The 56,473-nt window shown below is 60.4% G+C and carries 53 protein-coding genes and 1 pseudogene (2 of these 54 only partly in view); 30 read left to right on the top strand and 24 right to left on the bottom strand.

Going from position 1 to position 56,473, the window contains the following annotated elements:
• Positions 1 to 364: the end of a LysR substrate-binding domain-containing protein gene (locus tag ACM3N8_RS19370; RefSeq protein WP_043554608.1), read on the top strand. It extends 542 nt beyond the left edge of the window; 364 of the gene's 906 nt are visible here — the last part of the coding sequence; the start codon falls outside the window, past its left edge; its stop codon occupies positions 362 to 364.
• A 75-nt stretch (positions 365 to 439) separates the two neighbouring features.
• Here the strand turns inward: ACM3N8_RS19370 and ACM3N8_RS19365 are convergent, their stop codons facing one another.
• The 4 genes from ACM3N8_RS19365 to ACM3N8_RS19350 all read right to left on the bottom strand — a co-directional run bounded on the left by ACM3N8_RS19365 (position 440) and on the right by ACM3N8_RS19350 (position 5,271).
• Positions 440 to 1,405 carry an ABC transporter permease gene (locus ACM3N8_RS19365; protein WP_042866829.1) on the bottom strand — a complete coding sequence of 322 codons (966 nt, stop codon included), beginning with the start codon at positions 1,403 to 1,405 and terminating at the stop codon, positions 440 to 442.
• Between the two features lie 2 nt (positions 1,406 to 1,407).
• The gene (locus ACM3N8_RS19360; RefSeq protein WP_042866832.1) at positions 1,408 to 2,526 is read right to left on the bottom strand and encodes an ABC transporter permease; all 1,119 of its coding nucleotides are present in this window, start codon (positions 2,524 to 2,526) and stop codon (positions 1,408 to 1,410) included.
• Between the two features lie 82 nt (positions 2,527 to 2,608).
• A complete protein-coding gene (locus ACM3N8_RS19355) occupies positions 2,609 to 4,189 on the bottom strand; it encodes an ABC transporter ATP-binding protein (RefSeq protein ID WP_241280475.1) in 1,581 nt (526 codons plus the stop codon).
• Between the two features lie 83 nt (positions 4,190 to 4,272).
• A complete protein-coding gene (locus ACM3N8_RS19350) occupies positions 4,273 to 5,271 on the bottom strand; it encodes a BMP family lipoprotein (protein ID WP_043139487.1) in 999 nt (332 codons plus the stop codon).
• 430 nt (positions 5,272 to 5,701) lie between these two features.
• Between ACM3N8_RS19350 and uvrD the strand changes: the two genes are divergently transcribed.
• Together uvrD and ACM3N8_RS19340 are read left to right on the top strand one after the other, a co-directional pair.
• Entirely contained in the window at positions 5,702 to 7,873 is a 2,172-nt protein-coding gene (uvrD, locus tag ACM3N8_RS19345) for a DNA helicase II (RefSeq protein ID WP_103472655.1), read from the top strand.
• Positions 7,874 to 8,768: 895 nt separating this feature from the next.
• Positions 8,769 to 10,013 (top strand): YecA family protein, encoded by a 1,245-nt coding sequence (locus ACM3N8_RS19340; RefSeq protein ID WP_416016503.1) that lies wholly within the window; start codon positions 8,769 to 8,771, stop codon positions 10,011 to 10,013.
• A gap of 341 nt (positions 10,014 to 10,354) precedes the next feature.
• Here ACM3N8_RS19340 and ACM3N8_RS19335 read toward each other — a convergent pair whose 3' ends face one another.
• Positions 10,355 to 11,299, bottom strand: coding sequence for a transposase (locus ACM3N8_RS19335; protein ID WP_241280477.1), 945 nt, complete (start codon positions 11,297 to 11,299; stop codon positions 10,355 to 10,357).
• 180 nt (positions 11,300 to 11,479) lie between these two features.
• Between ACM3N8_RS19335 and ACM3N8_RS19330 the strand changes: the two genes are divergently transcribed.
• Together ACM3N8_RS19330 and ACM3N8_RS19325 are read left to right on the top strand one after the other, a co-directional pair.
• Positions 11,480 to 11,839 (top strand): hypothetical protein, encoded by a 360-nt coding sequence (locus tag ACM3N8_RS19330; RefSeq protein WP_416016502.1) that lies wholly within the window; start codon positions 11,480 to 11,482, stop codon positions 11,837 to 11,839.
• Between the two features lie 44 nt (positions 11,840 to 11,883).
• On the top strand, positions 11,884 to 12,384 hold the full coding sequence (locus tag ACM3N8_RS19325) for a DUF1993 domain-containing protein (RefSeq protein WP_098981061.1): 501 nt from the start codon (positions 11,884 to 11,886) through the stop codon (positions 12,382 to 12,384).
• Positions 12,385 to 12,479: 95 nt separating this feature from the next.
• On the opposite strand, the pseudogene ACM3N8_RS19320 reads toward ACM3N8_RS19325, so the two are convergent.
• The 3 genes and pseudogenes from ACM3N8_RS19320 to ACM3N8_RS19310 form a co-directional block, all read right to left on the bottom strand.
• A pseudogene (locus ACM3N8_RS19320) lies at positions 12,480 to 12,929 on the bottom strand (SRPBCC family protein).
• 74 nt (positions 12,930 to 13,003) lie between these two features.
• A complete protein-coding gene (locus ACM3N8_RS19315; protein ID WP_290019264.1) occupies positions 13,004 to 13,516 on the bottom strand; it encodes a cupin domain-containing protein in 513 nt (170 codons plus the stop codon).
• 78 nt (positions 13,517 to 13,594) lie between these two features.
• Positions 13,595 to 14,251 carry a DUF3313 domain-containing protein gene (locus tag ACM3N8_RS19310; protein WP_290019263.1) on the bottom strand — a complete coding sequence of 219 codons (657 nt, stop codon included), beginning with the start codon at positions 14,249 to 14,251 and terminating at the stop codon, positions 13,595 to 13,597.
• Between the two features lie 330 nt (positions 14,252 to 14,581).
• Between ACM3N8_RS19310 and ACM3N8_RS19305 the strand changes: the two genes are divergently transcribed.
• On the top strand, positions 14,582 to 15,265 hold the full coding sequence (locus tag ACM3N8_RS19305) for a chromophore lyase CpcT/CpeT (protein ID WP_290019262.1): 684 nt from the start codon (positions 14,582 to 14,584) through the stop codon (positions 15,263 to 15,265).
• An 18-nt stretch (positions 15,266 to 15,283) separates the two neighbouring features.
• Here ACM3N8_RS19305 and ACM3N8_RS19300 read toward each other — a convergent pair whose 3' ends face one another.
• Positions 15,284 to 16,180: a LysR family transcriptional regulator gene (locus ACM3N8_RS19300; protein WP_098981056.1), complete on the bottom strand. Its 897-nt coding sequence runs from the start codon at positions 16,178 to 16,180 to the stop codon at positions 15,284 to 15,286.
• Between the two features lie 101 nt (positions 16,181 to 16,281).
• On the opposite strand from ACM3N8_RS19300, the gene ACM3N8_RS19295 reads away from it, so the two are divergent.
• Together ACM3N8_RS19295 and ACM3N8_RS19290 are read left to right on the top strand one after the other, a co-directional pair.
• On the top strand, positions 16,282 to 16,902 hold the full coding sequence (locus ACM3N8_RS19295; RefSeq protein ID WP_290019261.1) for a LysE family translocator: 621 nt from the start codon (positions 16,282 to 16,284) through the stop codon (positions 16,900 to 16,902).
• A 166-nt stretch (positions 16,903 to 17,068) separates the two neighbouring features.
• Positions 17,069 to 18,274: a DUF2920 family protein gene (locus ACM3N8_RS19290; protein ID WP_348689032.1), complete on the top strand. Its 1,206-nt coding sequence runs from the start codon at positions 17,069 to 17,071 to the stop codon at positions 18,272 to 18,274.
• Positions 18,275 to 18,366: 92 nt separating this feature from the next.
• On the opposite strand, the gene ACM3N8_RS19285 is transcribed toward ACM3N8_RS19290, so the two are convergent.
• The gene (locus ACM3N8_RS19285) at positions 18,367 to 19,476 is read right to left on the bottom strand and encodes a YeeE/YedE thiosulfate transporter family protein (RefSeq protein WP_198315362.1); all 1,110 of its coding nucleotides are present in this window, start codon (positions 19,474 to 19,476) and stop codon (positions 18,367 to 18,369) included.
• 1,261 nt (positions 19,477 to 20,737) lie between these two features.
• Here ACM3N8_RS19285 and mgtA point away from each other — a divergent pair.
• A complete protein-coding gene (mgtA, locus tag ACM3N8_RS19280) occupies positions 20,738 to 23,500 on the top strand; it encodes a magnesium-translocating P-type ATPase (protein ID WP_290019259.1) in 2,763 nt (920 codons plus the stop codon).
• Between the two features lie 137 nt (positions 23,501 to 23,637).
• Here the strand turns inward: mgtA and ACM3N8_RS19275 are convergent, their stop codons facing one another.
• The 6 genes from ACM3N8_RS19275 to ACM3N8_RS19250 all read right to left on the bottom strand — a co-directional run bounded on the left by ACM3N8_RS19275 (position 23,638) and on the right by ACM3N8_RS19250 (position 28,844).
• Entirely contained in the window at positions 23,638 to 24,285 is a 648-nt protein-coding gene (locus ACM3N8_RS19275; RefSeq protein ID WP_043141603.1) for a LysE family translocator, read from the bottom strand.
• A 94-nt stretch (positions 24,286 to 24,379) separates the two neighbouring features.
• The gene (locus ACM3N8_RS19270; protein WP_290019258.1) at positions 24,380 to 25,207 is read right to left on the bottom strand and encodes an AraC family transcriptional regulator; all 828 of its coding nucleotides are present in this window, start codon (positions 25,205 to 25,207) and stop codon (positions 24,380 to 24,382) included.
• 67 nt (positions 25,208 to 25,274) lie between these two features.
• The gene (gene rarD, locus ACM3N8_RS19265) at positions 25,275 to 26,177 is read right to left on the bottom strand and encodes an EamA family transporter RarD (RefSeq protein WP_290019257.1); all 903 of its coding nucleotides are present in this window, start codon (positions 26,175 to 26,177) and stop codon (positions 25,275 to 25,277) included.
• A gap of 125 nt (positions 26,178 to 26,302) precedes the next feature.
• Positions 26,303 to 26,476, bottom strand: a complete 174-nt coding sequence (locus ACM3N8_RS19260) for a hypothetical protein (protein WP_167335794.1) — start codon at positions 26,474 to 26,476, stop codon at positions 26,303 to 26,305.
• Positions 26,477 to 26,601: 125 nt separating this feature from the next.
• The gene (locus tag ACM3N8_RS19255) at positions 26,602 to 28,098 is read right to left on the bottom strand and encodes an aldehyde dehydrogenase (RefSeq protein ID WP_288032871.1); all 1,497 of its coding nucleotides are present in this window, start codon (positions 28,096 to 28,098) and stop codon (positions 26,602 to 26,604) included.
• Positions 28,099 to 28,301: 203 nt separating this feature from the next.
• Positions 28,302 to 28,844 carry a cupin domain-containing protein gene (locus ACM3N8_RS19250; RefSeq protein WP_043136526.1) on the bottom strand — a complete coding sequence of 181 codons (543 nt, stop codon included), beginning with the start codon at positions 28,842 to 28,844 and terminating at the stop codon, positions 28,302 to 28,304.
• A gap of 185 nt (positions 28,845 to 29,029) precedes the next feature.
• Here ACM3N8_RS19250 and ACM3N8_RS19245 point away from each other — a divergent pair, with 185 nt between their 5' ends.
• From ACM3N8_RS19245 to ACM3N8_RS19220, 6 genes are all read left to right on the top strand, one after another.
• Complete coding sequence (locus ACM3N8_RS19245) at positions 29,030 to 30,361, top strand: aspartate aminotransferase family protein (protein ID WP_098981051.1); 1,332 nt, start codon at positions 29,030 to 29,032, stop codon at positions 30,359 to 30,361.
• Positions 30,362 to 30,471: 110 nt separating this feature from the next.
• Positions 30,472 to 31,968, top strand: coding sequence for a CoA-acylating methylmalonate-semialdehyde dehydrogenase (locus ACM3N8_RS19240; protein WP_103472671.1), 1,497 nt, complete (start codon positions 30,472 to 30,474; stop codon positions 31,966 to 31,968).
• Between the two features lie 83 nt (positions 31,969 to 32,051).
• Positions 32,052 to 32,807: a glutamine amidotransferase-related protein gene (locus ACM3N8_RS19235; RefSeq protein ID WP_416016501.1), complete on the top strand. Its 756-nt coding sequence runs from the start codon at positions 32,052 to 32,054 to the stop codon at positions 32,805 to 32,807.
• Positions 32,804 to 33,919, top strand: a complete 1,116-nt coding sequence (gene ald / locus ACM3N8_RS19230) for an alanine dehydrogenase (protein ID WP_416016500.1) — start codon at positions 32,804 to 32,806, stop codon at positions 33,917 to 33,919. Before ACM3N8_RS19235 ends, ald begins: the two co-directional genes overlap by 4 nt.
• A gap of 118 nt (positions 33,920 to 34,037) precedes the next feature.
• Positions 34,038 to 34,877, top strand: a complete 840-nt coding sequence (locus ACM3N8_RS19225) for a PfkB family carbohydrate kinase (protein WP_043136515.1) — start codon at positions 34,038 to 34,040, stop codon at positions 34,875 to 34,877.
• A 298-nt stretch (positions 34,878 to 35,175) separates the two neighbouring features.
• Positions 35,176 to 35,628 (top strand): Rrf2 family transcriptional regulator, encoded by a 453-nt coding sequence (locus ACM3N8_RS19220; RefSeq protein ID WP_011704258.1) that lies wholly within the window; start codon positions 35,176 to 35,178, stop codon positions 35,626 to 35,628.
• Between the two features lie 79 nt (positions 35,629 to 35,707).
• On the opposite strand, the gene ACM3N8_RS19215 is transcribed toward ACM3N8_RS19220, so the two are convergent.
• Positions 35,708 to 36,220, bottom strand: a complete 513-nt coding sequence (locus ACM3N8_RS19215; protein WP_098981048.1) for a ferredoxin-type protein NapF — start codon at positions 36,218 to 36,220, stop codon at positions 35,708 to 35,710.
• Between the two features lie 138 nt (positions 36,221 to 36,358).
• Between ACM3N8_RS19215 and ACM3N8_RS19210 the strand changes: the two genes are divergently transcribed.
• Positions 36,359 to 36,574 carry a hypothetical protein gene (locus ACM3N8_RS19210; RefSeq protein WP_043136509.1) on the top strand — a complete coding sequence of 72 codons (216 nt, stop codon included), beginning with the start codon at positions 36,359 to 36,361 and terminating at the stop codon, positions 36,572 to 36,574.
• On the top strand, positions 36,571 to 37,911 hold the full coding sequence (rmuC, locus tag ACM3N8_RS19205) for a DNA recombination protein RmuC (protein WP_052449151.1): 1,341 nt from the start codon (positions 36,571 to 36,573) through the stop codon (positions 37,909 to 37,911). Before ACM3N8_RS19210 ends, rmuC begins: the two co-directional genes overlap by 4 nt.
• 94 nt (positions 37,912 to 38,005) lie before the next feature.
• Here rmuC and ACM3N8_RS19200 read toward each other — a convergent pair whose 3' ends face one another.
• The 5 genes from ACM3N8_RS19200 to def form a co-directional block, all read right to left on the bottom strand.
• Complete coding sequence (locus ACM3N8_RS19200) at positions 38,006 to 39,448, bottom strand: TrkH family potassium uptake protein (RefSeq protein WP_043554587.1); 1,443 nt, start codon at positions 39,446 to 39,448, stop codon at positions 38,006 to 38,008.
• A gap of 96 nt (positions 39,449 to 39,544) precedes the next feature.
• Positions 39,545 to 40,921: a Trk system potassium transporter TrkA gene (trkA, locus tag ACM3N8_RS19195; RefSeq protein WP_043136504.1), complete on the bottom strand. Its 1,377-nt coding sequence runs from the start codon at positions 40,919 to 40,921 to the stop codon at positions 39,545 to 39,547.
• Between the two features lie 157 nt (positions 40,922 to 41,078).
• Entirely contained in the window at positions 41,079 to 42,371 is a 1,293-nt protein-coding gene (gene rsmB, locus ACM3N8_RS19190) for a 16S rRNA (cytosine(967)-C(5))-methyltransferase RsmB (protein ID WP_241326359.1), read from the bottom strand.
• Between the two features lie 45 nt (positions 42,372 to 42,416).
• Positions 42,417 to 43,361: a methionyl-tRNA formyltransferase gene (gene fmt / locus ACM3N8_RS19185; RefSeq protein ID WP_290019256.1), complete on the bottom strand. Its 945-nt coding sequence runs from the start codon at positions 43,359 to 43,361 to the stop codon at positions 42,417 to 42,419.
• Between the two features lie 12 nt (positions 43,362 to 43,373).
• Positions 43,374 to 43,886, bottom strand: coding sequence for a peptide deformylase (gene def, locus ACM3N8_RS19180; RefSeq protein ID WP_290066323.1), 513 nt, complete (start codon positions 43,884 to 43,886; stop codon positions 43,374 to 43,376).
• Between the two features lie 108 nt (positions 43,887 to 43,994).
• Here def and ACM3N8_RS19175 point away from each other — a divergent pair, with 108 nt between their 5' ends.
• The 9 genes from ACM3N8_RS19175 to ACM3N8_RS19135 all read left to right on the top strand — a co-directional run bounded on the left by ACM3N8_RS19175 (position 43,995) and on the right by ACM3N8_RS19135 (position 50,757).
• Positions 43,995 to 45,083, top strand: coding sequence for a LysM peptidoglycan-binding domain-containing protein (locus tag ACM3N8_RS19175; protein ID WP_416016499.1), 1,089 nt, complete (start codon positions 43,995 to 43,997; stop codon positions 45,081 to 45,083).
• 1 nt (position 45,084) lies between these two features.
• On the top strand, positions 45,085 to 46,200 hold the full coding sequence (dprA, locus tag ACM3N8_RS19170; RefSeq protein WP_416016498.1) for a DNA-processing protein DprA: 1,116 nt from the start codon (positions 45,085 to 45,087) through the stop codon (positions 46,198 to 46,200).
• Positions 46,193 to 46,666: a DUF494 family protein gene (locus ACM3N8_RS19165; protein WP_043136489.1), complete on the top strand. Its 474-nt coding sequence runs from the start codon at positions 46,193 to 46,195 to the stop codon at positions 46,664 to 46,666. Before dprA ends, ACM3N8_RS19165 begins: the two co-directional genes overlap by 8 nt.
• A 55-nt stretch (positions 46,667 to 46,721) precedes the next feature.
• Positions 46,722 to 47,279: a type I DNA topoisomerase gene (locus ACM3N8_RS19160; RefSeq protein WP_290066326.1), complete on the top strand. Its 558-nt coding sequence runs from the start codon at positions 46,722 to 46,724 to the stop codon at positions 47,277 to 47,279.
• A gap of 74 nt (positions 47,280 to 47,353) precedes the next feature.
• Complete coding sequence (purE, locus tag ACM3N8_RS19155; protein WP_043136483.1) at positions 47,354 to 47,860, top strand: 5-(carboxyamino)imidazole ribonucleotide mutase; 507 nt, start codon at positions 47,354 to 47,356, stop codon at positions 47,858 to 47,860.
• Positions 47,861 to 47,994: 134 nt separating this feature from the next.
• Positions 47,995 to 48,555, top strand: coding sequence for a Sua5/YciO/YrdC/YwlC family protein (locus tag ACM3N8_RS19150; RefSeq protein ID WP_098981039.1), 561 nt, complete (start codon positions 47,995 to 47,997; stop codon positions 48,553 to 48,555).
• A 111-nt stretch (positions 48,556 to 48,666) separates the two neighbouring features.
• Positions 48,667 to 49,575, top strand: a complete 909-nt coding sequence (gene hemF, locus ACM3N8_RS19145; RefSeq protein WP_290019254.1) for an oxygen-dependent coproporphyrinogen oxidase — start codon at positions 48,667 to 48,669, stop codon at positions 49,573 to 49,575.
• A 103-nt stretch (positions 49,576 to 49,678) separates the two neighbouring features.
• Complete coding sequence (gene aroE / locus ACM3N8_RS19140; protein WP_290019253.1) at positions 49,679 to 50,500, top strand: shikimate dehydrogenase; 822 nt, start codon at positions 49,679 to 49,681, stop codon at positions 50,498 to 50,500.
• Positions 50,497 to 50,757: a DUF1488 domain-containing protein gene (locus ACM3N8_RS19135; RefSeq protein WP_098981036.1), complete on the top strand. Its 261-nt coding sequence runs from the start codon at positions 50,497 to 50,499 to the stop codon at positions 50,755 to 50,757. The genes aroE and ACM3N8_RS19135 overlap by 4 nt, the downstream gene beginning before the upstream one ends.
• 792 nt (positions 50,758 to 51,549) lie before the next feature.
• Here the strand turns inward: ACM3N8_RS19135 and yihA are convergent.
• Positions 51,550 to 52,203: a ribosome biogenesis GTP-binding protein YihA/YsxC gene (gene yihA, locus ACM3N8_RS19130; RefSeq protein WP_042033919.1), complete on the bottom strand. Its 654-nt coding sequence runs from the start codon at positions 52,201 to 52,203 to the stop codon at positions 51,550 to 51,552.
• 142 nt (positions 52,204 to 52,345) lie between these two features.
• Between yihA and ACM3N8_RS19125 the strand changes: the two genes are divergently transcribed.
• The 4 genes from ACM3N8_RS19125 to hemN all read left to right on the top strand — a co-directional run bounded on the left by ACM3N8_RS19125 (position 52,346) and on the right by hemN (position 56,222).
• Positions 52,346 to 52,963: a c-type cytochrome gene (locus ACM3N8_RS19125; RefSeq protein WP_043136470.1), complete on the top strand. Its 618-nt coding sequence runs from the start codon at positions 52,346 to 52,348 to the stop codon at positions 52,961 to 52,963.
• 827 nt (positions 52,964 to 53,790) lie between these two features.
• Entirely contained in the window at positions 53,791 to 54,369 is a 579-nt protein-coding gene (gene yihI / locus ACM3N8_RS19120) for a Der GTPase-activating protein YihI (RefSeq protein WP_042866913.1), read from the top strand.
• Between the two features lie 11 nt (positions 54,370 to 54,380).
• Positions 54,381 to 54,821 carry a DUF2489 domain-containing protein gene (locus ACM3N8_RS19115; RefSeq protein ID WP_103472684.1) on the top strand — a complete coding sequence of 147 codons (441 nt, stop codon included), beginning with the start codon at positions 54,381 to 54,383 and terminating at the stop codon, positions 54,819 to 54,821.
• 27 nt (positions 54,822 to 54,848) lie between these two features.
• A complete protein-coding gene (gene hemN, locus ACM3N8_RS19110; protein WP_416016497.1) occupies positions 54,849 to 56,222 on the top strand; it encodes an oxygen-independent coproporphyrinogen III oxidase in 1,374 nt (457 codons plus the stop codon).
• 76 nt (positions 56,223 to 56,298) lie between these two features.
• Here the strand turns inward: hemN and add are convergent, their stop codons facing one another.
• Positions 56,299 to 56,473, bottom strand: the final stretch of a protein-coding gene (gene add, locus ACM3N8_RS19105; RefSeq protein ID WP_416016496.1) for an adenosine deaminase. 827 nt of this gene lie beyond the right edge of the window; only the last 175 of its 1,002 coding nucleotides appear in the window; its start codon lies off the right edge, out of view; the stop codon is at positions 56,299 to 56,301.

Below are 56,473 nucleotides of genomic sequence, written 5' to 3'. Positions count from 1 at the left end.
CTCCGAGTTGACTCGCCACCGCTGTCTGGTGGGCAACAGTGACGACTGGTACTTCACCCTGGACGCTCGCCCCCACAGCGTGCGGGTGCACGGTCTGCTGCAGTGCAACAGCGGCCACGCCCTGCTGGACGCGGCGCTCAAGGGGATCGGCATCATCCAGCTGCCGGACTACTACGTGAGCGACCATCTGGCCCGGGGCGAGCTTGTCGAGCTGCTGCCCGAGCTGCGGGCACCGGAGGAGGGGATCTGGGCCCTCTACCCCCACAACCGCCATCTCTCCCCCAAGGTGCGGCTGCTGGTGGATTACCTGGCCGAGCGGCTCAGCGATCCCCATCAGCCCGCGCTGGTGCGACCGGTGGGTTGAGGGGCGGGCGGTATGGAAACGGAGATAAAAAAGGCCCGCTTGTGCGGGCCTTTTTGCATGGCATGAAGGAGAGGGCTATTCCCGTTCCTTGACGTAGGGGGTGCCGAGCGCCTTGGGGGCCACCGCCTTGCCGATGAAACCGGCAAGCAGGAACACAGTCAGTATGTAAGGCAGCGCCTCTATGGCCTGCACCGGAATGGCGAAGCCACCTATGCTGACCCCTTGCAGCCGGATGGCGACCGCATCGAGGAAGCCGAACAGCAGGCAGGCCGCCATGGCATTCCAGGGGCGCCACTTGCCGAACACCAGCGCCGCCAGCGCCATGAAGCCCTTGCCCGCGCTCATGTTGGGGATGAACTGGGCCGTCTGGGCCACGGCCAGATAGGTGCCACCTATACCGGCCAGCAGGCCGCCTATGATGAGCGCGGTATAACGCATCCGCACCACGGAGATGCCGGCGGTGTCGACCGCCGCCGGCGCCTCGCCCACGGCGCGCAGACGCAGGCCGAAGCGGGTGCGGAACAAGACCCACCAGGCCAGGGGCACGGCGGCAAACGCCACGTACTCCAGCAGGGAGTGGCCGCTCAGCAGCTCGCTGTAGAGCTGGCCTATGACGGGCACGTCATACAGCTCCTTGGCGTAGGGCAGATCTATGGGGGCGAAGCGTGCCGCACCGGACAGCGCCGGGGTCTGGCCACCCTGATCGAACCAGTAACGGCCCAGGGTGACGGTCAGACCGGCCGCCAGTATGTTGATGGCCATGCCGCTCACCACCTGATCGCCCCTGTGGGTGATGGTGGCAAAGCCGTGCATCAGGGCGAACAGGATGGAGACGCCCACACCCGCACCCAGACCAATCCAGGCAGAGCCGGAGACGGCCGCCGCCGCGCCGCTGGCGAACGCCGCCGCCAGCAACTTGCCTTCCAGCGCTATGTTGACCACACCGGAGCGTTCACAAAACATGCCCGCCATGGCGGCCAGGATCAGCGGCGGTGCGGTACGAATAGTGGCATCCAGCATCAGGATCAGAGTTTCGAACATGATCAGACTCCCTTGGCTTGCGCGGATGAGCGGTTGGCAAACGCCAGATAGAGCTGCTCGATGCGCGGACGCATCATGTGCTCAAGGGCGCCACAGAACAGGATCACCAGACCCTGCAGCACCACCACTATGTTGCGGTCGACCCCGAACTCGAAGCTGAGTTCGGCGCCCCCCTGATAGAGGAAGCCAAACAGCAGGCTGGCGATGATGACGCCGACCGGGTGGTTGCGTCCCATCAGGGCCACCGCGATACCTGTGAAGCCGAAGCCTTCCACGAAGTTGAGCTTGATCTGGTGCAGTTCACCCTGCAGCACGTTGAGGGCGAAGAAGCCTGACAGCATGCCGGAGATCACCATGGCCAGGATCACCACCTTGGGATAGGAGATGCCCGCATAGGCGGAGGCGCTCTGGCTGGCGCCCACGGAGCGGATCTCGTAGCCCCAGCGGGTATGCCAGATGAAGACCCAGACCAGGGCCGCACAGATCAGCGCCCAGAAGAAGCTGATGTTGAGCGGGCTGTTGGGCATCTCCATGCCGAAACCGCTCGCCAGCTCGCTGACCTTGGGCAACCAGCTCGCCTCGGCAAACACCTTGCTCTCGGTCGCCATGGAGCCCGCCGGCTTGAACACCTCGACCAGCAGATAGGCCATCAGGGAGGCGGCGATGAAGTTGAACATTATGGTGGTGATGACGATGTGGCTGCCGCGTTTGGCTTGCAGCCAGGCCGGGATGAAGGCCCAGGCCGCACCGAACAGGCCGCCGGCTATGATGGCCAGCGGCAGCAGCAGGGCGAACGGCAGGGAGTCGCCGAGCAGCAGGCAGACCAGGCCGACGCCGAGGCCGCCGATATAGGCCTGGCCTTCACCGCCTATGTTGAACAGGCCGGCATGGAAGGCCACCGCCACCGACAGGCCGGTGAAGATGAAACCGGTCGCGTAGTAGAGGGTGAAACCGACCCCTTCGCCGGTGCCGAAGGCGCCGTACCACATGATCTTGGCGGCATCGACCGGGTTGATGTCGAGGTAGTAGAACAGGATGGCCGACACCAGGAAGGCCAGCAATATGTTGACCGCGGGCAGCACGCCCACGGAGATCCAGGCAGGGATACGTGCTTGGCTCATGAGCGAGCCTCCTTGGCAATCTCGTCGGGGACTGGTGTGTTGACCATCATCAGGCCGAATCCGTTACAAGTGGCTGTGACCTTCATGATGTGGCTCCTTGCGATTGGTTTGCCGCCACCTCGTCGGGAACTATGTTCGCCATCATCAGCCCTATGGTGCGCTCATCCGCCTTGGCGCCGTCCAGCTCACCGACGATGCGACCGTCGGCGATGACCAGGATCCGGTCAGACAGGCTCATGATCTCGTCCAGCTCCACCGACACCAGCAACACGGCCTTGCCCTTGTCGCGCATGGCGATGATCTGCTGGTGGATGTACTCGATGGCACCGATATCGACCCCGCGGGTCGGCTGGCCGATCAGCAGCACATCCGGGTTCTGTTCCACTTCCCGGGCGATCACCAGCTTCTGCTGGTTGCCACCGGAGAAGTTGGCCGTCTTGTGGTCGGGATGGGGCGGGCGCACGTCCCACTTGTCCATCTTGGCCTGGCAATCCTGCAGGATCGCCTCCTTGTTCTGCAGCCAGCCCTTGTTGTACTGGGGGCGGCGGTGATAACCCAGGATGAAGGCCTCTTGCGCCTCGAAGCGGTTGATCAGCCCCATCTTGTGCCTGTCTTCCGGCACATGGCCCAGGCCATAGTTGCGTACCCGCTCGGGATCGGCCGGATGCGCCACGCTCACCTCGTGCGCCTGACCATTGCCTGTGATGGTGAAGCTGCCCTTGCTGGGCTTGATGATGCCGCCGAGCAGGCTGAGCAGCTCGGACTGGCCGTTGCCGGAGACGCCGGCGATGCCGACCACTTCACCGGCCCGTACCTCGAAGCTGACGGATTTGACCCGCTCCACCTTGGCATCGTCGAAGTAACTGAGCCCGTTGACTCTGAGCTTGGCCTCGCCCGGCTGGGTCGGGCCCTTGTCGACCTTGAGGCGCACCTTGCGGCCCACCATGAGTTCGGCCAGATGCTCCTTGTCGGTATCCTTGGTGGCGACGTGGGCCACCATCTCGCCCCGGCGCATGATGGAGACCTGATCCGTGATGGCCAGGATCTCCCGCAGCTTGTGGGTGATGAGGATGATGGTCGCGCCCTGATCCCGCAGCTTTTTCAGCACCTCGAACAGGTGATCCGCCTCTTGCGGGGTCAGCACCCCGGTCGGCTCGTCGAGGATCAGGATGCGGGCACCGCGATAGAGCGCCTTGAGGATCTCGACCCGCTGTTGCAGGCCCACCGGCAGATCCTCGATCTTCTCGTGCAGCGGCACGTCGAGACCATAGTCCCGCGCCAGCTCGCCGAGCAGCTTCTCGGCCGCCGCCAGGCTCTGGCCCAGGTGCCAGCCGTTTTCCGCGCCGAGGATGACGTTCTCCAGCACGGTGAAATTGTTCACCAGCATGAAGTGCTGGTGCACCATGCCCACGCCTGCGGCAATCGCATCTTGTGAGCCATGGGGTTTGAAAGGGTTGCCGTCGATGAACATCTCGCCTCTGTCGGCGTGGTAGAAACCGTAGATGATGCTCATCAGAGTCGACTTGCCGGCGCCATTTTCGCCGACGATACCGTGAATACTGCCTTTTTGAACCTTAAGGTCGATCTGCTTGTTGGCGTACACTTCGCCGAACCGCTTATCGATACCCCTTAATTCGATGGCATAGCGATCTGTCTGGTCCATGATGCAGTCCTTGCGGGTCATGAAGAGAGACTAAAAACCGGCCCGTACGGGCCGGTCGTTGGGTTGAGAGTAGTAGCGGTTACTCAGTATTTGCAGCTGTTGTCGCTCATATAGTCATGAACTTTGACCTTGCCGGAGATGATGTCGGCCTTGATGACGTCAACCTTGGCTTTCATGTCTGCGCTGATCAGCTTCTCGTTGTCTTTGTCGAGTGCCCAATCCACACCACCCTCGGCCAGGCCCAGGTTCTTGATACCCGGTTTCCAGGTGCCCTTGGCGGCGTCATCCCAGGTCTGATAAGCGGCCAGACCCACGGATTTGACCATGGAGGTCAGCATGGTGCCCGGTTGCAGGTGGTTCTGGTTGGAATCCACGCCGATGGCGAACTTGCCTTCATCCTTGGCTGCCTGGTAAACACCGATACCGGTACCGCCGGCCGCGGCATAAACCACGTCGACGCCCTTGGCGAACTGGGACTTGGCCAGCTCGGCACCCTTGGCCGGGTCAGCAAACGCTGCCGGGGTGGAGCCTGTCATGTTCTGGAACACTTCGATCTTCGGATTGACGTATTTGGCACCCTGCTCGTAGCCGCACTCGAACTTGCGGATCAGCGGGATATCCATGCCGCCCACGAAGCCGACCTTGCCGGTCTTGGAGGCGATGGCTGCCAGCGCACCTACCAGGAAGGAGCCTTCATGCTCCTTGAAGATGAGGGACTGCACGTTCGGCTTGTCGACCACCATGTCGATGATGGTGAACTGGGTTTTCGGGAATTCGGTCGCGACTTTCTCGACGGCCGAGCCCATGTTGAAGCCGACGGCGACGATCGGGCCGTTGCCACGGCTGGCCAGACGACGCAGGCCCTGCTCACGCTGGGCTTCGTTCTGGGGTTCGAACTCCTTGACCTTGACGCCTTTGTCCTTGTTGTAGACTTCGACGCCGTTACGGAACACGGCTTCGTTGAATGACTTGTCGAATTTGCCGGCGGTGTCATAGATGACGGCGGGCTGGGAAGCTGCCTGAGCAGAAAGGGCAGCGAGAGTGAGGGTGGCAACGGTGGCCAGCTTGAGCACTTTAGTCACGATCGTATCCTTGATTGTTATGTGAGGGTCCACAACCTGCCGGAGCAGGCCATAAAGCACGCTGGCTAACTGTAAGTGAGCCACGGTGCGGGTCAAGGAGATCATAAAGGAAAAACGTTTGCGGTAACGGTTTGAAATATAAGCAAATCAATTTATAAGTGGTTGTTTTGATGCCTGTTTTCAGATTTAAATTCTGCAAAAACCGGGTTTCAAATGACATTTTTGTTTATATTCATATGGTTATAAGCAAGCGTTTTCGCCCGGCTGGCTAAAAAGTGGTTTCTATTGGTGCCTGTTTATGTTCTACGCCCGTTTTGGTCTCTCTCGACCCAGGCCTGACATACCCGATGGCGCCGGTCGTTCACACCGATTTGGTCTGTGGCGCCACAGGTCGTATAATCCCCGCCTGTATAAATAAACAGGAGTGGTGATGGACGTTTCAACCCTGCTCGACGGGCTCAACGACAAGCAAAGAGATGCCGTTGCGGCGCCCCGCAGCAACCTGCTGGTGCTGGCCGGCGCCGGCTCGGGCAAGACCCGGGTGCTGGTGCACCGTATTGCCTGGCTGATGCAGGTGGAGCGTTGCTCACCCTTCTCCATCATAGCCGTGACCTTCACCAACAAGGCTGCCGCCGAGATGCGCGGCCGGGTCGAGAAGGTGTTGGGCAGCATGCAGCGCGGCATGTGGATAGGCACCTTCCATGGTATCGCCCACCGTCTGCTGCGGGCCCACCATCTGGATGCCGGTCTGCCGCAGGATTTCCAGATCCTCGACTCAGACGACCAGTACCGTCTCATCCGCCGCGTCATCAAGGCGCTCAACCTGGACGAGAAGCACTGGGCCCCGCGCGCCGTGATGAGCTACATCAACGGCAAGAAGGACGAGGGCTTGCGCCCCGGCGACATCGACCTCTACGGCGACCCCGTCACCCGCACCTATCAGCAGATCTACCAGACCTATCAGGAGACCTGCGATCGCTCCGGGCTGGTGGATTTTGCCGAGCTCTTGCTGCGCGCCCACGAGCTGTGGCTCAACAAGCCGCACATCCTCGAGCACTACCGCGACCGCTTCCAGAATATCCTGGTGGACGAGTTTCAGGATACCAACGGCATCCAGTACGCCTGGCTGCGGATGCTGGCGGGCGACAGCGGCAAGGTGATGATAGTCGGCGACGATGACCAGTCCATCTACGGCTGGCGCGGCGCCAAGATAGAGAACATCCAGCGCTTCCTGACCGATTATCAGGGCGCCGAGACCATACGCCTGGAGCAGAACTACCGCTCCACCGCCAATATCCTGAAAGCGGCCAACTGCGTCATCGCCAACAACTCTGAGCGGCTCGGCAAGGAGCTGTGGACCGAGGGGGCCGAGGGCGATCCCATCTCGCTCTACGCCGCCTTCAACGAGGTGGACGAAGCCCGCTTCGTGGTCGGCCGCCTCAAGGACTGGAAGGAGAAGGGGGGCCTCCTGGCCGACTGCGCCATCCTCTACCGCTCCAACGCCCAGTCGCGGGTGCTGGAAGAGGCGCTGATGCAGGACGCCATGCCTTACCGCATCTACGGCGGCCTGCGCTTCTTCGAACGGCAAGAGATCAAGGACGCCATGGCCTACCTGCGCCTCATCAACAACAGAGGCGACGATGCCAGCTTCGAGCGGGTGGTCAACACCCCGACCCGTGGCATAGGCGATCGCACCCTGGAGATACTGCGGGCCAACGCCCGGGATCAGGGCCAGAACCTGTGGCAATCGGCCAAGGGGCTGCTCAACGACAAGGTGCTGACCGGTCGTGCCGGCAACGCGGTGCGCGGCTTCGTCGATCTGCTGGATGCGCTGGAAGAGAAGGTCTCTCTATTGCCGCTGCATCAGCAGGCGGATATCGCCATCCAGCACTCCGGCCTCAAGGCCATGTATCTGGCGGAGAAGGGCGAGAAATCCCAGGCGCGGGTGGAGAACCTGGACGAACTGGTCACCGCCTGCCGCCAGTACCAGCGCCCGGACGAGCTGGAAGACATGAGCGATCTCTCCGCCTTCCTCGCCCATGCGGCGCTGGAATCCGGCGAGAATCAGGCGGACGAATATGCCGATGCGGTGCAGCTGATGACGCTGCACAGCGCCAAGGGGCTGGAGTTCCCGCTGGTGCTGCTGGTGGGGGTGGAGGAGGGCATGTTCCCCAGCCAGCAATCCACCGAGGAGTCGGGCCGGTTGGAGGAGGAGCGCCGCCTCTGTTACGTGGGCATGACCCGCGCCATGGAAAAGCTCTACATCTGTTATGCCGAGAGCCGCCGCATCTACGGCCGCGAGATGTTCCACAAGCCGAGCCGCTTTATCCGCGAGATGCCCGCCGAGTGTCTGGAAGAGATCCGGCTGCGCACTCAGGTGAGCAGACCCACCCAGTACGGCCGCTTCAGCCAGAACGAGGTGCAGCAGAGCTTCGACGCCAGCGGCATCACGCTCGGCCAGCGGGTGCTGCACCCGAAATTCGGGGAAGGCATAGTGCTGAACTTCGAAGGGGTCGGCCAGCAGAGCCGGGTGCAGATCCAGTTCGACGAGGTCGGCGCCAAGTGGCTGGTGACGGCGTATGCCCGCCTTGAGGCGCTGTAAGGCGCAGCGCACCCGCCATCAATAGAAAAGGAGCCGTTGGCTCCTTTTTTGTCAGTACTGTAGGTTCGATTAGCGAAGCGTAATCGGACGTTCGCGTCATGGGTAGATTGTGTGGCTGGCTGCTGGCAGCACGGCTGGCGCCGTGCAGGACGCGAGGGCAGTGCCCTCGACAGGGTTTCGCCCGCCCTTCGGGCTGGGGCGAGTAACTTTTCTTTGCGTGGCCAAAGAAAAGTCACCAAAAGAAAGGCCACCCCCGCCAATCCGCTGGCTTCGCCAGTCTCCTCGGTCCAGAGTCAACGTCGGACGGGCCGCCGCAGACGGCACATCCCTGTGCCGACTGCGGCTACGCCATCATCCCTGATGGCGTCCCTGACGTTGCCTCTGACCCTCGGCGGATTGGAGGGGGATCAATACCGTGCCCACCTTTGGCTTCGGTGCTCTATCCGAATTTTGGGGAAGAGTTAGCGCGGAACGTCAAAGGAATCGAGCAGCATCGCCAGATGCAGATCCTGTTCGATGACGTCGGCGCCAAATGGCTGGTGACGACTTAATGTGAGGCTGGAAGCGCAGTAACTCCCCTCAACTTTGACTTCACTAACCCTCCTCAGGCTGGGTTGTGGCTTTATCGTTCAAGCCTTAATGAAACGAATGTATAACCTAGAACATAACTCGATAGGGTAACTACTGGGATGACGACAGATTGTTCAAGAACTTAAAAAAGAGTGGCTGCCAGCCACTGGATATCGGCAGCCATAATAGAAAACTTTGTCACTAAGTAGATCTGTCTTTCACTAGTTGAAAGCATCTCATATGGTAAACGCTACGGGCTTTATTCAAAACTTGCAATGTTGTACACTGTCCCATAGGCTAAAATAAGAATTTTTTGAATTTTTACATGTCTATGGAAGTAGGCAATGGGGCTAATATGACTAGCATATTTATAGCGAATTCACCCTCTGTACAAGTTAAAGTTGCTGCGAAAGAGATAACAAATAAAGAAAAAATTGAATTTATTTGGGGGTATCATTCTGAAAATGACATTAAGGATTTATCTGAAGGTATTTTGTCTACAATTTTTTCCAGTTTAATAACACATGATGAGGTTTATCTTAAACCTACAACCATTTTATTTTTGATTAAGGAAATAGGCATTGTCGACGTACTGAAGCTACAAGAGCAAAAAATATTCAAGGTGGCGTTCGGACTCGATGATTTTGTGGTCAAACTAGGTCGAGAAAATCTATCCTTAGCAGCGTTTACGTTTGAGTGGTCATCCATTGAAGGTGTTGAAAAACGGATATTAAAAGAGAATAAAACCACAAAGGATGACGCAAATAAGTTAATTCAATACATTGAAAATAATTCTGTTTTCTGTGAAAAAGAAAAGACGAAAATAGTTACGTCAGAAATATCATCAGATTTATCCAATGCCAAAATAAGAACTAGTTTAGGAATTAACAGCCAGTCACTAGAAGAACTTTCCCCTTTTGATTCTTATAGCCTAATACGTTTATCTACTATTGCACAGGGGCTAATCATTCAGAATGGTTTAGGGATTGACTCAATATACCAAGATGGATATACGAAAGATTATATAGGTTCAAAATTTGGTGCATTTTCCTCAACAATAGGGAGTGATCCCACGCAGGTTTTTGGAAAGATACTGAACCTCAAGGGAATTCCAGACATATACTCTCTATATAAAAAGAAAGTTATTGGAGTTGACGACATAATAAATTACAGGAAGAATTTCAATGGTACAATTTTTAGAGAATGGCTTGCATCAGAAGACTATTCACAAGAAGAGGTCGTCAGAACCCTGATAAACAATGAGAGTAAAGAAGGGCAGGCAAGTAAACTTATTCGTTTTTTATACCCAAACATAGTGGGAGTACTAAATCCAGTACTAGGGGCAGCAGCATCGGCTTTCGATAGCTACATCGTCGGCAAGGTACTAGATGGATGGAAACCATCATTGTTTCTTGATGATGTTTTGAAGCGAAATGTAGATAATAAAATTAGAATCTTCAAAAGACAAAAAGAGAAAGAGAAATTTATTGAGAGATTCGGGTCTGTAGGTCGTAATGATCCATGTCCTTGTCAAAGTGGGAAAAAATTCAAAACTTGCCATGGAGCCTAACTGGGAATCCAGGATCCTCACTTTTCTAGCGGAGGCGTAGCTGGTGAAGCTACGCCGTTTTCTTTAATTGAAGAGATATGGTCACTTAACTAACTTGCTCTCCATCACCCCTTGCTTGCCCTCCTCTTCACTGACCTGACTCAGCTTGGAGCGCAAAATCTAGGACACCCATCTTTCTGAGTAAGCCGTAGCCAGGCTGGTGATGAGGTGATGGTTGGCTCGGTGGCTGGAGCGGGAGCGACAAGGTGACGGTTCTGGCCTTTAAAGCCTCTTGTTCAGGCATGCGTCATGCCCGGCATCGGATGACATGCCGGGGTGTGATATGAAGCGGGACTCGCGATTCAAAGAGGCGGCTGGTGACATCGTTGCTGGCCGCAGTGCTGTGCGAACAGTTGGCAATGTTCCCTGTCACCCACGGCTCTGATGCCTTGCCGCCGAAACAGCGTCACTTGTCGCAACCATTGCGCAGTATCAAGGCCAAGTCGTTGCAGGATGGGAGCAAGGTGAGCCGCAATATGGCCCCGTTTGTCGGTTCTGACGGCTCGCCCTGTCCAGTCGACCAGCGCCAGGTAGTCGGTAAAGAGGTAGGGCAGGCCATCACTTCTACTGGAGAACGGCAGCAACAGAGGTGGCAATGGTGCTGCGGGTTGTTGGTCAGCGAGGCGCTGTTTGATGCTGGTGTAATCGCTCTCTTCCGGTCTGTCGGCAATCGCTGCCCGTATCGGATTGAGGTCAACGTAGGCCATGCAGGCCAGCAGGGCTGACTCGGTGAGCAAGGCCTGACTTTTGAAGCGCCCTTCCCAGAAATGGCCCTTGCAACCATCTTCCAGATTGGCCTGGCGGGCCAGGTTTTCATTGAGCAGCCGAACGAACCAGCTGATGGAATGCAGCCGCTCACGCCATTGGGCTATCAGCTGTTGTATGACCATAAGTTCCGGTTCAATCAGGGATTCCCCCTGATACCAGCGCCGCACCAGCAGGGGCCACTGAAATAGTGCCGCCCAACGCTCGGCTATCTCCCGCTCGTTCCAGTTGGTGGCCGTATCAGGCTCAACCTTGAGCACCAGGTGGTAGTGATTGTTCATCACCGCATAAGCGCAGACGCCGATGGCAAACAGTCGCGACAGCTGGCTCAGCTTGTCGACCACCCACTGGCGTCTGTGTTCGTAACTCTGGCCGGAATGGGCATCTTCGCCGCACAAGAAGGCCCGCCGCACGCAGCGACTGACCACATGGTAATAAGGCGTATCTTGCAGACTGATTTGACGGGAACGGGCAATGGTCATGGCAACCTCCTGCGATATCCCTTTCAGTCAAGAACAGAGGTAAAGCGCTGTCAAAAAGGTGGGTGTCCCAATATGCCTCCCAATATGCCTCCCAATATGCCCTGACCGCTTTTCACCACCCACGGCCGCACTATGCCAAGCTGAGTTGGATGCTGAATAACGGAGTAGCTGGAGGGGCTCATGTCACCGCTGCAACTGATCGATGACCTGTTAGATTTTATCGACTGTATTACCGACTTTCCGCGCTACTGGCGCGTCTATGTGGGGATCGCGGCTACCACATCTGCCGGCATGGCGGTCGCCAATCTGGTTGATTCGCCCGAAAAGTGGGGGTCGCTCTACTGGGTGATCGGGATAGTTGGCGTAGGGCTGACGATCTTCTGGCAACAAAAAGGTGGGTGTCCCAAGATTCCTCCCAAGATGCCCTTGGTAAAAGATGGGTGTCCCAATATGCCCTTCATATGTAGCTTCCTGTCGATGGCCATACCTTGTCGCGGTGGTTGTGGGGTGGGGGTGATACTGCGGGGGGATGCGCTATAGTGGTGCCGCTCGTTTAACTGCCTTCAACCAACCGAGAACGCACCATGAACCGTGATATTGCTGCCCAGTTTATCAAGATGCTGACCAACCTCGACCTGTGCCTGGCCAAGGCCGCCGCCCATGCCGAGGCGAAGCAGTTCAATGTGGAGAACTTCTTCGGCGATCGGCTGATCGTCGACATGCTGCCGCTCAGCAAACAGGTGCTGATCTGCTGCGATTCGGCCCGTGCCTGTGTCGCCACCGCCAGCCATGGCGAGCAGCCCGTGATGGGGGATGAGCCCAGGACCATGGCGGATCTGCGCGCCCATATCACCAAGACCATCGCCTTTTTGCAGAGCAAGCTGGATGCCGATTTCAGCCAGTTCGAGAGTGGTCGCTATGTCCCCCACTGGGCGGGCGGCAAGGGCATGGATGGCCATACCTGCGTGCACGAATACGCCATCCCCAACTTCTATTTCCACCTCACCATGACCTATGCCCTGCTGCGCCGGGCCGGGGTCGATCTCGGCAAGCGGGACTATCTGGGCGGGTTGAACCTGCAATAAGTCTCAGGGTTGCCGGAATGAAGAGAGCCTGCCATGTGGCAGGCTCTCTTTTTTGGGCGGGCTGACGCGCGCAACCCGCTCGGGCCTGTACCCGGCTACTCCCCCGGGATCTCGGGTTCGACCAGGGCGGCCAGCTGGGTCAGGGACTCCTGCCAGCCGAGATAGCACATCTCCACCGGTATCACCTCGGGGATCCCGGCCTGCTCTATGGCAAGCTCGGTACCGCAGAGCACACCGGTCAGGCTGATAGTGACGTGCATCACCCCTGGCAGGTTGGGGTCGTCGAAGCTGTCGGTGTAGCGGATGCGCTTGCCGGGTTCGAGCTAGAGGTACTCGCCGCCGAAGGCGTGGCTGTGACCCGTGCCGAAGCTGGTGAACGCCATCCGGAAGTGGCCGCCGATCCTGGCCTCCAGCTGCGCCACCCGGCAGGTGAAGCCGTGGGGCGGCAGCCACTTGGCCAGCGCATCCGCCTCGATGAAGGCCCGATAGACCCGCATCGGCGGCGCCTTGAGCACCCTGTGCAGTCGTACTGTTCCCGTCGTCATGGTCAACTCCTCCTGATTGAGATCCGCATCAAGGATAGTCGCCAGCGCTGGGTCATTCCGGTATGAGCGCCGGATCAGAAGGGGCCGTTACTTTCGCGCAGCCGGTCTGGCAGGCCGTCGTGATCCCCCAGCTCGCGCTCGGGCACTGCATCCCAGTGGCGCTTGCCGATCTGGCGGTTGTACTCGGGGTGCAGGGCGTAGTGGATGCGGTTGTCTGAGCGATCCCTGTCCCCCACGCAGAGCAGCCGCACCGGCTCATCCGTGTTGTTGATAAAGGTGTGGGCCAGTCCGTCACCGGCCTTGAAACCCACCGAATCGCCCGGTTGCAGTCGATGGAGCACCCCATCGAGCCAGACATCCGGTGTCCCTTCCAGCACGTGGACGAACTCGTCCTCGGTCTCTTCGGCGTGGGGCCAGCTGGTGCGGTGGCCGGGCTCGACCAGCTCGTGGTGAATGCCGATGCGGCTGAAGCCAAAGTGCCTGCCAAGAGCGCTGCCGCGCGACATGCGCTCCTCACTGCCTGGGTAGGATCCCGGCTCCGGCTCTTGCAGCTCGCGCCAGTGTTTGATGTTGGGGTGACGGTTCATGACGACTCCTTGTCACTGAAAGGGGAAATAACCGGCCCCGTCCGCTGGGCGCACTGGGCCTGGATGTGGCAAGCCGGACTAGCGGCCCAGATTGTCGGTCAGCTGTTTGGCGCGGCTGGCGGCCCACTGATCGATCATTTTCTCCATCTCGTCGGCCGTGATGGGGGAGTCCTTGTGGGTGGTATCCGGGCTCTCGCGGGCATCCATCACCCGCACCAGCAGCTTGCCGCTTTGGGAGTCGAGCAGCTGGGCCATGCTGCCCACCTTGAGCAGGTAGGGCTCCTTGCCGATCACTTCGCGGGTGACGTTGATGGCGATCTTGGCGGGCAGCAGATCCCGCAGTTTGGGGTCGGGGCGGGTCAGATCGAAGTTGGTGATGGCAGCCTGCACCCGCATCACGCCGGGGCCGGGGGCTGTGGCGATCTGCACGCCCTGGCTGAGCAGTTCGCGCTGGAAGGTGGCGTGGTAGTAGCGGCCGATGTCGTTCTGCTCGTTGGCGGTCAGCAGATACCAGTGGCCGTTCTCCTGGCGGATGAACTGTAGCGGGTCGAGCAGCACCTGGTGGTACTGGCGCAGATCCACGCCGGGCTCCTTGTAGACGCGCTGGTTGGCGTTGCTTTCGCTCGGTTGAAAGGCCGCCAGCGGGATCGCCTGCAACCCCTGCGATACCTGATTCTTCACTGCGCAGCCACCCAACAGGATGGCCACCATGCCTGCGATTACGGCTCTCTTCATCTTTGCTCCTGATATGCATGACCTTTGCATCCGATGCGCAAGGCGTTGCAAGAGAAATAACCGATTCAAAGAGCGCCCACAAGAGGAAGCCGTGGCCCGTTCAGCCGTCATCCAAGTTATCGGCAGGCAGGCCTCGTTTGTCGCTTTCTGGGTGAGCTGGCCTGCCTCCGTGCCGGCAGGTGACGGGGCCATGGAACCCGGCGCCGCCGTCACTTCCTTTCGCTAACACTGTGATTTTTCAATGGATCGGCAAGGATTTGATCAAGATTGCGGTTATTGCGGCCATTCGCTCATATAATCGCCGCCATGAAAATGATTCGGAAGGATTCGATGGTCACGCTGATGGCGGCCCTGTGCGGGCTGCTCTGCACCTGCCTGGTATGGGCGGCGCCCGCCCCCTTTATCGCCATCCCGACCGGCCCGTCAGCGGCCAGGGCGACGACGGCTCAGGTCAGCATGGAACCGCTGCTCTCCTGGTTTACCGGCGAGTTCTCCAGCCGCGAGCAGGCCAGTTATGACACCCGTTTCACCAGCGCCGAGCTGCGGCTGGTGGAGATCTGGCCCGGCTACAAGGGCTTTCGCTGGGTCTATGCCGAGCAGTTCCTGACCGAGCGGGCGGTGCGTCCGTTTCGCCAGCGTATCTACCGTTTCTCTCCCGTCCCCGATGGCCGCATCCTGATGGCCGAACTGACCATGCCCAGAGCCGTCGACTTCGCCGGGGCCTGGCGCGACCCCAGTCTGCTGAACTCCCTCACCCCGCAACAGCTCTCCCTGCGTCAGGGCTGCGAGATCTGGCTGACCCGCCAACCCTCGGGGGAGTACGCGGGCCACAGCAAGGTCGGCAGCTGCTCCACCAATTTCGGCGGTGCCAGTACTCTGGTGCAGTACCTCTGGATCGGCCCCGACAGCGTCAGGCTGCTGGACCGGGCCTATGACAACGAGGCCCATCAGCGCTGGGGCAGCCCGGGCGAGGGCTATGTCTATCTGCGCAAGGCGACGCTGCGGGGGGAGTAACCCGGCCTGGCCTGCCTCTCAGGCTGGCAGATCCAGCTCATGACGGTGGTCGCTGAGGTAGTCGATCAGCAGCCGCAGGCGCAGCGGCATGGGCTCCCTGGCCGGATAGAGCAGGTTGACCGGGCGCGGGGCGGGCAGGGCATCCGGCAGTATCTCCAGCAGGGCGCCGCTGGCCAGCTCCTGGTTCAGCAGAGCCCTGGGTTGCAGCACTATGCCCGCATGATTCAGGGCCGCCACCTTGAGGGCACTGCCATGGTTGCTGATGAACTGGCTGTCCCACAGGTGCAGATGTTCGAGGGGAAACTCCTCGGCCAGGCTCGACTGCGTCAGCCAGGGGGTGAAACCCAGGCAGCGGTGACGGGCCAGATCCGCAAGTTCGACCGGAGTGCCGTGGCGTTGCAGGTAGTGTGGCGAGGCACAGAAGACAGAGGCAGAGCTGGTCAGTGGGCGGGCTATGTAGGCGGCATCCTTGGGAGTGCCGACCCGAAAGATGAGGTCGAAGCCGTCGCCGATCACATCGACCAGCCGATCGCAGAGATCCAGTTCGATGCGGATCTGCGGGTACTGCGCCATGAAGCGACACAGCAAGGGGGTCAGCCGATAGCTGCCGAAGGTGATGGGGGCATTGATGCGGATCTTGCCTGCCGCCTGACCCGTGTGGGCCCGGGTGTTCTGCTCCAGCTCCCGATAGTGTTGCAGCAGGTTCTGGCAACCGCCGAGGTACTCTCTGCCCGCCTCGGTCAGGCTCTGGCAGCGGGTGTTGCGGTTGAGCAGGCGGGAACCCACCCTGGCCTCCAGCCATTTGATGTATTTGCCGATCATGGCCGGCGTCATCTCGAATCGCTCCGCCACGGCACTGAAGCTGCCTGCGCGGGCGACCTCGACGAAGATCTCGATGGCGGTCAGACGATCCACTCTAAACTCCTGGTTTATAAAGCCGAGCGCCACTATGTCTGGCTGGCGAAGAGGCTGTCAATATACTGGGCGGCACTTGCACGACGATGGAATACCCTGTGATGAGCCTCGAATATTACGCCCTCTACCTGCTGCTCGCCGTGGGGACTGTGCTCAGTCCCGGCCCGGCGGTGATCTACACCATAGGCAACACCCTGACCCGGGGAACCCGCCACGCCATCGCCGGCTTTGTCGGAGTGGCGGTGGGGATATTGATGGTGGCGACCCTGGCCTCGCTGGCGGTGCTCTGGTTTACCCACTGGCTGGCCGAGGGGCAGCAGATCCTCACTCTGGGGGGCGCCCTCTACCTGCTCTATCTGGGGGTGAACTCCTGGCGTCAACGCGCGGTCAGCCCGGTCGTGGGTGCCAGTTCGGATCGGGATTGCGGCCGCAGTTTCGCCAAGGGGGCGCTCATCAGCCTGCTCAATCCCAAGGCGATCATCTTCTTCACCAGCCTGTTTCCCCAGTTCATCAATTTTCGTCAGGGGGCGCTGGGCCAGTGCATGCTGCTGGCGCTGACCTTCAGTGCCGTGGTGCTGGTGGTGCACGGCGGCTACTGTCTGGTGTTTCGCTGGGTGGGCATGCAGGGATATGGCGAGCGCTTCGCCAGGGGGATCAACCGGATGTCGGCCGTGATGTTCACCGGCTTCGCGATCCTGCTGCTGATCAGGGCGCTGGGTTGAGGTTCTGGCGGGATGAGGCCCGCTCGTGTCTTGCGTAAGCGTGGTATCGAGACGCTCGCAGTGAATTCAGGCACAGCCAGGAAAATAAGATTCCATTGACGCCGACAATGCAGCATGCTCCGTTCTTTCGGGGAATGGCGCCGTGATAGCCAGGATCCCAACTGGAATGGTTGAGGTGATGCGGGCTGCATCATCTTCCAACAAGGTCGACATCATGTCTTATTACGAACACAGCGTTGCCGGTCATCCCGATGTCGAATTGGGGCTATGCGGCGATCGCCTGGTGCGCTACCGGATCCACTGTGCCGAGCAGGCCGGTAGCGGCCTGGTGGTCTATATCCCTGGATTTGGTGGCGATCTGGGTGCTTATAGCGAGGTATTTTGCGAGAGAGTCGCCACGCAGCATGGTATGGCGGCGCTGTGCGTCGACTATTTCTGCATGCGATCGCGCCCTTCGGTAGGGGCTGGCATTTCATTGCTGCCGGGTGAGCGGGAGCGTGCGCTCTCTCTGCTGGCGTTGCCATTGGATACGCCAGATACCGCGCTATTGCGTGCGCTGGATAGTTTCCAGCCGGATGCGCCACTGCGTTTTCAGGGTTTACTCACGCCACCGGACGGTGCTTATCAGAACTTTGGCGTGATGGCGGCGCTCGATATTCTCAACGCCATCGAAGATGCCATGTGCCGCTACAGTGGCAATCGCGACAACCTGATACTGGTGGGATCCTCCTATGGCGGCTATCTGGCGCAGCTGGTCAACAAGTTCCGCCCGGGTTACGCCCGCGCGCTGTTTGACAACTCCTCCTGGGCTGAACCCAATCTGGCGTATGTGGTGGGGCGGGATATAGGGGCGGTGGAGTACCAGTGCACGCTGCAAGGCGGGGTGGAACTGGCATTGTGCGTGGATTCTCCCTGGCGGATGGTGGCCGGGCACCCTCATGAGTTTGACGTGGATGCCTTCATCATCCGCTCCTTCAGTGCCTCCCAGCTCGATCAGATGGCGGAGCAAGGAGGGACGGCCACCTTCTGTCTTATGGTGCACGCCATCCATGATCCCATCGCTCCCACCGAGGCCAAACTGGCCATGGCGCGAGCCATGCTGGCACGGGGCTTCAACGCCGAGTTGGTCCTGTTCGATGAGTCCAGCATTGATGGTGACTTCATTCGCAACATGGAACACGGTATGGGACTCTCCATGCTGCAATTTTTCGAGCAGGGGCTGGCCCTGCTCGCCGAACGCTCGCCAGACTTTCAGGCCAGTCAGGCTACTGAAGTGACCCTGCAAGCGGGCCATTCCATCTATCACCTGGACTTTGGTTGTCCCCTGGTGCGATTGCATCGCCACCGTATCGAGAGCATGGTGCCAGCCTGACGTCCCATGCCGGGGTTGCCTTGAATGGGGCGTTTGCCAAAACAACAACGGGGGCCAGGCCCCCGTTGTTGTTGATATGAATGGAAAGTAGGTCAGAGCTTGAACAGCGGGCGCAGGCGGATGCCGATCAGGCTGCCGGCCAGGGCCATCAGCATCCAGACCCAGCCGTGCAGGCTGCCCGATGCCGTGCCGTCGAAGAAGCCACCCAGGTTGCAGGCGCTGTACATGGCGCCCATCCCCATCAGCAGGCCGCCGAGAATGGATGCCAGGCTGTTGCCGAGCCGCATCGGGGCAAAGTTGCCGCCACCGCTGATGCAGCGCGCCAGCATGGCCCCCAGGATCCCCAGCCAGAACATGCCGACCATGGGATTGATGAAGAGTGGCTGGGCCAGTTTAGGGTTCCCCTCGAACAGGCCGAACAGGGAGGCGCCGCGCAGCGCCATATCATAGACGGCGCCCGTGATGGTCCAGGCCGAGCCGTGCAGGGCGACGACGCTGGAGTTGAGCAGGGCGATCAGGATGCCGCCGGTCAGCACGGTGAAGCGGCCGTCGCGCCAGAACAGGTTGCCACCGCTGAAGAGGGGCTTGAGCTCGCCGGTGCGCTTGAGCTCGCTCTTGCGAAACAGCAGGAAGAGCACGGCGACCAGCGCCAGGTTGAGCAGCATGCCGCTCCAGATATTGCCGGTCAGATCCTTGGCCAGTACCACATGGCTGGAGAAGGTGGCATCCAGCATGGGGCGGAACTGGTTGCTGATCAGGGTGCCTATGCCGTAGCAGAGCAGCACCAGCCAGAAGCGGGGTTGCCCCTCGCCGCAGCAGTAGAGGGTGCCGGTGGCGCAGACGCCTGCCAGCTGCATGCCGATGCCGAACAGGAAGGCGCCGACGATGAAGGGAATGCCGATGGCCATCACGTTGCCCACCATGGCATCGCCAAACAGGGCGTGACTAAAGGAGAGGAAGCAGGTGAACAGCAGGATTTCGATGGCGATGGTGAGCAGGTGAACCCGCACATAGTAGCTGTTGCGCTTGGTCAGCATTTCGCGCCAACCGAATACGATGCCGAAGCGGCTGAAGGAGAGGGTGAAGCCGAAGCCGAATCCGATCAGGGCCATCAGGGCCCATTTCATACCAAAGGTGTTGCCGAGCCAGAGTAACGCTCCCCCCGCGATTGCCACGATGGGGAGCGACCATTTTCGATTCATGTTGTTGTTTCCTGTGCGTCATGAGTGAGTGAAGCCGTGCATCCTATTCCCACATTGAGTCCGATTCCAGCGCGGATCCGCGCCTGTGACGGAAAATGAAAGCAAAACCCCATCCAGATCAATTCCTGGCAAGGGCCCCTGGCGAAATGAGGATGAATCTATTTCAGGGGCTGAAAATAATGGTGTGACGAGTGTGAAACTAATTAAATTGAAAAAGATGAATTTAAATTTTGCGCCATCGAATGCTTTTGGGTAGAATCTCGGCGTGTTATCAGCAGATGGAAGGATATTATGGAAAGCGACAGTTGTAGCCGATTGCAAATCGCGATGTGGGCTTACCAGAGCTGAGGTTGATATCCTGTCTTCCCCCTCACTCTGATCGCTCAGAGTGCAGCATCTATATGAGTCACCTTCGACTCTCACAACCGCTTAATCCCGGCCTTCATCAGGGATTGCCGTTGTAAATCTGGATTGTTCCGCTCACCTGCGAGCCATGCCGCCTCGCGACCCCTGCAATTGAACGCTTCATCATGCGCCCCGGGTGCTGCCCGTCAGGGCCGCCACAGCGTCGGATCCGTGCATCCGTGCCGTGGCCGGGAAGTGATCGAGCGTAAAATAACAAGATGGACAATACCATATTGAAAACGGATTCGTTTTCGATAGGACAGGTTGCGAAATAAAATAATCAACGTGATTGCTCAATATATTTCGGTCGTAACAAGGGTTACGCCGTAATATTTCCATGGGGTGCGGTTTTCTCCGTTATCTTCACCCGCCCGGCATCGCTGATATTATTACCTGCCCAGCATCCAGTTATTTCAAGCTGTCGTTATCCTTATTTCCTTTATGGGTGTATGCCGCCCTAGTGACGGGATCACCGGACTCATCCGCCGATAATGCAGACCCGCGGGTCATGCCCGCCAGCGACAGTGCATCTGGCTGTCAGTGGCCGCGCCCGACTCTCTCCACCCCACTCGGAGGATATCGTATGACCGAAGAGCCCAAGCCTCGACCCTCGGGGTCCACGCCTCCCCACGCCTGATCCCCCTGCGGGTAACAGGATGCGGAGTCCTGATCCCTGATAGCCCCTACCTGCTGGCAAGCTTGCCCGACAGACACGCCGTCTGGCGGCATGTCCTGCGGGCGGCGCCATGCCGCGCCTGCGCCAGCCGGGGGCCCATTGCCTGTCTCACATCAGTACTGACGCCTGGCCTGGCCCGCGACAGGGCCTTGCTGCAAGCGAAAATCAGGATAAAGAGTTATGAAGCAACAACATACCGCCAGCCGGCACAAGCAGCAGGGATTCGTTTCCCCGGGCCGTGCCAATGAGAAGCTCTCCTCCCGGGTGCTCGACGAGGCTGACAAGTCTCTCGAGTACACCCTCACCGCCGTGCGCGGCAATATCGACGGCCTGACCTCGACCGAGGCGGCCAACCGTCTGGTCCAGTTCGGCCCCAACGAGGTGACCCACGACAAGCCGCCCCATCCGCTGATCCAGCTGATGCAGGCGTTCAAGAACCCCTTCGTGATGGTGCTGATCGTGCTCGGACTGGTCAGCTACGTGATGGACGTGCTGATGGCCGATCCGGGTGACGAGGATTGGGTCAAGGTGATCATCCTCGGCGTCATGGTCAGCCTGAGCGGCCTGCTCCGCTTCTGGCAGGAGTACCGCTCGGCCAAGGCGGCCGAAACCCTCAAGTCGCTGGTGCGCAACACCGCCACAGTGCAGCGTCGCCCTTCGCCGGGAGCCCCCTCCCTGCGCAAGGAGGTGGCGATGGTCGAGCTGGTGGCCGGTGACATAGTGCACCTGCAGGCGGGGGACATGATCCCGGCCGACATCAAGCTGATCGAATCCCGCGATCTCTTCATCAGTCAGGCGGTGCTGACCGGCGAGGCCCTGCCGGTGGAGAAATACGACACTCTGGGGGCCGTGGCCGAGAAGTCGGCGGACGGCAGCAGCACGGGGGAGGTGGGCCTGCTCGACCTGCCCAACATCTGCTTCATGGGCACCAACGTGGTGAGCGGCACCGCCAAGGCGGTGGTGGTGGCAACCGGCAGTGACACCTACTTCGGTTCGCTGGCCCGCAACGTGGTGAGCCACAAGCGCATCGAAACCAGCTTCGATCGCGGCGTGAACAGCGTCACCAGGCTGCTGATCCGCTTCATGCTGGTGATGGTGCCCGTGGTCTTCATGCTGAGCGGCGTCAGCAGCGGTGACTGGATGTCGGCGCTGACCTTCGCGCTGGCGGTGGCGGTGGGGCTGACTCCGGAGATGCTGCCTATGATAGTCTCCGCCAACCTGGCGCGGGGCGCCGTGGCCATGGCCAAGCGCAAGGTGGTGGTCAAGCGGCTCAACTCGGTGCAGAACTTTGGCGCCATGGACGTGCTCTGCACCGACAAGACAGGCACCCTGACCCAGGACAAGATCATTCTGGAGCACCACTACGACGTGCGCGGCAGCCGGGACGACAGGATACTGCAGCTGGCCTGGCTCAACAGTCATCACCAGAGCGGCATGAAGAACCTGATGGACATAGCCGTGATCGAGCACGCCGATGCGCTGGGGGCGGGCTGCAAGCCGGCTGGCTACAGCAAGGTGGATGAGCTGCCGTTCGACTTCGTGCGCCGCCGCCTGTCGGTGATAGTGCAGGATGAGAGTGGCCAGCAGCTGATGGTCTCCAAGGGGGCGGTCGAGGAGATGCTCTCCGTCTCCAGCCACATCGACGACGGCAAGCAGATCCGCGAGCTGGATGAGATTGAGCGCCGTGCCCTGCTGCGCCGCAGCGAGGAGTACAACGCCGACGGTTATCGGGTGCTGATAGTGGCGACCCGCGATATCCCGGCCGCCGAGTGCAAGCAGAGCTACCGCACCAGTGACGAGGTCAAGCTGGTGGTGCGCGGCTTCCTTACCTTCTTCGATCCGCCCAAGGATTCGGCCGCCCCGGCCATACGTGCGCTGAACGACTACGGCGTGGCGGTCAAGGTGCTGACCGGCGACAACCCCATCATCACCAGCAAGGTGTGTCGCGATGTGGGGCTGAACCCTGGGGTGCCCCTGCTCGGCAAGGACATAGAGGTGATGGACGACGTGGCCCTGTGCACAGTCGTCAAGCACACCACCATCTTCGCCAAGCTAACCCCGCTGCAGAAGTCGCGGGTGGTGAAGGCGCTGCAGGCCAACGGCAACACGGTCGGTTTCCTCGGTGACGGCATCAACGACGCCCCGGCGCTGCGGGATGCGGACGTGGGGATCTCGGTGGACAGCGGCGCCGACATCGCCAAGGAGACGGCCGACATCATCCTGCTGGAGAAGAGCCTGATGGTGCTGGAAGAGGGGGTGGTCAAGGGACGCGAGACCTTCGGCAACATCCTCAAGTACCTCAACATGACCGCCAGCTCCAACTTCGGCAACGTCTTCTCGGTGCTGGTCGCCTCCGCCTGGCTGCCCTGGGCGCCCATGCTGGCGATGCAGATGCTGATCCAGAACCTGGTGTATGACGTCTCCCAGATGCTGCTGCCCTGGGACAAGATGGATCCCGAGTTCCTCAAGCGTCCGCGCAAGTGGGAAGCCAGCAACATCAAGCGCTTCATGCTGTGGCTCGGCCCGACCTCCTCGGTGTTCGACATCAGCACCTTCTGCCTGATGTGGTTCGTGTTCGGAGCCGGCGCCATGTATGCCACCGCCAACGGCAGCATGGATCCGCTGGTCAACGGCCAGGCCATCATGAACTCGGGCTGGTTCATCGAGGGGCTGGTCTCCCAGACCCTGGTGGTGCACATGCTGCGAACCCGCAAGATCCCCTTCCTGCAGAGTACGGCCACCCTGCCGGTGCTGTTGTCGACCTCCATCGCCATCGCCATCGGCTGCTACCTGCCGTTCTCGCCGCTGGCGGAGCACTTCGGTTTCATCACATTGGAAGCGCCCAAGTACTTCATGTGGCTGGTGATCACCATGCTGGCCTACATGGGGCTGACCCAGGCGATTAAGACCATCTACATCAAGCGCCACGGTCAGTGGTTCTGACGGGATAAACCTGGCCACCAGGCACCAGCGTCAGTGGTGCCTGGTGTGAACCAGGCTGCCATGCGGGCCTTTATCCGTGTGAACGCAAAGAGGGATGGCTCAGGCCATCCCTCTTTTTTATGGCGGCAAGACGGGGATCAGTGCGGGACCAGGGCATAGGCCTCGCCAGCCATGCCGGTCAGGATGGAGAGGCTGACGGCGCCAAACAGCAGACCCGTGACCAGATTGAGCGGGCGCTGGATCCGGCCAAGCAGGCGTTGGGCCCGCGGGGTGGAGAGGCTCCAGGCCAGCACGCCGAACCAGACCAGAGAGAGCAGGAACAGCTCCAGCACCAGCAGGCCGCGCGTCAGGCCGTCCACCTGCGGCGTCACCATGGCCGCCAGCAGTCCCATGAAGAACAGCAGCGCCTTGGGATTGAGTAGATTGGTGGCAAGCCCGCTCCATATCCCCTTGCGCCAGCCTTGCTGCTCACCGCCAGCCTTGAGCGCCAGTGTTGCCGAGCTGTGCCAGGCGGCCTTGAGCGCCCCCCAGCCGAGCCAGCCCAGATAGAGGGCGCCGACCACCTTCACCGCCATGAAGAGCCAGGGATGTTCGGCGATCAGCAGGCTGATGCCGGTCAGGCTGAGGGTGGCGTGCAGCAAGATGGCCAGTGCTATGCCGAGCGCCGCCCCCAGGGCCGTGGGTCTATGCAGGCTGGTGCGCAGGATCAGCGCGAAGTCCGGCCCCGGGCTCGCCAGGGCGATCAGATGGATGAGACCTATGGTCAGAAACAGGCTGGTGAACATGGCAAAACCTCGATGACGGTATGAGGTGACAGCATGGGGGATCAGGGCGGGGAGGCGATTGTAAAAGATTGCAGCTGTTGGCCGGGCTGGCCTGTCATGGCCCCTGGCTAGCCGGGCTGGTGAAGGTTTGCATCTGCTGGCGGTAATCGGCGGGGGTCAGCCCGAAGGCCTGCCGGAAACCGTGGTGGAAGTGGCTCTGATCGAAGAAGCCGACCGCCAGCGCCACCTCGCTCACCGGCAGGCCGCTGCCGAGCAGGCGCTTGCCCTGCTCCAGTCGCAACCGCTTGAGCCAGGCGTAGGGGGTCATGCCAGTCTTCTTCTTGAACTGGCGCAGGAAGGCGAAGCGATCCAGCCCGAACAGGGCGGCCAGATCCTCCAGGCTGTGGCGCTCATCCAGTCGGGCCAGCAGATAGTCGCGCAGGTATCTGAGCTGGGGATCCGCCAGGGCGTGGCGCTCCGGCGCTATGTGCAACAGCTCGCCGAGCAGGCCCAGCAGCTGGCTCTCCGCCAGCAGGCCGTCCGCCTGGGGGGTGTCCAGATACATGTGCAGCCGGGCGAAGCCCTGATAGAGGTCGGGACGGCTCTGCAAGCCCTTGTCGAAGAAGGGTTCGGGGCTGTCCGGCAGCCAGCGCGCCAGCTGCTCGGGGGCGATGGCGAACACCCGCACCTCGTACCCTTCCGGCAGCAGGCTGAGGCCGTCGTGCATCTCGTCCGGGTTGACGGTGGAGAGCTCGCCGCGCACCAGATTGTGGCTGCTGCCCTTGTGGATGAATTTCTGGCCGCCCTGCTGCACCAGACCTATGTGATAGTCCAGGTGAACGTGGCGGCCATAGCTGAACTCCCTGTGGTGGGAGTGAGAGAGTTCAACCCCCGGCAGCAGCCGGGATTGCCAGTAATGGATGCGGGATTGGGGAGCGCTCATCGACTATTGATAACCTGAAACCCGAATATTGGCTTGTAGATTATTGCAGTGCCGACGCGCCATGCCGTCAATCCTGACTGGCGGCCCGGCGCCGCTTGCCGCTGCGCAGCCCGTCCAGGCTGAACAGCACAAGCGCACTCCAGATGCAGCCGAAGGTGATCAGCTTGTCCAGCGCCAGCTCTTCTCCGTAGAGAGTGACCGCCAGTATGAACATCAGGCTGGGGCCTATGTACTGGAAGAAACCCAGGGTGGAGAGCTTGAGCCGGGTGGCGGCGGCGGTGAAGCAGAGCAGGGGCGCCGTGGTGACGGCACCGGCGGCGATCAGCAGCAGGTTGAGGTGCCAGTTATTTTCGGTGAGATGGCTGGTGGGACTGTCGGCGAATCCCCACAGGTAGATGGCGGCCGGCGGCAGCATGATCATGGTCTCGATCAGCAGGCCTGTGAGGGCATCGAGGGCCAGCTTCTTGCGGATCAGGCCATAGATGGCAAAGCTGGAGGCCAGCACCAGGGCTATCCAGGGCAGGGAGCCGAAGGCGATGAGCTGGACGGCGACCCCGATCACCGCCAGTCCCACCGCCCACCACTGCAGGCGGCGCAGCTGCTCGCTCAGGAACAGCATGCCGAGCAGCACGTTGAACAGCGGATTGATGTAGTAGCCGAGGCTGGCATCCAGCATGTGACCGTTGTTGATGGCCCAGATGAACAGCAGCCAGTTGCCGCCGACCGTGATGGAGGTGAAGGCCAGGGTGAGCAGCACTTTTGGTTGGCGCAGCACGGCCTGCACCTTGTGCCACTGGCGGCCGATCAGGGTCAGCACCATCAGCAGGACGCAGGACCAGATCATGCGATGGGTCAGGATCTCGGCGGCCGGTACGGCTGAGATGGTCTTGAAATAGATGGGGGCGAGACCCCAAAGGGTATAGGCGCACAAGGCATAGATGATGCCCTGACGCTGAGCTTGTTGCTGCATGCGGATAACCTTCACTGGAGAGTCGGATGCTGGAAAACATCGCAAAAAATCAGTGTAGCGATCCTTTTGGAGGGAAAGAAGTGAATAAATGGTGATCAGCGGATTTTAACGACAGGTTGCTCTGCTCAGCGGCCCCCGCCGCGACGGATCTTCTCGACGTCCACCAGCAACCACAGCATGAGTGCAATGGCGGAGATCCACGGACCCCAGGTCACATAGGCCTCGCCCTGTCCCAGCATGTAGAACAGCAGCGGCAGTCCTATCACCAGAAACAGTACACTTCCCAGAAAAAATAACATTTTTATCTTTATATTTAAGGGCTTGTCTATTTGATGATTATATCGATTGAGGCGGGCGATGAAAGGGTAAAAATGAAAAAGGGGGATTTCTCCCCCAATTCGCTAGATGATCGTCATTTCTGATGCTATTCGAGCTGGATCCAGGTGCTTTTCAGCTCGGTGTACTTCTCCAGGGCGTGCAGCGACTTGTCGCGGCCGTTGCCGGACTGCTTGAAACCGCCGAACGGCATTGTCATGTCGCCGCCATCCCAGTTGTTGACGAACACGGTTCCGGCGCGCAGGGCGCGGGAGCCCTTGATCGCCTTGTTGAGATCCGCCGTCCAGAGCGCCGCAGCCAGACCGTAGTCGGTGTCGTTGCCGAGCGCTATGGCTTCTTCGAGCGTGTCGAAGCCGGTCACCGCCAGCACAGGGCCGAAGATCTCCTCGCGGAAGATACGCATCTCGGGCGTCACCTCATCGAAAATGGTGGGCTCGATGTAGAAGCCGCCGCTCTCGATGTGGGTGCGCTTGCCCCCCAGCAGCAGCTTGGCTCCTTCCTGTTTGCCAATCTCGATATAACGCAGTACCTGCTCCATCTGGACGCTATCGACCATGGCGCCGATGCGGGTGGCGGGATCGAGCGGGTTGGCGGAGATCCACTCGCGGGCATGGGCCAGCAGCCGTTCCATGAACTGCGGCTTGATGCTGTTTTGCACCAGCAGGCGGGAGGCGGCGGTACACACCTCGCCCTGGTTGTAGAAGATGGCGCCGGCGGCACTCTTGGCGGCGGCGTCCAGATCCGGCGCGTCCGCCAGTATGATGTTGGGGCTCTTGCCGCCACACTCCATAAAGGCGCGCTTGAGGTTGGACTTGCCGGAGCACTCCACCAGATGTTTGCCAATCTTGGTGGAGCCGGTGAAGGTGATGCAATCCACGTCCATGTGCATGGCCAGCGCCTCGCCCACCGTATGACCAAAGCCCGGCAGCACGTTGAACACGCCATCCGGAATGCCCGCCTCTTTCGCGATCCCGGCGATGCGCAGGGCGGTGAGGGGAGATTTCTCGGAGGGCTTGAGGATGACGGAGTTGCCGGTGGCCAGCGCCGGGCCCAGCTTCCAGCAGGCCATCACCAGCGGGAAGTTCCACGGCACTATGGCGGCGACCACGCCGAGGGCCTCGCGGGTCACCAGCGCCAGCGCGGACTCTTCCACCGGGGCGACCTGATCGTAGATCTTGTCGATGGCCTCGGCGTTCCAGGCGATGCAGTTGGCGGCGGCAGGGGCGTCATATCCCATGGCATCGCCGATGGGCTTGCCCATGTCCAGCGACTCCAGCAGCGCCAGCTCCACCTGGTTGAGACGCATCAGTTCGGCAAAGCGTTGCATGATCAGCTTGCGCTGTTTCGGGGCCAGCCCGCTCCAGCGTTTGTCACTGAAGGCGGTGCGGGCGGCTTGCACCGCCAGCTCGGCATCGGCGGCGTCGCAGGCGGCGACCTTGGTCAGCAGCTGGCCATTGGCCGGGTTGATGCAGTCGAAGGTGGCGCCATTGATGGCGTCCCGGTAGCTGCCGTCGATGAAGGCTTGCGAGGGCAGGGTCAGGTGGGCGGCCTTGTGTTGCCACTGGGCCAGGGTAAGGTCACTCATGTTCACTCCTTGAACCGGCAAAGAATTGGTCTCCGCGTATCAATATGCTAAACATCTTGCCGCTTGTAAATCCATTCTGTAACAATTCATTAAACACTTGCCCCTTTATCCCCGGCAATGGCGGCCATCCCTGTCACTCGCCATGAGCGAGAAACCGGCCGGGGCAAGGCGCCAGCGATCGGCGTGAACGCCGTTGAATGGCCTTAGAAACTGGCCGGGGTGTTGGCGGAGATCAGCACGCACTCCTGCTCGCCCACGTTGCGAAAACGGTGCGGGGTACGGCTGTCGAAGTAGTAGCCATCACCCGCCGCCAGCTGGTGGATCTGCTCGCCGACTGTCACTTCGACCGTGCCCCGGATGATGATGCCGCACTCTTCTCCCTCGTGGCTCAGCATGTCGTCACCCGTGTCGGCACCCGGCGGCAGTATCTCCTGCATCATGCCGATGGCACGGTTGGCGCGGCTGTGGCCAACCAGCCGGTAGCTGATGGGATGGGTGCCGAGATCCGGCATGTCGCTGGCGCGGAAGATCACCTCGGTTCCCATCTCTGTCTCTTCGGTGAAGAAGCTGGCCAGGGACATGGGGATACCTTCCAGCACCTTGCGCAGTGAGGAGACCGAGGGGCTCACCTGATTTTTCTCGATCTGGGAGATAAAACCGTTGGTCACACCGGAGCGTTTCGCCAGCTCGCGCTGGGAGAGGGCCGCCTTGGTGCGAACCGCCTTGAGGCGGTGACCTATATCCATCAATAGACACTCCTTGACTGTTTACTATTATTAAAATTGTGTTAAATATCTTATACCACCCTGCTCATGTATCAGCTAGGGGTGGCACCAGATGGGGCGATAATGAGCCCCTTTTTAGGAACTCAGGTGTTTAATTTAATAGGCATAAGCCGATAGTTACTAAACACCTTAAGGATGAGGTGACCATGAAACCGATCAGCGACATCAATACGCCCTCCGACATGTCCGCCTTCTGGATGCCGTTTACCGCCAACCAGCAATTCAAGGCGGCGCCGCGCATCCTGAAGTCGGCAGAGGGGATGTATTATCACTCAGAGGATGGCCGCAAGATACTGGATGGCACAGCCGGGCTCTGGTGTTGCAACGCGGGCCATGGTCGCCGCGAGATTGCCGAGGCGGTCTCCCAGCAGATTTCCCATCTCGACTTTGCGCCGACGTTCCAGATGGGGCACCCCCTGCCGTTCGAGCTGGCCAACCGGCTGGTGGAGATAGCCCCCAAGGGGCTGGGCCATGTCTTCTATACCAACTCGGGCTCGGAAGCCGTGGACACGGCACTCAAGATTGCGCTGGCCTGGCAGCGGGCGCGGGGGCAGGGCACCCGCACCCGGCTGATTGGTCGCGAGCGCGGCTATCACGGGGTCGGTTTCGGCGGCATCTCGGTGGGGGGCATTCCCGGCAACCGCAAGTGGTTCGGCTCCCTGCTGACCGGGGTGGATCACCTGCCCCACACCCTCAACATCGCCAAGCATGCCTTCACCAGGGGGCTGCCCGATGAAGACCTGACCCTGGCCGACGAGCTGGAGAAGATAGTCTTCCTGCACGATGCCAGCAACATAGCGGCCGTCATAGTCGAACCCATAGCCGGCAGTACGGGTGTCATCATGCCGCCCAAGGGCTACCTCAAGCGGCTGCGGGAGATCTGCACCAAACACGGCATCCTGCTGATCTTCGACGAGGTGATCACCGGCTTCGGTCGCCTCGGCTCCCCCTTCGCCGCCCAGGAGTTCGATGTCATGCCCGACATGATCACCTGCGCCAAGGGGCTCACCAACGGCGCCATCCCCATGGGGGCCGTGCTGGTGAGCAACGGCATCTATGACGACATGATGGCCGCCGGCAAGGGTGCCATCGAGCTGTTCCACGGTTACACCTACTCGGGTCACCCTGTGGCCGCCGCCGCCGCGCTGGCGACCCTCGAGATCTATCGCAACGAGAACCTGCTGACCCGCGCCGCCGATCTGGCGGGCTACTGGGAGGAGGCGGCCCATTCCCTCAAGGGCTGCAAGCATGTGAAGGACGTGCGCAACTACGGACTGGTGGCGGGCATAGAGCTCGAATCCCTGCCGGATGCGCCGGGCAAGCGTGCCTACGAGGTGTTCGTGCGCTGCTTCGAGAAGGGGGCCCTGATCCGGGTCACCGGCGACATCATAGCCCTGTCGCCGCCCCTCATCATGGAGCGCAGCCAGATCGACGATCTCTTCACCCTGCTGCAGGACGTGTTGCAGACGCAGGCGTAACCCCTTTTCACCTTGAATTGCATGGCGCCCCGGATTCGGGCGCCATCTCCCTGTGCCCGGTTCGCGCGAGACGGCGCAGGGAGAGACGGATTAACCATCACGGAGGATTTATGACATACAGGGTCAGCAACTTTATCAACGGCGAGACGACCGAGAGTCGCAGCGAGCGCTTCGGTGCCATCTTCAACCCGGCCACCGGCCAGCAGCAGGGCCAGGTGGTGCTCAGCACGGCCGCCGAATGCGGCGAGGCCATTGCCGTGGCGGAGCGCGCCTTCGCCGACTGGTCGCAGACCCCACCGCTGGTGCGGGCCAGGGTGCTGTTTCGCTTCAAGGAGCTGATGGAGCAACACAGGGATGATCTGGCCCGGCTGATCAGCCGCGAGCACGGCAAGGTTTTCTCCGACGCCCAGGGGGAGCTGACTCGCGGGCTGGAGGTGGTGGAGTTTGCCTGCGGCATCCCCCATCTGCTCAAGGGGGAGCACTCCCTCAACGTGGGCCGGGGGGTCGACAGCCACTCCATGATGCAGCCGGTGGGGGTGTGCGCCGGCATCACGCCGTTCAACTTCCCGGCCATGGTGCCGCTCTGGATGTTCCCGGTGGCCATCGCCTGCGGCAACACCTTCATCCTCAAGCCGTCCGAGAAGGATCCGTCCCTCTCCCTGCGCATGGCCGAGCTGCTCAAGCAGGCCGGCCTGCCGGACGGTGTGCTCAACGTGGTCAACGGCGACAAGGAGGTGGTGGACGTGCTGCTGACTGACCCGCGGGTCGGCGCCGTGTCGTTTGTCGGCTCCACCCCCATAGCCCAGTACATCTATGCCACCGCTTCGGCCCACGGCAAGCGGGTACAGGCGCTGGGCGGCGCCAAGAACCACATGCTGGTGATGCCGGATGCGGATCTCGATCAGGCAATTTCCGCCCTGATGGGGGCGGCCTATGGCGCGGCCGGTGAGCGCTGCATGGCGATCTCGGTGGCCGTGGTGGTGGGGGATGAGACAGCCGATGCGCTGGTGGCCAAGCTTTCGCCACTGGTGGCGCAACTCAGGGTCGGGCCGGGTCTGGGTCAGAGCCCGGAGAACGAGATGGGGCCCCTGATCAGTCGCGAGCATCTGGCCAAGGTGCGCGCTTACGTGGATCAGGGGGTGGCCGAGGGGGCCCAGCTGCGGGTCGATGGTCGCGGCGTGAGTCACGGGGAAGGTTACTTTATCGGTGGCAGCCTGTTCGACCGGGTGAGCCCCGAAATGCGCATCTACCGGGAGGAGATCTTCGGCCCCGTACTGGCCATAGTGCGGGCCCCGGATTACGAGACGGCGCTCAGGCTCATCAACGAACACGAGTACGGCAACGGCACCGCCATCTTTACTTGCGACGGCGATACGGCGCGGGACTTCACCGCCAGGGTTCAGGTCGGTATGGTAGGGGTGAACGTCCCCATCCCCGTGCCCATGGCGTTTCACAGCTTCGGTGGCTGGAAGCGGTCCATCTTCGGGCCGCTCAACATGCACGGGCCGGATGGGGTGCGCTTCTACACCCGGATGAAGACGGTGACGGCGCGCTGGCCACAGAGCCTGCGCGCCGGTGCCGAGTTCTCCATGCCGACCATGAAGTGACGCGCAGGCACGCTGCCATGGCCTAACTTGTTGCCCCCGCAGGCCATAGCTCTGCGGGGGCAATCTCTGTAAAGGAGTTACAGATGCGACTGGGAATTCTCGATTGTGACCGGCTGGACCCCGATTTGGCGGGTGATTTCGGCCCCGTTTACTCCGAGATGTTTATCAAGGGCTTTCGGGCCCTGGCCCCCGGGCTGGAGTTTCGGGTCTGGTCGGCGCTCGATGGCGAGCTGCCGGACGACCTGCAGGGGTGCGATGCCTGGCTCATCACGGGTTCGCGCCACGATGCCTACAGCGATCTGCCCTGGATCCAGGCGCTGCGCGGCTGGATCCGCCAGGCCCACGATGCGGACGTCAAGCTGGCCGGGGTCTGCTTCGGCCATCAGGTGATCGCCCAGGCGCTGGGGGGCGAGGTGGTGAAATCCACCAAGGGCTGGGGGCTCGGCGTCTCAGTTCATCCCATGCTGGCGACCGGCGCCTGGATGCAGCCCGGGCTGGAAACCATCCGGATCCTGGCCAGTCACCAGGATCAGGTCGAGCAGCTGCCGCCGGGCGCGATCCGGCTGGCGGGCAACGATTTTTGTCCCAACTTCATGTTCTTGCAGGGGGATCACATAGTCGCCATTCAGGGACATCCGGAGTTTTCGGTGGAGTACAACCGGGCGCTGATCGAGCGGCGGCGGGACTTTCTGTCCGACGACCGCTATCAGCGCAGCCTCTCCTCGCTGGAGGGGGAAGTGGACTCGGCCACCATGATGCAGTGGCTGTTGCAATTTTTGGGCATACTGCCCGGTGGCGAAGGAGCGACCGGCGGGATCACAGCAGGAGAGCGAGCATGATTATTGGCGTACCCAAGGAAATCAAAAACCATGAATACCGGGTCGGCATGACTCCCGCCGGAGTGCAGGAGCTGGCGGCCCGGGGACACAAGGTCCTGGTGCAACAGCTGGGAGGCGAGGCGATCGGACTGTCCGACGCCGAGTACCAGGCGGCCGGGGCCGAGCTGGTGGCCAGTGCGGCGGAGATCTTCGCCCGGGCCGAGATGATAGTGAAGGTGAAGGAGCCCCAGCCGGAGGAGTGTGAACTGCTGCGCCCGGATCAGCTGCTGTTCACCTATCTGCACCTGGCGCCGGATCCGGTGCAGACCCAGCTGCTGGTGCACTCGGGGGCTGTGGCCATCGCCTACGAGACTGTGACCGACGAGCGTGGCGGCCTGCCGCTGCTGGCGCCCATGTCCGAGGTGGCGGGGCGGATGGCGATCCAGGCCGGGGCCCACAGCCTGGAGAAGGCGCAGGGGGGCAATGGCACCCTGCTCGGTGGCGTACCTGCGGTGGCGCCCGCCAAGGTGGTGGTGCTGGGCGGCGGTGTGGTCGGTGTCAACTCGGCGCGCATGGCGCTGGGACTGGGAGCCGATGTCACCATTCTGGATCGTTCCCTGCCGCGGCTGCGGGAGCTGGACAGCCTCTATGGCCCGGCCCTCAAGACGCTTTACTCCACCCGCACCAATATCGAGGCCTGCATCGCCCAGGCCGACCTGGTGATCGGCGCCGTGCTGATCCCGGGGGCGGCGGCGCCCAGGTTGCTGACCCGCGACATGCTCAAGCTGATGCGCAAGGGATCTGTGCTGGTGGACGTGGCCATCGATCAGGGCGGCTGTTTCGAGACCTCCCACCCGACCACCCACGAGGAGCCCACCTATGTGGTGGACGGCATCATTCACTACTGCGTGGCCAACATGCCGGGCGGCGTGGCGCGTACCTCCACCTTCGCCCTGACCAATGCCACCCTGCCGTTCGTGCTGGCGCTGGCCGACAAGGGCTACGCCCAGGCGCTCAGGGATGACAAGCACCTGCGGGCCGGTCTCAACGTGTTCAAGGGCAAGATCACCCAGGCGGCGGTGGCCCAGGCGCTCGGCTACGAGTACGTCAGCGCCGAGTCGGTGCTGGGCTGACGCAGCAGCGTGAAGCCGGCCGGCAAACGTCGAGCGGGCTCACAAACCCCGCGATTTCAGGGAGGGCCGTCAGGGCCCTTTCTCATATACTGGGATCCCTTGTCAGTGAGGTCTCTCCATGTCCCGTATTCTGCTGCTCGCCAATCTCAACTGTGATCATGTGCTCTCCCTCTCCGAACCTCTGGTGGCCGGAGCCCGCCTGCAATACGTGGATCAGGGCCGCCGGCTGGGGGGCGGCGCCGCCAACACCGGCATAGGGCTGGTGTGGGCCGGCCACGAGGTGACCATAGCCTCCCGCATCGGGCTGGATGAGGCGGGCGACTGGCTGCTGGAGCAGGCGGCGAGCTATGGGCTGGACTGTTCCCACGTGGAGCGGTTCGGCGGCGAGACAGGCGAGCTGCTGATCCTGGTGGACTCCACCGGCGAGCGCACCATCCTCAGGCGACCGCGTCGCCCGGATCTGCCCGGCGACTTGCCGCTGGAGGGGGTGGACTGCCTCTACGTGAACTATCCCGGCACCGCCATCATCGGCTACATGCGACAGATGCTCGGCAAGAGCTTCGTGGTGGCCCAGTATCCCAAGGGCGGGCAGGCGCGCCGCCCCTGCCACGTGCTGGTGGCCTCCCGCTCCGATCTCGGCGAGGTGAGCGACCCCTGGCAGCATGCCCGCCAGCTGGCGGGTGAGCAGCTGGAGTGGCTGGTGTTGACCGAAGGCAAGGCAGGAGCCGTGGCCATTCACGGCGAGGAGCAGATCCGGGTGGCGGCGCGGCCCGTGTCCGTGGTGGACACCACGGGGGCGGGGGATGCGTTCGCCGGCGGCCTCATTCACGGGCTGGCCCGTGGCATGGCGATCCAGGATGCCTTGCAGTGCGCGGTGGATTGGGGTGCCTTCGCGGTCGCTTCCGAGAGCTCGATTCCCTCCAGCGCCTTGAAAAACTGGCTCAGGCAGCCTCACTGAATCCTGATAAACGGTTTCGTATGGTGCAGGTTAATTCACTCGGGTGTGTGGGGAAGACAGGCGAATTTAGCCGCCAAAAACACCCCAAACCTTGGACTAAGCCTGCAAGTTTGCGATCAATCAAAGAAAGTGTCGATTTATGTGCATCTTCATCGACACCCGCCTGAGCTGCTCTTAACCTTGTCACTCCACGACTCAGATTAAGATGCGTACTCCGTGCAAGCGCAAGCGCGGCCCCGCTTCTTAGCTTTAGGTTGTCGTCCTGATTTCTGGCTTGTAGTAAGAGGCAAGTGCGACCATGCAACTGACACGATTTACCGACTATGCCCTGCGTACCCTGACTTTTTTGGCGGTTCAGCCGGGAGATCGCCTGTCGACCATCACAGAGGTGGCCGATACCTTTGCCATCTCCCGCAACCACGTGGTCAAGATAGTGCACCAGCTCGGCATCAAGGGGTACATAGAGACGGTGCGTGGCAAGCATGGCGGCATCCGCCTCGGCCGCTCCGCCGTCTCCATCAACCTGCGCGATGTGGTGATGGACATGGAACACGTGCTCTGCCCGGTGGATTGCAAGCGCGAGAACTGCCGCCTCTCCGGTGGCTGCCGTATCCAGGGCATACTGCGCCGCGCCATGAACGCCTTCCTCGAGGTGCTGGGGGAATACACCCTGGCCGATGCGGTGCGCGATCCGACCCGGCTCTGCCACCTGCTCGGCATCGAACAGGATTCCATCCTGGCCATGGCATAAACGCCGCGCCGGACATGACAAAGGGGCCCACGGGCCCCTTTTTGCTTTCTGGTATTTGAGACTAGGGTGGCGGCTCGGGTCAGAGCTGGGGGATCAGGGTGATGGCGCCATGGAAGCAGGCGAGGCCGCAGGCACCGCAGCCATCGCAGGCCGCCATGTTGACGCTGACGCCGTCGGCGGTGGCCTTGATTGCCTGCTGGGGGCAGGCATCTTCACACAGCAGGCAGTAGAAGCCCTGCTTGGCCTGACAGCTCGCCTCTATCTGTACCCGGGTCTGCACCTGTCGCCCCCACTGCAGGTCGAGGGCGCCGGTCGGGCAGGCCCTGGCGCAGCTGCCGCAGTAGCTGCACTGGCCGCAGGCAAGATCCAGCACTGGGGTGCCGGCGATGGCGGTCCCCTCGTATTCGGGCTGGCTTGCCGGTTTGAGCAGGCCGTTGGGACAGGCCTTGAAGCATTCACCGCAGCGGGTGCAGAGGGAGAGGTACTGGGACTCTTCGATGGCCCAGGGCGGGCGTGCCTCGTGACAAACCACGTCCGGTTTGCGGGAGCCCCCCAATGCGTGCGTCAGCCATCGACAGAAAAAATGAGTCATGCTCACCCCTGATACCTATTAGGGGTTAATTTTATCCAAGTTTCGGCTGGCAAGCCAGAGAATAGCGCCGGCCAGGATCGCAAGCCGGGTTGCCCTTGTGTAAGCTAGGCGAGTCTTTTTGCGGGATTGAATGAACTCATGTGGTTATTTCTGTGGCGTGCGTCGCTGTTGTATATCTTCCCCCTGCTGATGTGGGGCTACTGCCGCATCAAGGATATAGAGTTCGCCGAGCTCGATACCGGGGTTAACAGTCACAAGTGGGTGGTGTTGGCCGCCTACCTCCTCTATGTGGTGATCTGGCTGTTGCTCAACCGCTACCTCGAGCTCTTCCTGCGTCAGCGGAGCCGCAAATGATCGAGCCCGGGCTCTGGGGGATCTTGTTGCCTGCCGCCGTGCTGGCTCTCGGGCTTGGCTGGCTGATCGGGCGTCGGGCCGCCACGGCGCAGGCTCAGGAGCTGATGCTGGCACAAGAGCGCCATCAGGCGCTGCAGGATCGCTTCGACGAGTTGCAGGACGAGCGGATGCAGGGCCAGCAGAAGCTGGATCAGCAGCAGACTCTGCTGATCAAGCTCACTGCCCGCCTCAAGGATGCCGAAGCCACCCTGCGCAGCGAGCGGCTGGCCGCCGCCGAGAAGCTGCAACTGCAGCAGGAGGCGGAGCAGCGCCTCAGCCAGCAGTTTGAAAACCTCGCCAACCGTATCTTCGAACAAAATTCCGGCAACTTCCGCGAACTGAACCAGAACAGCCTGGATCTGCTGCTGACTCCGCTCAAAGAGCAGCTCGAGGGCTTTCGTCGTCAGGTGGGAGAGACCCACGCCCAGGAGACGGCCCAGCGCCACAGCCTCAAGTTCGAGCTGGAGCGTCTGGCCGAGCTCAATGCCCGCATGACCGAAGAGGCGGCGGCCCTGACCCGCGCCCTCAAGGGGGACAGCAAGCAGCAGGGCAACTGGGGTGAGGTGGTGCTGGCGCGGATCCTCAGCGAATGCGGCCTGCGCGAGGGCCACGAGTACCATACCCAGGTCAATATCGAGGTGGACAGGGGCAAGCGCTACCAGCCCGACGTCATAGTCCACCTGCCCCAGGAAAAAGACATCATCATAGACGCCAAGGTGTCGCTGACCGCCTACGAGCGCTGGTACAACTCGGACGACGAGCTGGGCAAGGCGGTGGCGCTCAAGGAGCACGTCGCCTCGGTGCGCAACCACATCCGCGAGCTGGGCCGCAAGGATTACCAGCAACTGCCCGGGGTGCGCACCCTGGACTATGTGCTGATGTTCGTGGCGGTGGAGCCCGCCTTTCTGACCGCGGTGGAGGCCGATCCCTCCCTGGTGCGCTACGGCCTCGACAACAACATACTGCTGGTGAGCCCCACCAACCTGATGGTGGCGCTGCGCACCATAGAGAACCTGTGGCGCTATGAGCGGCAGAACCAGAATGCCCGCCAGATCGCCGAGCGGGCCGGTCGCCTCTACGAGAAGCTGCGGCTGTTCGTGGAGGAGATGCAGCAGATGGGGGGCAGCCTGCACAAGGCGCAGGAGAGCTACGACAAGGCGATGGGGCGGCTGGTCAACGGTCGTGGCAACCTGATCGCCCAGGCCGAGCGCTTCCGCGAGCTGGGGGTCGAGGTGACCAAAACGCTGCCCGAGCCGCTGGTCAACCGCGCGCTGGAGCGGGAAGAGTCCGCCGAGTGAGGTGGATGGTCATGCTCGGCATGAGAGGAAGAAGGGCAGCCATTGGCTGCCCTTCTTGTTTTCGTTTGTCGGCGAACTGCGGAGTGCAACTTGATCACTGCTTCCAGAAGGAGGGGAAGAAGAGCACGGCCACTGTCAGGATCTCGAGCCGCCCCAGCAGCATGCCGAACGACAGTATCCACTTGGCCGAGTCCGGCAGGGTGGCGAAGTTGGTGCTGGGTCCTATGACGGGGCCCATGCCGGGACCCACGTTGGCCACGGCGGTGATGGAGCCCGAGATGGCGGTCAGGGGATCCAGCCCGATGGCGGCGAGCAGGGCGGCGATCAGCAGTATGACGGCGAAGTAGGCCAGCACGAACGAGATCATGGAGCGGATGATGGCATCGTTGACCGGACGACCGTTGTACTTCTGCGGGAAGACGGCGGAGGGGTGCATCAGCTGGCGCATCTGTTTCTTGAACAGGGCGAACGCCACCTGTACCCGGAAGATCTTGAGGCCGCCGGCGGTGGAGCCGGAACAGGCGCCCAGTGCCAGCAAGATGATGAAGATGATGCTGGTGAGCGGCCCCCAGGTGCCGAAATCGCCGAGGCCGAAGCCTGTGGTGGTGAGCACTGAGACTATGTTGAAGCTGCTGATGCGCAAGGCATCCATGAAGCCGTAAATGTCCCTTATCCACAGATAGAAGGTGACGACGACGGTGACCCAGATCACCAGCCAGAAGAAGCCCTGCACCTGTGCATCCTTGAGCAGGCTGTTGTCACGGCGGGAGAGGGCTTGCACATAGAGCAGGAAGGGCAGGCCGCCGAGGAACATGAAGAGGGTGCCGATCCAGTGTGCCGAGTTGGAGAAGTGGGACATGGACTGATCCGAGGTGGAGTAGCCGCCGGTGCTGAGGGTGGTCATCGAGTGGTTGACCGCCTCGAACAGCGTCATGCCGCTCACCCAGTAGGCGAGGAAGCAGAGCATGGAGAGCACCAGATAGACCACCACTATGTTGTTGGCCACCGTCTTGGCGCGTGGCGCGCTCTTGTCCGACCAATCCGAGCTCTCGGTCTGGAACAGCTTCATGCCGCCCACGTTGAGGTAGGGCAGCACGGCCACCGCCATCACTATGAAACCCACACCCCCCAGCCACTGCAATATGGAGCGCCACAGCAGGATGCTGTGGGCCATGCCGTCGAGCCCCGACAGCACTGTGGAGCCGGTGGTGGTGACCCCTGACATGGTCTCGAAGTAGGCATCGGTGAAGTCGATGTGGTTGATGAAGAAGAAGGGCAGGGCGCCGAAGATGCAGGCCACCACCCAGACCGAGGTGGTGAGCAGGAACATCTCGCGCACGCCGAGGTGGAACACCGCCTTGCGGCCGTAATGGAGGCAGAGCAGGGCCGCGCCGTGGGTGATCAGCACGGATTTCAAGAACTCGACGAACCCCTCGGAGCCGGTGAGCAGCGCCAGCAGGGTGGGAAGCCACATGAACAGGGCCAGCTTGGAGAGCACCAGCCCGAGCGTGAAGATGATGGGACGCAGCTTGATCATGCAAGATAACCTGGTCGTTGATTGACAAAAGACCCGGACAATCCCCTTGGAAGGCTGTGCCGGGTCTGGTTTGCGCTGCCTGGGTGCATGGGCAGATTACAGGAAGAAGGGACTTGGCTGGAACAGCCGTTCCACTTCTGGGATGTACTTCTTGTCCACCAGGAACATCACCACGTGGTCATCCTGCTGGATCCGGGTGCGATCGTGGGCAATCAGCACCTCATCACCGCGCACTATGGCGCCGATTGTGGTGCCGGGCGGCAGCTTGAGCTCGCCGACCGTCTTGCCCACCACCTTGGAGGTGTTCTCGTCACCGTGAGCTATGGCCTCGATGGCCTCGGCCGCACCACGGCGCAGGCTGTAGACGTTGGCGATGTCGGCCCGGCGCACGTGGGTCAGCAGGGCCGAGATGGTGGCCTGCTGGGGCGAGATGGCGATGTCGATGGAGCCGCCCTGCACCAGATCCACGTAGGCGCTGCGCTGGATCAGCACCATTGTCTTCTTGGCGCCCATCTTCTTGGCGAGCAGGGCCGACATTATGTTGGCTTCATCCTCGTTGGTCACGGCGATGAAGACGTCGATCTGGTCTATGTGCTCCTCGGCCAGCAGTTCCTGATCTGCCGCATCGCCGCAGAAGACGATGGTGTTCTCCAGCACCTCGGAGAGCTGCTCCGCCCGCTTCTGGTTGCGCTCGATAAGCTTGACGCTGTAGCGCTTCTCCAGCTGGCGGGCGAGGCCGGCCCCTATGTTGCCGCCGCCGACGATCATGATGCGGCGATAGGGGCTCTCGAGGCGCTGCAGCTCCGACATCACGGCCCGGATATGGCCGGCGGCGGCGACGAAGAACACCTCGTCATCCGCCTCTATGATGGTGGTGCCTTGCGGACGGATGGAGCGGCCCTGACGGAAGATGGCGGCGACCCGGGTCTCTATGTTGGGCATGTGATCCCGCAGGGTGGAGAGCGCATTGCCCACCAGGGGGCCGCCGTAGTAGGCCTTGACCGCCACCAGACCCACCTTGCCACCGGCAAAGTCCACCACCTGCAGCGCACCCGGATACTCGATCAGCCGACGCACATAGTCGGTCACCAGCTGTTCGGGGGCGATCAGGTGATCTACCGGCACGGATTCCGGCAGGAACAGGCGATCCCGCTCCACCAGATAGGCGGGGGAGCGAATGCGCGCCACCTTGTTCGGGGTGTTGAACAGGGAGTAGGCCACCTGGCAGGCGATCATGTTGGTCTCGTCACTGTTGGTGACCGCGACCAGCATGTCCGCATCCTGGGCGCCCGCTTCGCGCAGCACCTTGGGGTGGGCACCGTGGCCATTCACCACCCGCAGGTCGAACTTGTCCTGCAGCTCCCGCAGCCGGTCGCTGTCGGTATCGACTATGGTGATGTCGTTGTTCTCGCCGGCCAGGTTTTCGGCCAGGGTGCCACCGACCTGGCCAGCGCCCAGAATGATGATCTTCATAGGGACCCCTCAGGGAACGAGGATGCGTTGCAACGGATGGCAATCTGGTCGGGGTCAGTCGTCAACATGATGATTCTCATAGGGAAAGCTTGCTCGATGTTGCGCAGTAATGGGTGCCGTCAACCGGCACCCGTCATCTTCATGGCCATTGCTCTGCTTACCGCTTTATCAGCTTGGCATAGTAGAAGCCATCCATCTCGGCTTCGCCCGGCAGGAACTGGCGGCCCGGGCACGCCGGCGTGTCCTGTTCGTGCAGCGGCACCAGAGTGGCATCCGGGGTGGCAGCCAGGAAGGCGCGGATCTGTTCGCGGTTCTCTTCCGGCAGCACTGAGCAGGTGGCGTAGAGCAGAGTACCGCCGCTTTTCAGTTTCGACCAGAGAGCGATCAGAATACGGCGCTGCAGCTCGGCCAGCTCACGGATGTCCTGATCCCGGCGCAGCCACTTGATGTCGGGGTGGCGGCGGATGACGCCGGTGGCGGAGCAGGGGGCATCCAGCAGGATGCGATCGAACTGACCCTTGGGCCACCAGAGTTCCGGGGTGCTGGCATCACCGTGGATCACCTCGGCCTTGAGGCCGATGCGATCCAGGTTCTCCTGCACTCGCTTGAGGCGATGTTCGTCGGCATCGACGGCCACCACGCCGGCCAGCTTGGGCTGACGCTCAAGCAGGTGAGCCGTCTTGCCACCGGGGGCGGCGCAGGCATCCAGCACCCATTCGCCCGGTTGCGGGTCTAACAGTCGGGCTGCTTGCTGGGCAGCACCGTCTTGTACCGAGCAGTCGCCTGCCTCGAAGCCGGGCAGCTTGGTCACGTCGCAAGGGCGTTCCAGCAGGATGCAATCTTCCCCTTCCTCACCGGCCACCGCATTGATGCCCACTTCGGCCATGCGGGCCAGCATCTGCTCGCGGCTCTGGCGCTGGCTGTTGTTGCGGATCCACATGGGCGGGCGCTGGTTGTTGGCCTCCATGATGAATTCCCAATCTTCGGGATAGGCCTGGCGCAGGCGCTTGGTGAGCCACTCCGGATGACCGAGGCGAATGCTGGGAACGCGGTCGATGCGCAGCAAGATGACTTCGGCGCTGCGCTGGAAGTTGCGCAGCACACCATTGATGAGGCCGCGCAAGGAGGTGCCCTTGAGCAGCTTGACGGCATTGACTGTCTCGGCCACGGCGGCGTGGGCCGGAATGCGGGTGTAGATGAGCTGATAGAGACCGACCAGGATCAGATAGTGGAAGATGCGGCTCTTGTTCTTGAGCGGCTTGTCCATCATCTCGTTGACCGCCGCATCGAGGCGGGGCAGCCAGCGCAGGGTGCCATAGCAGAGTTCTTGCAGGAGGGCGCGATCGCGGGGCGCAACCTTCTCCTGGGCAGCAGGCAGAACAGCGGAGAGGGATTGACCCTGATCCAGCACCTGTTGAATAACGAGAGCGGCCTGTGCACGTGTTTTCATAATGTTACCTTAGATGCGCAAGTCGGGGCCTGGGCCCCGCTTGGTTCAATTCAATTGCGTGCCGGGTTCAAACCAGTCGCGGCGAGAGTTGAGCAGATCCGAGACGGACATGGCTTTCTTGCCGGGCGGTTGCAGAGTGAGCAGGCGCAGCACGCCCTTGCCGGTGGCGATGTCGATCCCCTGCTTGTCGGCCTTGAGCAGGGTGCCGGCGTTCTGGCCATGGTCACTGTCGATGACGGTGGCTTGCCATACCTTGATGGTCTGGTCAGCTACTTCAAACCAGCTGATGGGCCAGGGGTTGAACGAGCGGATGCAGCGTTCGATGGCAACAGCCTCCATGGCCCAGTCGATGCGGGCCTCTTCCTTGGAGAGCTTCTCGGCGTAGTTGGCCAGCGCATCATCTTGCGCTTCGGCAGCGGTTTCACCGGCGGCCATGGCATCGAGGGTCTCGACCAGTGCCTGCGGGCCCAGCTCGGCCAGCTTGTCATACAGGCTGGCGGAGGTCTCATCGGCGGCGATAGGGCAGCTCACCTTGCGGATCATGGCGCCGGTATCCAGCCCCACATCCATCTGCATGATAGTGACGCCGGTTTCGCTATCACCTGCCCAGATGGCGCGCTGGATAGGGGCGGCACCGCGCCAGCGCGGCAGCAGGGAGCCGTGCACGTTGATGCAGCCGAGGCGCGGTGTATCGAGCACCACCTTGGGCAGGATCAGGCCGTAGGCAACCACCACCATGAGATCGACGCCAAGGGCAGCCAGTTCGGCCTGCGCCTCTTCCTTGCGCAGGGAGGCGGGCTGGTAGACCGGCAGATCATGGGCAAGGGCCAGCTCCTTGACCGGGCTGGCGGTGAGCTTCTGGCCACGACCGGCCGGTTTGTCTGGCTGGGTGTAAACGGCAACGACCTCGTGGTCGGAAGACAACAACGCCGCCAGGTGACGGGCGGCGAAGTCGGGAGTACCGGCAAAAATCAGTTTCAGCTTATTCAATGGGGCAGATCCTCAGAGGATTTTGCGATCTTCACGGGCCATCTTTTCCAGCTTCTGGCGAATGCGCTGGCGCTTGAGCGGGGACAAGTAGTCCACAAACAGCTTGCCGACCAGATGATCCATCTCATGCTGTATGCAGATGGCGAGCAGATCGTCTGTTTCCAGCTCGAATGGCTTGCCGTTGCGATCCAGCGCGCGCACCTTGACCCACTCGGCGCGTGGCACCAGAGCGCGGTGCTCGGGCACCGAGAGGCAACCCTCTTCGATACCGGTGCTGCCGGATTGCTCGAGGATCTCGGGGTTGATCAATACCAGAGGATCTTCACGGTTTTCAGAGACATCGATCACTATGATGCGCTGATGAATGTCGACCTGAGTGGCGGCAAGGCCTATGCCTTCCTCCGCGTACATGGTTTCGAACATATCATCTACAATGTGTTGTAACTCGGGTGTAAAGGTCTCGACAGGGACTGCGACAGTGCGCAGACGTTCATCGGGAAAACGCAATACATCTAGAATGGCCATAGTTTTTTCTTTAGTTTCGTATAAATGCAGTCAATATTGGCGTAATTCTAGTCATTTACGCCGACAAAAAACAGCAACACTTTGCGTGCAGAAGTAACAGGGAGTGTTATGTATCTGAAGCAAACCATCCTCGCCTGCCTGCTGGCCACTCTGAGCCAGGGTGCCTTGGCCGATCAGTTGAAATTGAAAGCGGGTTATCCCGAGCGTTATGTCGTGCAAAAAGGCGACACCCTCTGGGATATTTCGGGCCAGTATCTGGCAGAGCCCTGGCTCTGGCCCCGCCTGTGGAACATCAATCCCCAGATTGCCAATCCGCACTGGATCTACCCCGGTGACGTGCTGCATCTGAGCTGGGTCAACGGCGAGCCTAGGCTCGGCAAGGCGACATCGGGGGGCAAGCCGGTAGTCCATCTCTCGCCCAAGAGCCGCTACGAGAACAAGGCCAATCCGGTCCCGACGCTGCCGCTCAGCGAAATAGGCCCCTTCCTGCAAACCGACCACATTCTGGCCGACAACCAGCAAGCGAAAAAGCTGCCCTATGTGCTCGGCAACAACGAGGCCCACATCGGCATGCTGGAGGGCGACACCCTCTATGTGCAGGGATCGCTGATGCCTGGTCAGGACTACGGCATCTATCACCCGGGCACGGTTTACAAGGACAAGCAAACCGGCGAGCTGCTGGGGCAGGAGGCGGTCTTTGTCGGCACGGCCAGAGCCGAGGAACGGCTGCCGGATGATCGCACCCGGGTCACCCTCAGTCACAATCAGCGAGAGGTGTATCAGGGGGACAAGGTGATGCCTTTCCCGCCGCAGGAAACGCTCTCCGCCGTGTTCACTCCGAAGGCGGCGCCCGTGATCTCACCAGGCTACATAGTCGATCTGCCGAGCAAGGCCCGTGGTGGTGGCAAGTTTGATGTCGTGCTCATCAACCGGGGGCTGCGGGATCAGCTTGCCCCCGGCGATGTGCTGGAGATCCGGCGCCCCGGTGCCAAGCTGGTGAGCAAGAACGGCAAGGTATCGTACAAGGAGTACTCTTCCGTCTACAACAAGGCCTTCTACTCGGCCGGCAAACCCCCTTTGCCCTCGGAGGCGGTGGCCAGGGTCATGTTGTTCAAGGTGTACGACAAGCTGAGCTACGGCCTCATCATGCAGAGCCAGGACATGGTCAGCTCCGGCTATCAGGTCAGTAACTTCTAACGTGCCACCTCCACTCGGGCGGGTCTCGTTGTGGCTGACGCTGGATGCCGTCACCGGTATCGGCCCAGCCACCGCCACCCGTCTGCTTGCCCACTTCGGTGGCGATATCGCCGCCCTGTTTGAGAGTGATGATGGTCGTTTGCGGGCGCTTGGTCTGCACTCGGCCCAGATACGGCAGCTAAGATGGCCACTGCCTTCGGTTGAGCAGGGGCTGAGCTGGGCCACCGAGCCTGGCAATCACCTGCTCTGCCCCGATGATCCCGCCTATCCTGACCTGTTGAAAGAGATCCCCGCCGCCCCCTTGCTGCTCTACTGTCGTGGCAATCTTGCCGCCTTGTCTGTTCCACAGCTGGCTATGGTCGGTACGCGCCACCCCACCTATGCCGGCAAGGACAATGCCGCGCGCCTGTGTGCGGAACTGGTGGCGTGCGGTCTGGCGATCACCTCGGGACTCGCGCTCGGTATCGATGGTGTCTGTCATCAGCAGACCCTGGCGACTGGTGGTATCACGCTCGCCGTGCTGGGCTCAGGGCTCGACTGCCTCTACCCCAAGCGTCATCAGGGGCTGGCTGGCCAGATCCTGGAGAACGCGGGTGTGCTCATCTCCGAGCTGGCGCCGGACAAGGGGCCGCTGGCCGAACATTTCCCTCGTCGCAATCGCATCATCAGCGGCCTGGCACTCGGAACCCTGGTGGTGGAGGCGGCCGAACAGAGTGGCTCACTCATCACGGCCCGCTACGCGCTGGAGCAGGGGCGTGAGGTATTTGCCGTTCCCGGTGCGCCGCAGAATGTGCAGGCGCTGGGCTGCAACAAATTAATCCAGCAGGGGGCCAAACTTGTATTGAGCGCGGCCGATATAGTGGAAGAGCTTCCCGGATTGGTCAGCCTGGCACGGAAATCGGCTGGATTGCCTGAGCAACGGCATAATAGCGAATTGCCTTATGCCGATTTGTTGGATAACGTAGATTATGAGACCACGAGCGTGGATACCGTCGCCGAACGGGCCCAGCTTCCTGTCGAAGTGGCATTGGGCAGGTTGGTAGAGCTGGAGCTTTCCGGTGCAGTGATGGCGGTAGCCGGTGGATACGTCAGAGCGAGGAGGGCGAATCATGTTTGATGTATTGATGTACCTTTTCGAGACCTACATCCACAGCGATGCAGATGTAATGGTCGAGCAGGATGAACTCACCGATGAGCTGAGTCGGGCCGGTTTCGATAAAGACGAGATCGAGAAGGCGCTCGACTGGCTGGAGCGACTGGCCAACCTGCACGATAGCGAGCGGGAGGTGTACGTCACCGCCAGCGCGCAAGGCTCGATGCGTATCTATGCCCCGCAAGAGCTGGCTCGCCTCAGCACCGAATGCCGTGGCTTCCTGCTGTTCCTGGAACAGGCTCAGGTACTGAATGCCGAAACCCGCGAGATCTGCATCGAGCGTCTGCTCGAGCTGGACAAGCCGGATATCGAGCTGGACGATTTGAAGTGGGTCGTCATGATGGTGCTGTTCAACGTACCGGGCAGTGAAAATGCCTACCAGCAGATGGAAGAGCTGGTGTTTGATGAGTCAGACGGCGTCATTCACTGACAGTCCGGTGCCGCGCTGGTAGAATTCAGGCCATCTGGATTTCAAGGCGCGGCCCATGTCAAAAATCGATCATCATCTCTTTTCTGCCCACGAACAGGCGTTCGAGCGAGAGCCGTGCCCGCAGTGTGGTGCCGAGCTGGTGATCCGACAGGGCAAGCATGGCCCCTTTCTGGGCTGCTCCGCCTATCCCACCTGTGACTATATCCGTTCCCTGACGCCATCCGGCCGCGACATCGAGAAAGTGCTCGAAGGTTCGGCCTGCCCGGATTGCGGCCAGCCGCTGGCGATCAAGAAGGGGCGTTACGGTCTGTTTGTGGGTTGCACCCAGTATCCGGCCTGCCAGCACATCGAATCCCTGCAGGAAAGCGACGATACCCAGATCCTCTGTCCCGAGTGTGGCAAGGGTCATCTGGTGAGTCGCACCTCCCGCTATGGCAAGCAGTTTTACTCCTGCGATGGGTATCCCCATTGTAAATATGTGGTTAACGACAAGCCGATCCCCATGCCTTGTCCCGAATGTGGCTGGGGCATCATGGTAGAGAAGAAAGTGAGGGGAAATCTGAGGTGGATCTGCCCGCAAAAGAAATGCGGCCATCAAAGTGAGCAGGTATAATCCCGCCGCCGTAACCAAATTGAAACGTTTTCGGCGAACTTCAACCCCCCACTTGGAGTAAGGAAATTCCCACCATGAATAAACCCTTTGTTGCCGTATTGATGGGCTCTGATTCTGATTTTCCCGTGATGCAATCTACCCTTGAAGTCCTCAAGTCGTTTGATATCACAGTGGAAGTCAAGGTTACCTCTGCGCACCGTACCCCGGCTGCGACTCATCAGTATGTGACCGATGCCGAGGCCCGTGGCTGCAAGGTCTTTATCTGTGCTGCCGGTCTGGCTGCTCACCTGGCCGGTGCCGTTGCCGGCATCACCACCCGTCCCGTGATCGGGGTGCCCATCGATGGCGGCCCGCTCAAGGGACTGGATGCGCTGCTCTCTACCGTGCAGATGCCGGGCGGCGTGCCAGTAGCAACCGTGGCGATCGGCAAGGCCGGCGCCAAGAACGCGGGCTATCTGGCGGCTCAGATGCTGGCGGTCGGAAATGATGAGCTGGCGGCTAAGGTACGTGCCGAACGCCAGAAGAATGCCGAAGAGGTGATGGCCAAGGATGCCGCCCTGCAGGCTCAACTGCTCAAATAAGTGATAAAGCGGCAACCAGCCGGACATGTTCGCGCTTTATAACAGGACGCACGGATGTGTACCGGCGGTTGTCGCTCTAACAGGTTCAATCCAAATAAGTGATGAGGCGGCAGCCTGGCTGCCGCATTTTTTCTATGCCCAACGAATTTGAACAAGCGGTTGCCGCCCTCCACAGTGAAGGGGTGATCGCCTATGCCACCGAGGCCGTGTTTGGTCTGGGTTGTGATCCCGACTCAGAATTGGCGGTGCAGCGTCTGCTGGCCATCAAGCAGCGTCCGGTGGAGAAAGGCTTGATCCTGATCGCCGCCGATCTGGCGCAACTGCAGGAATATATCGATGTGAGCCAGCTCAGCGCCGAGCAGCTGGCCCGGGTCGAGGCCAGCTGGCCCGGCCCCTTCACCTGGATCATGCCCGCTCGAGCCGCGACGCCGACCTGGCTGACCGGTCAGTTCGACACCCTGGCTGTGCGGGTGACGGCCCATCCTCAGGTGCAGGCCCTGTGCCGCGCTTTCGGCAAGCCACTGGTCTCCACCAGTGCCAACCTGACCGGCGAGGAGCCTGCCCGTCGGCTAGCCGAGATCGGTAAGGTGCTGGCCAGCCAGCTGGCCTATGTCCTGCCCGGCGAGGTCGGGGGCCAGGCCAATCCTTCCGAGATCAAGGACGCCAGAACCGGCGCCATCATTCGCCCCTCCTGAGTGGGGCGGGCTGACCCTTTTTTACCGCAATGCACATGGGCCTTGAGCCCTGGGTGTGACATCACAATAAAATGGACAGGGCGTTCAAGATCCTGCCTGACTGGAGACAAGATGAGCAAACCGGACGTGGCCCAGGTCAAGGCCTTCCTGTTGCAGTTGCAGGACGAGATCTGCCGTGGCCTGGAGCAGGCCGATGGTGCCGGGCACTTTGTGGAAGATGCCTGGTGCCGCGAGGGTGGCGGTGGTGGTCGTACCCGAGTGTTGCGCCATGGCGCCGTGATCGAACAGGGAGGCGTCAACTTCTCCCACGTCTATGGCGATGCCATGCCTGCCTCGGCGACGGCCCACAGGCCCGAGCTGGCGGGTCGCAAGTTCGAGGCCATGGGGGTGTCGCTGGTGATCCACCCGCACAATCCCCATGTGCCGACCAGCCACGCCAACGTCCGTTTCTTCATCGCCGAGAAAGAGGGCGAAGCGCCCATCTGGTGGTTCGGCGGTGGTTTCGACCTGACCCCGTTTTATCCGTTTGCCGAGGATGTGCAGCACTGGCACCGGGTATCGCACGACCTCTGCCAACCCTTTGGCGAGCAGGTCTACCCCGAGTTCAAGTCCTGGTGCGATCGCTACTTCTTCCTCAAGCATCGCAACGAGACGCGCGGTGTGGGCGGTCTCTTCTTCGATGACCTGAATCGCTGGCCGTTTGCGGATTGTTTTGCCTTCATGCAGGCGGTCGGCAAGGGCTATCTCGATGCCTACCTGCCGATTGTCGAGCGGCGCAAGGCCCAGCCCTATGGCGAGCGGGAGCGGGAGTTCCAGCTCTATCGCCGTGGTCGTTATGTGGAGTTCAATCTGGTCTACGACAGGGGCACCCTGTTCGGCCTGCAGACCGGCGGACGTACCGAGTCGATCCTGATGTCTATGCCACCACTGGCCCGCTGGGAGTATAACTGGCAGCCGGAAGCGGGCAGTCCGGAGGCCTTGCTCTACACTGACTACCTCACGCCACGAGAGTGGCTGTGACCAGAGGGGCCATGATGGCCCCTTTTTACTGGCCGATATTCGGCTTGTTCCCGCGCGAGAAAACCCGTTAAATCGGAATATTGCCCTCTGATGGAACTCCTTGATGGATCGTTATCTGGTTTTTGGCCACCCGGTGCGCCACAGCAAATCCCCCTTTATCCACACCCTGTTTGCCAGGCAGACCCAGCAAGAGCTGGAATATGGTCTGGCCGAACCCGCCATCGACGAGTTTGCCACGGCCCTGCGCGCCTTCTTTGCGCAAGGGGGCAAGGGGTGCAATGTTACTGTCCCTTTCAAGGAGCAGGCCTTCGCGCTGGTCGACAGATTGAGCCCGAGGGCCAAGCGGGCTGGGGCGGTCAATACCATCAAGCTGACCGACGATGGCGTGCTGCTGGGAGACAATACCGATGGTGCCGGTCTGGTGGCGGATCTCAAGGCCCACGGCGTGACCCTGACGGGCGGCCGGATCCTGCTGCTGGGCGCAGGGGGCGCCGCCCGTGGTGCCCTGGCGCCCTTGCTGGCCGAGCATCCGGCCGAACTGGTGATTGCCAACCGCACCCACGCCAAGGCGGAGCAACTGGCGGCCGAGTTTCACGATCTGGGGGGCGTCACGGCCCAGCGCTATGAGCTGCTGGAGGGGGTGTTCGATCTCATCATCAATTCCACCTCTGCCAGCCTGCAAGGAGAGCTTCCGCCTCTCGCCCCTGCGCTGATCCACGCCGATATTGCCATCTACGACATGATGTATGGTGCCTCGGATACTCCCTTCATCGGCTGGGCCAGACAGCAGGGGGCCCGCCAGATCATGGATGGGCTGGGCATGCTGGTCGAACAGGCGGCGGAGGCCTTTACCGTGTGGCGCGGAATCCGGCCAGGGACTAAACAGGTATTGAGAGAACTGAAACGAAATCTGGGGACCCTATGAACCAAGGCATACTGTTTCCCGAGCTGGCGGACTGGCAAGCGCACGAACAGCGGATCCATTTCCCGGCCCAGCAGCGAGGGGCTCTGGTCGATTGTTACATCAGTCGCCGGCGTCTGGAAAAGATGACTGGTCTTTCCCTCGTCAGGGAGGAGGACATACTGCGCGCCTTCGAGAGTGTGCGCTTCGACATTGAAGATATGGCTGAGAAACTCATTGAAGAACAAGAGTTTGCAGAAGATGGCGCCATCTATCTCTAATTTTTTTTAGTTTTTTCTCAAAGCAGCGGAACTTGTGTGGAATGCCGCTGACTAACTAGATAGTTGAGGAAGTGCTAGCTAGTCACCTTTATAACTCCCCGGTATTCGTACTGGGGATTTTTTTATCTATATGAAAAACAAAGTGTTTTATGTAATGCATCTTTCGTGAAACTAAATTACATAAATTACTTTCACTTTCTGCTGCTTTGCTATACAGTTAGCAACGTAGGGTACAGAGGTAAGATGTTCTATCTTTCAGACCTTTTATTTCACGTAATTGAATGTGGCTGAATAGCAGCCCCGATGAGTATTCGTCGGGGTGTTTTTTTATGTGCAGCATTTAGAGTAAATGCTTTAATTCGGCCAGGTATTTGTTAGAATGAAGGGGCTTCTTGAGGAAAACCAGTTGTCTTTGTTCTCAAGATTTAGCTTCTTCCCAATTTTTGAACTGATTGTTTCAGGCCGATACTGCACCAGTGGTACCGGCCTCATTTTTGTCCCTTCCCACCGCCTCCATGTAATAAAATTTCATTTCCGTACTTATTGAGTGATGTACCTTCAATTCGATGGCAGAAATCTGAAAACGTTGCCATGGGGATAGAAAGTTAATTAATAATGGTAATTAACTTTTCATCCCATTGTTAAAAAAGGCTTTTATCAAATTTTCTTGAGGAAGAGTATAGGCGGGGATCGAGGGTTGGCGGGACGTCATCAAACTGAAAGTCTTTCAATCAGCGGAGGGTCAACTCCGCCAATTGCAAGGAGGGGATAGCAGTATGATGGAGGAATGCATTATTCCTCGATCTGCTCTTGCTCATCACCTTCGGCGATCTCGTCTGCCCCGGCCAGATACCAGCCAGACAGAGTCTGGGCCAGTTTTTCCACCCCGATATTGTTGAGGGAGGAGAAGGCTTCTACCTGGATCTGCGGGCCCAGGTCGGCAATGGCCTGACGAACCTTGATGACCTGATTGTTGCGCGGACCTGGGCTCAGCTTGTCCGCCTTGGTCAGCAGCAGCATGACCGGCAGTTCACGGTGGGAGCTCCACTCCAGCATGTTCATGTCGGTATCTTTGAGCGGGTGACGGATGTCCATCAGGATCACCAGGCCTTTCAATGACTCACGACGCTGCAGGTATTCTGCCAGTGACTTTTGCCACTTGAGCTTCATTTCCAGCGGTACTTGTGCATAACCATAGCCCGGCAGATCGACCAGACGCTTGCCTGGTTCCAGTTCAAACAGGTTGATCAGCTGGGTGCGGCCCGGGGTTTTACTGGTGCGAGCCAGGTTCTTGTGCTTGGTTAAGGTGTTCAATGCAGATGACTTACCGGCATTGGAACGGCCGGCAAACGCAATCTCGACACCCCCATCATTTGGCAGGTGACGGATGTCGGGTGCGCTGGTCACAAAATGCACCTTATTGAAATTCAGAGTTTGTGTATCCAACGTAAATTCCCCATAGAGATAGAGGGTTATAGAGTTACTTTTTTGTGAAATCGTGTAAAATGGCGTCGCTTAAACGCGTTTATTTTAACATGCCTTCAGCGGCATGGGATCTGGAAGCCTAATAACGAGAAGTTGGAACGCCATGAAGAACCTAGTCATTACTCTTGCTCTGATGGTTGGCGTAACGGGGATGGCACAAGCCAAGGGCGATGCCGCTGCGGGACAATCCAAGGCTGCCGTGTGTGCGGCTTGTCATGGACCGGACGGAAATAGCCTTGTCGATATGTATCCCAAGATTGCTGGTCAGCACGCATCATATATCAAAAAGCAATTAGTTGAACTGAAGGCTGCAGCTTCTGGCCAAATTGGTCGAGTTGCGCCCATCATGGGGCCTATGGCGCTTCCCCTGTCCGACCAGGACATGGAAGACCTTGCTGCCTACTTCTCCAGCCAGAAGGTAACACCGATTGCGGTGCCTGATGACGCTGTAGCAGCGGGTAAAGCGCTCTATATGGGTGGTGACATGAGCCGTGGACTGGCTGCGTGTACCGCTTGTCACGGTCCGCGGGGCTCGGGTGTCGAGCAGGCCAAATATCCGAGCCTGTCCGGCCAGCATCCTGCTTATATCAAGGCCCAGCTCACCGCGTTTCGTGCGGCTGCCCGTGAGAACGACCCGAACAGCATGATGCGGGACGTTGCCAAGAAGCTGACCGATCAGGATATAGAAGCCTTGTCCAAATACGTGGCCGGTTTGCACTGAAAACACATTATGATGTACCCCATTGATATTAACGAGGAGCCGCCGGCTCCTCGTTTCTTTTTGGCCTTTAACTCCATTTGGCCAATTTTTTCTCGCATTGTTGTAAGAGATCCCCCATTCATTGGCCTGGCCAGGGCTTAAACATTTTTCAAATAATGTTTAGTAATTCATTAATTTCAATATGTTAAATGACAATAAGCAATTTATCTCCGTTTGAAAACGTTCTTGGTGGATTGAGTCGTTTTATTAAGTTGATACAGTGGATGCATGGAGTAGCCCACGAGGCGATTCACGACCGGGATGTTGTGAAGACAGGATGTCGATGCGGCGGGATGCCACAGGACCACGCAAGTGACAGGCAAGGGATTGAAATACCAGGATGGTGACTGCTCAGGAAGAGCAGGGCTGCGGGATGCAACCACCCCAGAGTGATGGCCGGAGGCCGTCTCCATGGGTCAAGCAAGCACACGCACATTCAGGAACGACCATTAAGGTCAGGACGACCATATACAAAGATATGATGCGCAGAGGTATCACCAGGGACAGGGTGATTTGCAGCCAGGGATGGGACTCGCATAAACATATCGAGGCAGCTTCGGCTGCCTTTTTTCTTTTGGGTCATTAACCCGATTAGCCATTCTGTGTCAAAATACCAGCAACATGCCCAGAGGATACCGATCCTGCGGTGTTCAGAGGCCAGAAATGGTCGGGTTGGTGCAGGATCCCGCTCTTGTTTCTGATCCACTGTCCCCCGTGTCAGTATCCTCCCCGGATGGTCTCATCCCGGGTGCGGCTTCAATCCAGTTATTTGTCGGAGTCAGTCATTCATGTCGGCTAAACAACCCAACCGCAAGCCTACCGGTAAGCGCAAAGAATCAGATGCCAGTGCCCTGGAAGGCCGTGAGCGCAAGCGCGCCGCCAAGCGTAAGGGCTTGAAGGCGGGCTCCCGCCAGCAGGCAGAACAGTCCAGCAACAAGAATGGCAAGCAGGCCAAGGATCCGCGTATCGGTTCCCGCAAGCCTATCGCGCTGATCGTGGAAGAGAAGAGCGGCAAGCCGGTTGCGCCCAAGCCGGTGAAAGAGAAGAAGCTGGTAATGACGCCCGAGCAGGAGCTGGCTGCCATCGAGAATGATGATCGCCTGAACGATCTGCTGGATCGCCTCGATGCCGGCGAGACTCTGGAAGCGGCCGAGCAGACCTGGGTTGACCAGCGTGTCGATCGCTATCAGGAGCTGATGGATGAGCTTGGCATCATAGACAACGATGATGACGAAGACGACGATGGCTCCTTCGACGATGCCGGCTATGACGAGCCGAGCCAGCCCGCCTCCGAAGAGGAGCTGTGGGACCGCTTCACCCAGGTTGACTATCAGCCAGAGCCCAAGCCTGAGCCGAAGAAAAAGTGATGAGTGGATGGATGCTGGCCGCCCTGTTGGGCGGCCTGATTTTGCTGGGGTTGGCCTGGTATGCCGGTACCCTGCTGGCCCGTCTCAAGCGCCAGCGTGATATGCAGGTGCAGGCCGTTGCGGCCCGCAATGAGCGTATCCTCGACAGCGTGCGGGTGATTGCCCATGCGGTGCGGGACGGTCAGTGCGACTACTCCGAAGGCGCCATCCGGCTGACCAATTTGCTGGATGCCTTGCAGATCCAGGGTGGTCGGGCCTTTGCCAGTGAATTTCCGGGTTTGTACAGTCTCTATGAGAAGGTGAAAGAGATGCCGACTCATGAGGCGAGACGTGCCCTCAAGCGCAATGAAGTGATGAAGATGGATCTCGAACGCAGTGGCTATGAGGCCGAGCTGGAGGCGCAGATCCTCAAGGATGTGGCCCAACTGAAGGATTTTCAGTTAAGCCGGTGAGCCGATAACAAAAAAGAGGAAGCAAGCGTGCAAGCAGAACAGATTGTGTGGGATCAGGCTCTGATCGAAAAATATAACTACAGCGGCCCGCGCTACACCTCCTATCCCACTGCGCTGGAGTTCAACGAGCGCTTCGTCTATCCGGACTTCGTTCACGCCGCTGGCCAGTATCCGGCGCGCAACCTGTCTCTCTACGTGCACATCCCTTTCTGTCACAAGCTCTGCTACTACTGCGGCTGCAACAAGGTGATCACCCGTCACCAGCACAAGGCCGATCAATACCTCGACTATCTCGAGCAGGAGATCAAGGCCCAGGCCCCCCTGTTCAAACACCGGCTGGTGACCCAGCTGCACTGGGGCGGCGGCACGCCCACCTATCTCAACGAAGCCCAGACCCGCCGTCTGATGGCCATGTTACGCGAGCACTTCCAATTCGCGGACGAAGGCGAGTTCAGCATCGAAGTGGATCCGCGGGAGATCGAGCTCACCATGCTGGATGTGCTGCGTGAAGTGGGGTTCAACCGCATCAGCCTCGGCGTGCAGGACTTCAACAAGGCAGTGCAGGTTGCGGTCAATCGTGAGCAGGACAACGACTTTATCCGCGCCATGCTGGAGCGGGCCCGTGAACTGGGCTTTCGCTCCACCAATCTCGACCTCATCTACGGCCTGCCGCACCAGAATCGCGACAGCTTCCACCACACCCTGGAAGAGGTGCTCAAGACGGATCCGGCCCGCCTCTCCATCTTCAACTATGCCCATCTGCCGAGCCGTTTCGCCGCCCAGCACAAGCTGAAAGAGGAAGACATGCCGGCCCCCCGGGAGAAGCTGGCCATGCTGCAGGACACCATCGCCTTCCTCACCGGTCAGGGTTACCAGTTCATCGGCATGGATCACTTCGCCAAGCCCGATGACGAGCTGGCGGTGGCCCAGCGCGAGGGCAAGCTGCACCGCAACTTCCAGGGCTACACCACCCAGGGGGATTGTGATCTGCTGGGGCTGGGGGTCTCCTCCATCAGCATGATCGGCGACGCCTATTCCCAGAACCAGAAAGAGCTCAAGGCCTATTACGCTCAGGTAGAAACGCTGGGCCATGCCCAGTGGAAGGGGTGCTCCCTCAACCAGGACGATCTGATCCGCCGCGAGGTGATCAAGCGCCTCATCTGTGACTTCAGCCTGAACTTCGCCGCCGTCGAACAGGCTCATGGCCTGGTCTTCAGTGAGTACTTTGCCGACGATCTCAAGCTGTTGCAGACCTTTGTCGACGACGGTCTGGTGCGCATGAGTGAAGAGGGACTGGAGGTGGTCTCCACCGGCCAGCTGCTCATTCGCAACATCTGCATGTGTTTCGATGTCTATCTGCGCAACAAGGCGCGCCAGCAGCAGTTCTCCCGGGTGATCTGAACCGGCAGCCCGGCGCTGAAGATAAAAAAACCGCCTCTCGGCGGTTTTTTTATTGGGTAAGCAAGCGGTTCAAGGCTCAGCGGCTGGCGGCGCGGGCGCTCAGCTCGGCTTTCTCGCCATCGCTCAGGAAGGCCAGGGTCAGGCCATTTTGCTGGGCGGTGCGGATCTCGTTCGCCGTCATGCCGGCGGCCGGGGCGGCCACCTCGTATTCGTGGGGCAGGTCTATGCCTTCGACCGCAGGATCGTCCGTG

The sequence above is a fragment of the Aeromonas sp. A04 genome (assembly GCF_047780465.1).
GTDB classification, from domain to species: Bacteria; Pseudomonadota; Gammaproteobacteria; order Enterobacterales; family Aeromonadaceae; genus Aeromonas; species Aeromonas bestiarum.
This window is presented reverse-complemented; position numbering and strand designations above follow the sequence as displayed.

Coding starts and splice junctions, on each gene's coding strand:
- ACM3N8_RS19365 (WP_042866829.1), bottom strand. CDS start 1,405: ATGTTCGAAACTCTGATCCTGATGCTGGATGCCACTATTCGTACCGCA.
- ACM3N8_RS19360 (WP_042866832.1), bottom strand. CDS start 2,526: ATGAGCCAAGCACGTATCCCTGCCTGGATCTCCGTGGGCGTGCTGCCC.
- ACM3N8_RS19355 (WP_241280475.1), bottom strand. CDS start 4,189: ATGGACCAGACAGATCGCTATGCCATCGAATTAAGGGGTATCGATAAG.
- uvrD (WP_103472655.1), top strand. CDS start 5,702: ATGGACGTTTCAACCCTGCTCGACGGGCTCAACGACAAGCAAAGAGAT.
- ACM3N8_RS19340 (WP_416016503.1), top strand. CDS start 8,769: ATGTCTATGGAAGTAGGCAATGGGGCTAATATGACTAGCATATTTATA.
- ACM3N8_RS19335 (WP_241280477.1), bottom strand. CDS start 11,299: ATGACCATTGCCCGTTCCCGTCAAATCAGTCTGCAAGATACGCCTTAT.
- ACM3N8_RS19330 (WP_416016502.1), top strand. CDS start 11,480: ATGTCACCGCTGCAACTGATCGATGACCTGTTAGATTTTATCGACTGT.
- ACM3N8_RS19325 (WP_098981061.1), top strand. CDS start 11,884: ATGAACCGTGATATTGCTGCCCAGTTTATCAAGATGCTGACCAACCTC.
- ACM3N8_RS19315 (WP_290019264.1), bottom strand. CDS start 13,516: ATGAACCGTCACCCCAACATCAAACACTGGCGCGAGCTGCAAGAGCCG.
- ACM3N8_RS19310 (WP_290019263.1), bottom strand. CDS start 14,251: ATGAAGAGAGCCGTAATCGCAGGCATGGTGGCCATCCTGTTGGGTGGC.
- ACM3N8_RS19305 (WP_290019262.1), top strand. CDS start 14,582: ATGGTCACGCTGATGGCGGCCCTGTGCGGGCTGCTCTGCACCTGCCTG.
- ACM3N8_RS19295 (WP_290019261.1), top strand. CDS start 16,282: ATGAGCCTCGAATATTACGCCCTCTACCTGCTGCTCGCCGTGGGGACT.
- ACM3N8_RS19290 (WP_348689032.1), top strand. CDS start 17,069: ATGGTTGAGGTGATGCGGGCTGCATCATCTTCCAACAAGGTCGACATC.
- ACM3N8_RS19285 (WP_198315362.1), bottom strand. CDS start 19,476: ATGAATCGAAAATGGTCGCTCCCCATCGTGGCAATCGCGGGGGGAGCG.
- mgtA (WP_290019259.1), top strand. CDS start 20,738: ATGAAGCAACAACATACCGCCAGCCGGCACAAGCAGCAGGGATTCGTT.
- ACM3N8_RS19275 (WP_043141603.1), bottom strand. CDS start 24,285: ATGTTCACCAGCCTGTTTCTGACCATAGGTCTCATCCATCTGATCGCC.
- ACM3N8_RS19270 (WP_290019258.1), bottom strand. CDS start 25,207: ATGAGCGCTCCCCAATCCCGCATCCATTACTGGCAATCCCGGCTGCTG.
- rarD (WP_290019257.1), bottom strand. CDS start 26,177: ATGCAGCAACAAGCTCAGCGTCAGGGCATCATCTATGCCTTGTGCGCC.
- ACM3N8_RS19260 (WP_167335794.1), bottom strand. CDS start 26,476: ATGTTATTTTTTCTGGGAAGTGTACTGTTTCTGGTGATAGGACTGCCG.
- ACM3N8_RS19255 (WP_288032871.1), bottom strand. CDS start 28,098: ATGAGTGACCTTACCCTGGCCCAGTGGCAACACAAGGCCGCCCACCTG.
- ACM3N8_RS19250 (WP_043136526.1), bottom strand. CDS start 28,844: ATGGATATAGGTCACCGCCTCAAGGCGGTTCGCACCAAGGCGGCCCTC.
- ACM3N8_RS19245 (WP_098981051.1), top strand. CDS start 29,030: ATGAAACCGATCAGCGACATCAATACGCCCTCCGACATGTCCGCCTTC.
- ACM3N8_RS19240 (WP_103472671.1), top strand. CDS start 30,472: ATGACATACAGGGTCAGCAACTTTATCAACGGCGAGACGACCGAGAGT.
- ACM3N8_RS19235 (WP_416016501.1), top strand. CDS start 32,052: ATGCGACTGGGAATTCTCGATTGTGACCGGCTGGACCCCGATTTGGCG.
- ald (WP_416016500.1), top strand. CDS start 32,804: ATGATTATTGGCGTACCCAAGGAAATCAAAAACCATGAATACCGGGTC.
- ACM3N8_RS19225 (WP_043136515.1), top strand. CDS start 34,038: ATGTCCCGTATTCTGCTGCTCGCCAATCTCAACTGTGATCATGTGCTC.
- ACM3N8_RS19220 (WP_011704258.1), top strand. CDS start 35,176: ATGCAACTGACACGATTTACCGACTATGCCCTGCGTACCCTGACTTTT.
- ACM3N8_RS19215 (WP_098981048.1), bottom strand. CDS start 36,220: ATGACTCATTTTTTCTGTCGATGGCTGACGCACGCATTGGGGGGCTCC.
- ACM3N8_RS19210 (WP_043136509.1), top strand. CDS start 36,359: ATGTGGTTATTTCTGTGGCGTGCGTCGCTGTTGTATATCTTCCCCCTG.
- rmuC (WP_052449151.1), top strand. CDS start 36,571: ATGATCGAGCCCGGGCTCTGGGGGATCTTGTTGCCTGCCGCCGTGCTG.
- ACM3N8_RS19200 (WP_043554587.1), bottom strand. CDS start 39,448: ATGATCAAGCTGCGTCCCATCATCTTCACGCTCGGGCTGGTGCTCTCC.
- trkA (WP_043136504.1), bottom strand. CDS start 40,921: ATGAAGATCATCATTCTGGGCGCTGGCCAGGTCGGTGGCACCCTGGCC.
- rsmB (WP_241326359.1), bottom strand. CDS start 42,371: ATGAAAACACGTGCACAGGCCGCTCTCGTTATTCAACAGGTGCTGGAT.
- def (WP_290066323.1), bottom strand. CDS start 43,886: ATGGCCATTCTAGATGTATTGCGTTTTCCCGATGAACGTCTGCGCACT.
- ACM3N8_RS19175 (WP_416016499.1), top strand. CDS start 43,995: ATGTATCTGAAGCAAACCATCCTCGCCTGCCTGCTGGCCACTCTGAGC.
- ACM3N8_RS19165 (WP_043136489.1), top strand. CDS start 46,193: ATGTTTGATGTATTGATGTACCTTTTCGAGACCTACATCCACAGCGAT.
- ACM3N8_RS19160 (WP_290066326.1), top strand. CDS start 46,722: ATGTCAAAAATCGATCATCATCTCTTTTCTGCCCACGAACAGGCGTTC.
- purE (WP_043136483.1), top strand. CDS start 47,354: ATGAATAAACCCTTTGTTGCCGTATTGATGGGCTCTGATTCTGATTTT.
- ACM3N8_RS19150 (WP_098981039.1), top strand. CDS start 47,995: ATGCCCAACGAATTTGAACAAGCGGTTGCCGCCCTCCACAGTGAAGGG.
- hemF (WP_290019254.1), top strand. CDS start 48,667: ATGAGCAAACCGGACGTGGCCCAGGTCAAGGCCTTCCTGTTGCAGTTG.
- aroE (WP_290019253.1), top strand. CDS start 49,679: ATGGATCGTTATCTGGTTTTTGGCCACCCGGTGCGCCACAGCAAATCC.
- ACM3N8_RS19135 (WP_098981036.1), top strand. CDS start 50,497: ATGAACCAAGGCATACTGTTTCCCGAGCTGGCGGACTGGCAAGCGCAC.
- ACM3N8_RS19125 (WP_043136470.1), top strand. CDS start 52,346: ATGAAGAACCTAGTCATTACTCTTGCTCTGATGGTTGGCGTAACGGGG.
- yihI (WP_042866913.1), top strand. CDS start 53,791: ATGTCGGCTAAACAACCCAACCGCAAGCCTACCGGTAAGCGCAAAGAA.
- ACM3N8_RS19115 (WP_103472684.1), top strand. CDS start 54,381: ATGCTGGCCGCCCTGTTGGGCGGCCTGATTTTGCTGGGGTTGGCCTGG.